The 57,671-nt window shown below is 69.4% G+C and carries 45 protein-coding genes (2 of these 45 running past the window's edge); 21 read left to right on the forward strand and 24 right to left on the reverse strand.

From position 1 onward, the window contains the following. Positions 1-535 carry the 5' portion of an N-acetylglucosamine kinase gene (locus AXK60_RS02940; RefSeq protein WP_068569455.1) on the reverse strand. It extends 368 nt beyond the left edge of the window, so the window shows 535 of its 903 coding nt (coding positions 1-535); it begins with the start codon at positions 533-535; its stop codon lies beyond the left edge, outside the window. Continuing rightward, on the reverse strand, positions 532-1,971 hold the full coding sequence (locus AXK60_RS02945) for a sugar porter family MFS transporter (RefSeq protein ID WP_068569456.1): 1,440 nt from the start codon (positions 1,969-1,971) through the stop codon (positions 532-534). Before AXK60_RS02945 ends, AXK60_RS02940 begins: the two co-directional genes overlap by 4 nt. A 151-nt stretch (positions 1,972-2,122) precedes the next feature. Between AXK60_RS02945 and AXK60_RS02950 the strand changes: the two genes are divergently transcribed. Continuing rightward, positions 2,123-2,836 carry a GntR family transcriptional regulator gene (locus tag AXK60_RS02950; RefSeq protein WP_175399915.1) on the forward strand — a complete coding sequence of 238 codons (714 nt, stop codon included), beginning with the start codon at positions 2,123-2,125 and terminating at the stop codon, positions 2,834-2,836. 21 nt (positions 2,837-2,857) lie between these two features. Here AXK60_RS02950 and AXK60_RS02955 read toward each other — a convergent pair whose 3' ends face one another. Genes AXK60_RS02955 through AXK60_RS02970 form a run of 4 tightly spaced genes read right to left on the reverse strand, consistent with a single transcriptional unit; the run spans position 2,858 to position 6,274 of the window. Further along, positions 2,858-3,865 (reverse strand): transporter substrate-binding domain-containing protein, encoded by a 1,008-nt coding sequence (locus AXK60_RS02955; RefSeq protein ID WP_068569458.1) that lies wholly within the window; start codon positions 3,863-3,865, stop codon positions 2,858-2,860. Next, complete coding sequence (locus AXK60_RS02960) at positions 3,862-4,653, reverse strand: amino acid ABC transporter ATP-binding protein (protein ID WP_068569459.1); 792 nt, start codon at positions 4,651-4,653, stop codon at positions 3,862-3,864. Before AXK60_RS02960 ends, AXK60_RS02955 begins: the two co-directional genes overlap by 4 nt. Then, positions 4,650-5,564: an amino acid ABC transporter permease gene (locus AXK60_RS02965; protein ID WP_068569460.1), complete on the reverse strand. Its 915-nt coding sequence runs from the start codon at positions 5,562-5,564 to the stop codon at positions 4,650-4,652. Before AXK60_RS02965 ends, AXK60_RS02960 begins: the two co-directional genes overlap by 4 nt. Continuing rightward, positions 5,561-6,274: a GNAT family N-acetyltransferase gene (locus AXK60_RS02970; protein WP_068569461.1), complete on the reverse strand. Its 714-nt coding sequence runs from the start codon at positions 6,272-6,274 to the stop codon at positions 5,561-5,563. The genes AXK60_RS02965 and AXK60_RS02970 overlap by 4 nt, the downstream gene beginning before the upstream one ends. 87 nt (positions 6,275-6,361) lie before the next feature. Between AXK60_RS02970 and trpB the strand changes: the two genes are divergently transcribed. From trpB to AXK60_RS02995, 5 genes are all read left to right on the forward strand, one after another. Next, complete coding sequence (trpB, locus tag AXK60_RS02975; RefSeq protein ID WP_068569462.1) at positions 6,362-7,681, forward strand: tryptophan synthase subunit beta; 1,320 nt, start codon at positions 6,362-6,364, stop codon at positions 7,679-7,681. Continuing rightward, positions 7,678-8,460: a tryptophan synthase subunit alpha gene (trpA, locus tag AXK60_RS02980; protein ID WP_068569463.1), complete on the forward strand. Its 783-nt coding sequence runs from the start codon at positions 7,678-7,680 to the stop codon at positions 8,458-8,460. Before trpB ends, trpA begins: the two co-directional genes overlap by 4 nt. Positions 8,461-8,641: 181 nt before the next feature. Next, positions 8,642-9,640 (forward strand): GGDEF domain-containing protein, encoded by a 999-nt coding sequence (locus tag AXK60_RS02985; RefSeq protein WP_068569464.1) that lies wholly within the window; start codon positions 8,642-8,644, stop codon positions 9,638-9,640. 26 nt (positions 9,641-9,666) lie between these two features. After that, positions 9,667-10,758, forward strand: a complete 1,092-nt coding sequence (locus AXK60_RS02990) for a GGDEF domain-containing protein (protein ID WP_068569465.1) — start codon at positions 9,667-9,669, stop codon at positions 10,756-10,758. Between the two features lie 63 nt (positions 10,759-10,821). Further along, on the forward strand, positions 10,822-12,450 hold the full coding sequence (locus AXK60_RS02995; RefSeq protein ID WP_068569466.1) for an ABC-F family ATP-binding cassette domain-containing protein: 1,629 nt from the start codon (positions 10,822-10,824) through the stop codon (positions 12,448-12,450). Positions 12,451-12,462: 12 nt separating this feature from the next. Here AXK60_RS02995 and AXK60_RS03000 read toward each other — a convergent pair whose 3' ends face one another. From AXK60_RS03000 to AXK60_RS03055, 11 genes are all read right to left on the reverse strand, one after another. Beyond that, positions 12,463-13,179, reverse strand: coding sequence for a VIT1/CCC1 transporter family protein (locus tag AXK60_RS03000; RefSeq protein WP_082777753.1), 717 nt, complete (start codon positions 13,177-13,179; stop codon positions 12,463-12,465). A gap of 25 nt (positions 13,180-13,204) precedes the next feature. Next, positions 13,205-13,999 (reverse strand): SDR family NAD(P)-dependent oxidoreductase, encoded by a 795-nt coding sequence (locus AXK60_RS03005; protein WP_068569467.1) that lies wholly within the window; start codon positions 13,997-13,999, stop codon positions 13,205-13,207. A gap of 25 nt (positions 14,000-14,024) precedes the next feature. Next, positions 14,025-14,618 carry a class F sortase gene (locus AXK60_RS03010; RefSeq protein WP_068569468.1) on the reverse strand — a complete coding sequence of 198 codons (594 nt, stop codon included), beginning with the start codon at positions 14,616-14,618 and terminating at the stop codon, positions 14,025-14,027. Further along, on the reverse strand, positions 14,618-15,835 hold the full coding sequence (locus tag AXK60_RS03015; protein ID WP_139057715.1) for a prealbumin-like fold domain-containing protein: 1,218 nt from the start codon (positions 15,833-15,835) through the stop codon (positions 14,618-14,620). Before AXK60_RS03015 ends, AXK60_RS03010 begins: the two co-directional genes overlap by 1 nt. Positions 15,836-15,930: 95 nt before the next feature. Further along, the gene (locus tag AXK60_RS03025; RefSeq protein ID WP_068569471.1) at positions 15,931-17,157 is read right to left on the reverse strand and encodes a glycosyltransferase; all 1,227 of its coding nucleotides are present in this window, start codon (positions 17,155-17,157) and stop codon (positions 15,931-15,933) included. After that, positions 17,157-17,780 (reverse strand): TetR/AcrR family transcriptional regulator, encoded by a 624-nt coding sequence (locus tag AXK60_RS03030; RefSeq protein ID WP_068569472.1) that lies wholly within the window; start codon positions 17,778-17,780, stop codon positions 17,157-17,159. Before AXK60_RS03030 ends, AXK60_RS03025 begins: the two co-directional genes overlap by 1 nt. Before the next feature lie 32 nt (positions 17,781-17,812). Beyond that, on the reverse strand, positions 17,813-18,586 hold the full coding sequence (locus tag AXK60_RS03035; RefSeq protein WP_068569473.1) for a PIG-L deacetylase family protein: 774 nt from the start codon (positions 18,584-18,586) through the stop codon (positions 17,813-17,815). 89 nt (positions 18,587-18,675) lie between these two features. Next, positions 18,676-22,044, reverse strand: a complete 3,369-nt coding sequence (locus AXK60_RS03040) for an ATP-binding protein (RefSeq protein WP_244881001.1) — start codon at positions 22,042-22,044, stop codon at positions 18,676-18,678. 2 nt (positions 22,045-22,046) lie between these two features. Beyond that, on the reverse strand, positions 22,047-22,829 hold the full coding sequence (locus AXK60_RS03045; protein ID WP_068569475.1) for a DUF4194 domain-containing protein: 783 nt from the start codon (positions 22,827-22,829) through the stop codon (positions 22,047-22,049). Continuing rightward, entirely contained in the window at positions 22,829-24,337 is a 1,509-nt protein-coding gene (locus AXK60_RS03050; protein WP_068569476.1) for a DUF3375 domain-containing protein, read from the reverse strand. Before AXK60_RS03050 ends, AXK60_RS03045 begins: the two co-directional genes overlap by 1 nt. 138 nt (positions 24,338-24,475) lie before the next feature. Further along, complete coding sequence (locus tag AXK60_RS03055; RefSeq protein WP_068569477.1) at positions 24,476-24,736, reverse strand: helix-turn-helix domain-containing protein; 261 nt, start codon at positions 24,734-24,736, stop codon at positions 24,476-24,478. Between the two features lie 92 nt (positions 24,737-24,828). Here AXK60_RS03055 and AXK60_RS03060 point away from each other — a divergent pair, with 92 nt between their 5' ends. From AXK60_RS03060 to AXK60_RS03095, 8 genes are all read left to right on the forward strand, one after another. Then, positions 24,829-25,464, forward strand: a complete 636-nt coding sequence (locus AXK60_RS03060; RefSeq protein ID WP_068569478.1) for a DUF1819 family protein — start codon at positions 24,829-24,831, stop codon at positions 25,462-25,464. Beyond that, entirely contained in the window at positions 25,457-26,077 is a 621-nt protein-coding gene (locus AXK60_RS03065; RefSeq protein WP_068569479.1) for a DUF1788 domain-containing protein, read from the forward strand. Before AXK60_RS03060 ends, AXK60_RS03065 begins: the two co-directional genes overlap by 8 nt. Beyond that, positions 26,074-29,622, forward strand: a complete 3,549-nt coding sequence (brxC, locus tag AXK60_RS03070; protein WP_068569480.1) for a BREX system P-loop protein BrxC — start codon at positions 26,074-26,076, stop codon at positions 29,620-29,622. Before AXK60_RS03065 ends, brxC begins: the two co-directional genes overlap by 4 nt. Continuing rightward, positions 29,622-33,167, forward strand: a complete 3,546-nt coding sequence (gene pglX / locus AXK60_RS26125; protein WP_068569481.1) for a BREX-1 system adenine-specific DNA-methyltransferase PglX — start codon at positions 29,622-29,624, stop codon at positions 33,165-33,167. The genes brxC and pglX overlap by 1 nt, the downstream gene beginning before the upstream one ends. Continuing rightward, a complete protein-coding gene (gene pglZ / locus AXK60_RS03080) occupies positions 33,164-35,701 on the forward strand; it encodes a BREX-1 system phosphatase PglZ type A (RefSeq protein WP_068569482.1) in 2,538 nt (845 codons plus the stop codon). The genes pglX and pglZ overlap by 4 nt, the downstream gene beginning before the upstream one ends. After that, positions 35,688-37,853 (forward strand): BREX system Lon protease-like protein BrxL, encoded by a 2,166-nt coding sequence (gene brxL, locus AXK60_RS03085; protein WP_082777755.1) that lies wholly within the window; start codon positions 35,688-35,690, stop codon positions 37,851-37,853. The genes pglZ and brxL overlap by 14 nt, the downstream gene beginning before the upstream one ends. Positions 37,854-37,929: 76 nt before the next feature. Next, complete coding sequence (locus tag AXK60_RS03090) at positions 37,930-38,973, forward strand: PDDEXK nuclease domain-containing protein (RefSeq protein WP_068569933.1); 1,044 nt, start codon at positions 37,930-37,932, stop codon at positions 38,971-38,973. Between the two features lie 57 nt (positions 38,974-39,030). Beyond that, positions 39,031-40,065, forward strand: a complete 1,035-nt coding sequence (locus AXK60_RS03095; protein ID WP_068569483.1) for a glycerophosphodiester phosphodiesterase family protein — start codon at positions 39,031-39,033, stop codon at positions 40,063-40,065. An 8-nt stretch (positions 40,066-40,073) separates the two neighbouring features. On the opposite strand, the gene AXK60_RS03100 is transcribed toward AXK60_RS03095, so the two are convergent. The 5 genes from AXK60_RS03100 to AXK60_RS03120 are packed head-to-tail and all read right to left on the reverse strand — an operon-like array spanning position 40,074 to position 47,306. Further along, a complete protein-coding gene (locus AXK60_RS03100) occupies positions 40,074-41,216 on the reverse strand; it encodes a VWA domain-containing protein (protein ID WP_068569484.1) in 1,143 nt (380 codons plus the stop codon). Next, the gene (locus tag AXK60_RS03105) at positions 41,213-43,519 is read right to left on the reverse strand and encodes a DUF5682 family protein (RefSeq protein WP_068569485.1); all 2,307 of its coding nucleotides are present in this window, start codon (positions 43,517-43,519) and stop codon (positions 41,213-41,215) included. Before AXK60_RS03105 ends, AXK60_RS03100 begins: the two co-directional genes overlap by 4 nt. A 3-nt stretch (positions 43,520-43,522) precedes the next feature. Further along, entirely contained in the window at positions 43,523-44,626 is a 1,104-nt protein-coding gene (locus AXK60_RS03110) for an ATP-binding protein (protein WP_068569486.1), read from the reverse strand. Beyond that, positions 44,623-46,020: a DUF5691 domain-containing protein gene (locus tag AXK60_RS03115; RefSeq protein ID WP_139057718.1), complete on the reverse strand. Its 1,398-nt coding sequence runs from the start codon at positions 46,018-46,020 to the stop codon at positions 44,623-44,625. The genes AXK60_RS03110 and AXK60_RS03115 overlap by 4 nt, the downstream gene beginning before the upstream one ends. Continuing rightward, entirely contained in the window at positions 46,017-47,306 is a 1,290-nt protein-coding gene (locus tag AXK60_RS03120; RefSeq protein WP_231855364.1) for an SWIM zinc finger family protein, read from the reverse strand. The genes AXK60_RS03115 and AXK60_RS03120 overlap by 4 nt, the downstream gene beginning before the upstream one ends. Before the next feature lie 105 nt (positions 47,307-47,411). On the opposite strand from AXK60_RS03120, the gene AXK60_RS03125 reads away from it, so the two are divergent. The 3 genes from AXK60_RS03125 (at position 47,412) to AXK60_RS03135 (ending at position 49,687) form a co-directional block, all read left to right on the forward strand. Further along, positions 47,412-47,927: a DUF4333 domain-containing protein gene (locus AXK60_RS03125; RefSeq protein ID WP_082777757.1), complete on the forward strand. Its 516-nt coding sequence runs from the start codon at positions 47,412-47,414 to the stop codon at positions 47,925-47,927. Positions 47,928-48,025: 98 nt separating this feature from the next. After that, the gene (locus AXK60_RS03130) at positions 48,026-48,790 is read left to right on the forward strand and encodes a YdcF family protein (RefSeq protein WP_082777758.1); all 765 of its coding nucleotides are present in this window, start codon (positions 48,026-48,028) and stop codon (positions 48,788-48,790) included. Between the two features lie 72 nt (positions 48,791-48,862). Then, the gene (locus AXK60_RS03135) at positions 48,863-49,687 is read left to right on the forward strand and encodes a VOC family protein (protein ID WP_068569491.1); all 825 of its coding nucleotides are present in this window, start codon (positions 48,863-48,865) and stop codon (positions 49,685-49,687) included. 64 nt (positions 49,688-49,751) lie between these two features. On the opposite strand, the gene AXK60_RS03140 is transcribed toward AXK60_RS03135, so the two are convergent. Together AXK60_RS03140 and acnA are read right to left on the reverse strand one after the other, a co-directional pair. Next, positions 49,752-50,321: a TetR/AcrR family transcriptional regulator gene (locus AXK60_RS03140; protein WP_068569492.1), complete on the reverse strand. Its 570-nt coding sequence runs from the start codon at positions 50,319-50,321 to the stop codon at positions 49,752-49,754. A gap of 82 nt (positions 50,322-50,403) precedes the next feature. Continuing rightward, positions 50,404-53,220: an aconitate hydratase AcnA gene (gene acnA / locus AXK60_RS03145; protein ID WP_068569493.1), complete on the reverse strand. Its 2,817-nt coding sequence runs from the start codon at positions 53,218-53,220 to the stop codon at positions 50,404-50,406. Between the two features lie 169 nt (positions 53,221-53,389). Between acnA and AXK60_RS03150 the strand changes: the two genes are divergently transcribed. The 4 genes from AXK60_RS03150 to AXK60_RS03165 all read left to right on the forward strand — a co-directional run. Beyond that, positions 53,390-54,007, forward strand: coding sequence for an Rv1476 family membrane protein (locus tag AXK60_RS03150; RefSeq protein ID WP_068569494.1), 618 nt, complete (start codon positions 53,390-53,392; stop codon positions 54,005-54,007). Between the two features lie 241 nt (positions 54,008-54,248). Next, entirely contained in the window at positions 54,249-55,718 is a 1,470-nt protein-coding gene (locus AXK60_RS03155) for a C40 family peptidase (protein WP_068569495.1), read from the forward strand. Between the two features lie 9 nt (positions 55,719-55,727). Beyond that, complete coding sequence (locus tag AXK60_RS03160; protein WP_414929976.1) at positions 55,728-56,885, forward strand: AAA family ATPase; 1,158 nt, start codon at positions 55,728-55,730, stop codon at positions 56,883-56,885. 2 nt (positions 56,886-56,887) lie between these two features. After that, positions 56,888-57,671: the 5' portion of a DUF58 domain-containing protein gene (locus tag AXK60_RS03165; RefSeq protein ID WP_068569497.1), read on the forward strand. The gene runs 149 nt beyond the window's last position; only the first 784 of its 933 coding nucleotides appear in the window; the start codon lies at positions 56,888-56,890; its stop codon lies off the right edge, out of view.

The raw sequence follows: 57,671 nt of genomic DNA on the forward strand, positions 1-57,671 counted from the left end.
GGCCGCAATCGGCCGCGAGCTGCTGGCCGAGGTGATCCGCGGGCTCCTCCCGATCGATCCGGATGAGAGTGCGGCGCACCGCCTCCTTGGCCACCCAGTAGCCGCTGCCCTCGTCCCCGAGCAGGTAACCCCAGCCGCCGGCGCGGGCGTGCTTGTCGCCCGCCCGGCCCCACGCTACGGCGCCCGTACCGGAGATCACCGCGATGCCGTCGCGGACGCCCGCTGCGGCGAGGATGAGCTGGCTGTCGTGCACAACGCGGACGCGGGCGCCGGGGATCCGGTCCGCGAGCAGCCGGGTCAGCGTGGCCGCCCCCGCCGGTGTCTCGACGCCGGCGGCGCCGGCGCACACGGCGCCCACGCCCTCGACGCCGAGCCGGGCGAGCGCGATGTCGAGCTGGCGACCGGCCTCGGCCTGGCCCACCGACGCGATGTTCGCGCTCCCCGCGAGGGCCTCGGCCACGACCACGCCGTTCTCCGCGCGGACCGCCTGCGTCTTCGAGCCTCCGATGTCGAGGCCGATCACCGCGGTGTTCACTTGACCGCGACCTCCGCCTGACCGGCACCGGGCTCGCCGGTCGTGGTCGGCCACTTGCCGCCGTTCTCCCAGTAGTGCTGGATGTCCTCGAGCTTGCGGCCCTTCGTCTCCGGGGCGAACTTGAGCACGAACAGGAAGGCGAGGACCGACATGACGCCGAACAACGCGAAGGTGCCGGTGCCGCCGAGCAGCTTGCTGTGCAGCATCGTCAGGGTGAGCTGGGCGACGATCGCGTTCGCGACCAGGTCGGAGGTGAGCATGGCCGACGAGCCGTAGGCGCGCAGGCGAGCGGGGAAGGCCTCGCCGGCGTACACCCAGACGAGCGAGCCGAAGCCGAACGAGAAGCCGATGGTCACGAGTACGAGGCCGGCGAAGCCCACCACGCTGGCGGTCTTATGGGTCTCGAAATCTCCGTCCGCCATCTGATACGCGGTGATCATCACGACGAACGCCAGGATCATCGTGCCGATGCCGCCGAGCAGGATGGGGCGACGACCGAAGCGGTCGATGGTGAAGATCGAGATGATCACGGCGAGCAGGCCGAAGAGCTGCACGAAGGCGGGCAGCATGTACGTGCCGAAGTTGTCCTTGAATCCCATCGACTTGAAGATGTCGGGGCTGTAGTTGACGATCGCGTTGATGCCGGTGATCTGGATGAAGAAGCCGAGCACGACGACGAAGAACGTGGCCCGGAGATAGGGCTGGCGGAACAGCTGGCTGAGCTTGCCGCCGGACTCGTCCGACAGTTGCGCGCGCATCTCGGCGATCTCGGCGTCGATCTCCGCGGCGGAGGCGGTGGGTTCGACAGCGGCGAGAGTGGTGCGTGCCTCCGCCTCGCGGCCGCGGGTCATGTACCAGCGAGCGGTGTCGGGCAGGCGGAGCAGGACCAGGCCGACCAGAATCGCGGGAACCGCGGCGATACCGAGCATCCACTGCCACGCGTGCTGCTGGTCGGCGAGGAGGAAGCCGAAGACGTAGCCCAGGATGATGCCGAAGATCGTGGCGAACTGATAGGTCACGAGCATCGCACCGCGCCGTTTCGCCGGTGCGGATTCCGCCACGAAGACCGGCACGACCACCACTGAGATGCCGACGGTCAGTCCGAGGAGGAACCGGGCGGCGTACAGCGTCACGAGCCACGGCGACAGCGCCCCGAGCAGGGCGAACACGGTGTAGCCGGCGGCGACGGAGACCATCGCCTTCTTGCGGCCCACCTTGTTGGCGAACCAGCCGCCGACGATGGCGCCGAGGATCTCGCCCACGATGACCACGGTGACCAGTGCCTGCGTGGCAGTGTCACCGAGATGGAAGTCCGTGGCGATGAAGTCCTTCGCCGCGGCGATGTTCGACGTGTCGTATCCGTAGATGACGCCGAGGCTCGCTGCTGCGACGCCGACGAGGACTGCGCTGGACTTGGCAGCCTGCCTACCGCTCATGCTCTCTCCTTGAGGTCCGCCCAAGTGGTCTACACCACTTGGGGTTGATCAAGAGTGGCATAGACCACTTGTACCGTCAAGGGGTAGTGTGGAACACATGACGATCCCTCGCGCGAGGCACACCGAGCCGCCCCGTTATTTTCGCGCGAAGATGGAACTGCAACGACGGATCGGCGATTTGGGGCACGGCGACACGCTGCCGGCCGAGCGCAGGCTCGCCGAGGAGCTCGGCGTCTCGCGCACGACGCTCCGAAAGGCCCTCGCCGAGCTGTCCGCGGAAGGCGTGTTGCGCCGCGAACACGGCAGCGGGACGTACGTCGCGCCGCCGAAGGTGGTGCGGGTGCGTCAACTGACCTCGTTGAGCGAGGATGTCGGCGTCGACGGCAAGACGGTCGATTCGCGGGTGCTGGCGTGCGACCACGTCCCGGCGGACGCGGAGACGCAGGCCGCGCTCGAGCTGTCGCGCGGGGCGCGCGTGTACCGGGTGACGCGGCTGCGCATCGTCGACGACGAGCCGCTCGCCATCGAGATCGCCCACCTGCGCGGACCGCTGCGCGGGCTCGCGGGGCGGTTGGCGGAGGACGGTGCCTCGCTGTACGAGGCGCTGCGCGTGCACTACTCGCGGGAGATCGCAGCGGTGGAGGACACGGTGGAGACGGCGCTGGCGTCTCCGGACGAGGCGGAGCTGCTGGCGGTGCCGACGGGGCATCCGATGCTCATGGTCCACCGCCTGGGGCGCGGGGTGGACGGTGTGGCCCTCGAGTGGACGCGCAGCGTCTACCGGGGGGACCGGTTCAAATTCGTGGCCCGTGCGACGAGTCCGACCGCGACGACGGGCGTCGCGGCCGAACCCGCTGCGAGCTGACGGTGGTGTGGGGTCGGGGCCTCACTTGTCGGTGATCGGCAGCCCCGGCGGGTTGATCTCCGAAGCGGGCACGGCCTCGGCCTCAAGGCCCCAGCGCTGCAGCACCTTCGCGTAGTCGCCGCTGCGGATCGTCGATTCCAGCGCCGCCTGCACCGCACGGATGATCCCGCTGTCCTTGCGAGTGGTCGCGCCGATCAGGCCCTGCAGCGTGGAACCCGCGCCCGATACCCGGCCGACGATCTTCGTGGCGTTCGGCGTGCCCCTGGTCTGCGCCACATGGAACGCCGATATCGGGTTCGGGCCGAAGTAGGCGTCGATCTGGCCGGATGCGAGCGCGGCGTAGACGCCGGTGTTGTCCTGGTAGTTCTTGATGGTGATCCCCGGCTTCCCGGCGGCGCGCAGGTCGGTGTCGTAGCGCTGCAGGATCCGCTCCTGGTTGGTACCCGATCCGACAGCCACCGTCTTCCCGGAGAAGGAGTTCCCGTCGGTGAACGTGAAGGTCGACGAATCCTGGACCTCGACGGCGAGATCGTCCTTGCGATAGGTGGCGAAGTCGTACTTCTGCTTGCGCGCCTCCGTGACGGTGACGTTCGAGACGCCCAGGTCGAACTGACCGCTGTCGATGCCCAGGAAGAGACCCTCCCACGAGGTGTTGGACTCCTCGAGCTTCAGGCCCAACGCGCCCGCGATGAGGTGGGCGATGTCCGACTCGTCGCCGATGAACACGCGCTCGTCGTCGGTCGCGGGGAAGTAGAACGGCGCATTGCCCGCACCTGATCCGTGAGCCACGCGGAGGGTCCCGCGGTCGCGGATCGCCTGGGGGAGTAGCGAGGCCGCGGCTTCGTTCTTCGCCGGGACGATGCGGTTCTGCTTGCTGGTGAGGTTGAGCTGTTGGCCCGCGGCACCGGTCACGCTCGCGGTCGTCGACTCCGTGGTCGCTCCGCCGCAGCCCGCGAGCACCGAGCCTGTGAGGGCGATCGCCGCGACGAGCGCGGGGAGTCTGTGTCGGGTCGTCGTTCGGGTGGTCATGCGGTCTCCTTGGCGGTCCAGTGGGCGAGAAAGGTGCGGGTGCGGTCGGTGGCGGGACGATCGAGTACGGCCGATGGCGAACCGACCGCGACCACGCGGCCACGGTCGAGGAAGACGATCCGGTCGGAGATGCGGCGGGCGAAAGCCAGCTCATGGGTGACCACGACCAGGGTCCGGCCCTCGGCGGCGAGCTCCGCGATCACGGCGTTCACCTCGCCGACGAGCTCGGGGTCGAGGGCGGAGGTCGGCTCGTCGAACAGGATGAGGTCCGGGTCGAGCGCGAGGGCGCGAGCGATCGCGACGCGCTGCTGCTGGCCGCCGGAGAGCTGCCCGGGGTAGTGGCCGGCGTGCCCGCCGAGGCCGACGCGGTCCAGCAGCTCGCGCGCACGGCCGTCCGCCTCGGAGCGGTTCCGCCCCAGTGTCAGACGTTGGGGGCGCGCGACGTTCTCGGCCGCCGTGAGGTGGGGGAACAGGTTGAACTGCTGGAAGACGAAGCCGATCCGCGCGCGCTGGCGCCGCAGTTCGCGTTCGCGCAGGGCGACGAGGTGATCGCCGCGTCGACGGACGCCGACGAGCTCGCCGTCGACGCGGACGACGCCCGAGTTCGGTTCCTCCAGATGGTTGAGCAGCCGGAGTAGCGTCGACTTCCCGGAGCCCGACGGTCCGATGATCGAGACCACTTCGCCGGGTGCGACGGTCAGATCGACGCCGCGCAGCACGTCGTCGTGCCCGAAGCGCTTGGTGAGTCCCACGGCCTCGAGGCGCGGACGCGGATCGATGGCGGTCATGCGGCGTTCTCCTTCGTCGAACTCGTCGAGGCCCCGTAGCCCCGCGCGAGACGCTTCTCGAGGTAGTGCTGGCCGATCGACAGCACCGTGGTCAGCAGCGCGTACCAGGCGACGGCCACGAGCAGCAGCGGGATGATCCGGCCGTTGCGGCCGTAGATCACCTGGACCTGGTAGAACAGGTCCGGTAGCGCCAGGATGAAGACGGCCGTCGTGCCCTTGAGCAGGCCGATCACCTCGTTGGCGGCGGGCGGGACGATCGTCCGCAACGCCTGGGGGAGCGTGATCCGCAGCAGGTGCGCGGCCGGCGGGATGCCGAGGGCGCGGGCGGCGTCGTGCTGGCCGTCCGCGACGCCGAGGATCCCGGCGCGCACGATCTCGGAGCCGTACGCGGCCTGATGCAGGACGATGCCGATGACGGCCGCGGTGTACGGCGAGAGCAGGTCCTTGGTCGGCGCGTCGACGAACGTGGGGCCGAACGGGATTCCCAGTCCGATCGTCGGATAGAGCGCGCCGAGGTAGCCCCAGAACAGGATCTGCACGATGAGCGGGATCGAGCGGAACAGCCAGATGAACGCGAAGCCGAACGCCGTGAGGACGCGGTTGCCGGACAGGCGGGCCAGCGCCAGCACGCCGCCGAACAGGAAGCCGAACACCGCGCCGATCGCGGTGAGCTGCACCGTGAACCAGAGGGCCTCCAGGATCGTCGGGCTGAACAGGTAGGCGCCGAACGTGGGCCAGTCGAAGCGCGGGTTGGTCACGGCGGAGACGGCCAGTTGCGCGAACAGCACGACGGCGACCGCGACTGCGAGCCAGCGGCCCCACTGCGCGCGGTGACGTACGGGCAGCGCGGCGAGTTCGGCGAGCTCGGGGTCGGTGGTGATCGCGTGCGGCCGGGTGAGGGCGAGGGTCATGACGCTCCGGAGGGTTCGGTGGCGGGCGGATGGACGAGGAGCAGAGGGATCGCGGCGCGTAGTTCGAAGCCGAGCCCTTCGTAGAGCGCGCGGGCGCTGGTGTTCTCGGCGGAGGTGTGCAGGAACGGGGTGTCGCCCCGCTGCCGGATGTGGTGACCGACCGCGCGGACGAGACGGGTCGCGAGGCCCCGGCCGCGGTGCGCGGGGTCCGTGCAGACCGCGCTGATCTCGGTCCACCCGGGCGGGTGGAGGCGCTCCCCGGCCGCGGCGATCAACCTGCCGCGTTCGTCGCGCAGTCCCAGGTAGAGCCCCAGTTCGACGGTGCGCCGTTCGAACGGACCGGGACGCGTGCGGGCGACGAGATCGAGGATCTCGTCGGCGTTCCGCGGACCGAGCACCTCGGCGTCGTCGTCCGGAGCGGTGGCGAGGGCGGCACCGTCGTACTGGACCAACGGGACCTCGCCGACCACCCGCCACCCCGCGGGGAGCGGCTCCCGCACGCCGCGCAGGGACAGCGGGATGCCGGGCACGGCGAGCCGGGCCAGGGCGTCGAACTCCTCGGGGTTCGGCCGGACCGGATGCCCGACGAACCGCGCGACGTCCGGCCGGTAGCGGACCACGGCACCGTCACCGAGGCGGAAGCGGGCGTGCGCGCCGCGGAGGGAGGCCCGGACGGGATCGTCGAGGACGTGGCCGAGAGTGGTGGTCATGCCCGGAAACATTCGTCGGGCAGAGGGATTCGCGGAATGTTTGGCGTCGCCGTGATTCCACTTTGACGGGATGGGGATAATCGTCGTGTGAGCCTCCCAGAAGCGAGTACCGGACTGTCCCAGCGATCGGCCTATGAGCCGGACGGGACCGGTCATTGGGGCGCCTGGGGAGGTCGGCACGTGCCCGAGGCGCTGATGGCCGTGATCGAGGAGGTCACCGCCGAGTTCGAGAAGATCCGCAGCGACGACGGCTTCCTCGACGAGCTGGACCGCCTCCAGCGCCAGTACACCGGCCGTCCGTCACCGCTGTACCCGTGCGTGCGCCTGAACGAGCACGCGGGCGGCGCACAGCTGTACCTCAAGCGCGAGGATCTCAATCACACCGGCAGCCACAAGATCAACAACGTGCTCGGACAGGTGCTGCTGGCCAAGCGCATGGGCAAGCCGCGGGTGATCGCGGAGACCGGTGCGGGCCAGCACGGCGTCGCGACCGCGACCGCCTGCGCGCTGCTCGGGATCGAGTGCGTCGTCTACATGGGCAAGGTCGACACGGACCGCCAGGCGCTCAACGTCGCGCGGATGCGGCTGCTCGGCGCCGAGGTGATCGCCGTCGCGTCCGGTTCCGCATCGCTCAAGGACGCGATCAACGAAGCGCTGCGCGACTGGGTGAGCAACGCCGACACGACGTACTACTGCTTCGGCACCGCGGCGGGCCCGCACCCGTTCCCGCTCATGGTTCGCGACCTGCAGCGCATCGTCGGCATGGAGGCGCGCGCGCAGGTGCTCGACGCGGCGGGGCGCCTGCCGGATGCCGTGGTCGCCTGCGTGGGCGGCGGGTCGAACGCGATCGGCATCTTCCACCCGTTCATCGGCGACGCGGGGGTGCGGCTCGTCGGCTGCGAGGCCGCCGGCGACGGGGTCGAGACCGGCCGCCACGCCGCGACCTTCACCGGCGGCAGCCCCGGCGCCTTCCAGGGCGCGTATTCGTACCTGCTGCAGGACGAGGACGGCCAGACCATCGAGTCGCACTCGATCTCGGCCGGGCTGGACTACCCGGGCGTCGGCCCGGAGCACGCGCAACTCAAGGAGGACGGCCGCGCGGAGTACGTCCCGATCACCGACACTCAGGCGATGGACGCGTTCGCGCTGCTGTGCCGCACCGAGGGGATCATCCCCGCGATCGAGTCGGCGCACGCCGTCGCGGGCGCGCTCGAACTGGGGCGCGAGCTCGGCCCGGGCGCGGTGATCGTGGTCAACCTCTCCGGCCGTGGCGATAAGGACGTCGATACCGCCGGGAAGTGGTTCGGACTGCTCGACGAGCAGGGAGATGTCGTCGGCCAGAAGGTGATCGGCGCGGAACTGAACACGGAGCTGCGCAACGCGGAGTTCGAGGGGGAGAACAAGTGAGTGCACTGGCACCGGTCTTCGAGCAGTGCCGCGCGGAGAACCGCGCAGCACTGGTGACCTACCTGCCCTGCGGGTACCCGTCCAAGCAGGGCGGCATCGACACCGTGGTCGCGATGGCGGAGTCCGGCGCCGACATCGTCGAGCTGGGCGTCGCCTACAGCGATCCCGTGATGGACGGCCCCGTCATCCAGCGCGCCGCCGACGACGCCTTGCGCGGCGGCATCCGGGTGCGCGACATCTTCGCCTACGCGGAGGCGGTCGCCGGCGCGGGCGCCGCGCCGGTCGTGATGGCGTACTGGAACCCCGTGCTCAAGTACGGCGTCGAGGCCTTCGCCCGCGACCTCGCCGCGGCGGGTGGTAGGGGCCTGATCACGCCGAACCTCATCCCCGAGGAGGCCGAGGAGTGGATCGCGGCGGCCGATCGGTACGGGCTCGACAAGATCTTCCTGGTCGCGCCGTCGTCGACCCCCGAGCGGCTCGCGATGACGGCCGACGCGTCGTCGGGGTTCCTGTACGTCGCCTCGACGATGGGCGTCACCGGTGCGCGGGACGCCGTCGACAATGTCGCGCCCGAGCTCGTGGCTCGGGTGCGTGCGGTGTCGGACATCCCGGTAGGCGTGGGCCTCGGCGTGCGTTCGCGCGAGCAGGCCGCCGAGATCGCCTCGTACGCGGACGCGGTCATCGTCGGCTCCGCTCTGGTGAGCGCTGCGGGCGAGTCGTTGGACGCGGTGCGGACCCTCACCGCGGAACTGGCCGAAGGGGTGCGAGCTGGCCGCTGATTCCACCGAGCCGGACAAGGCCGCGTCGCAACGACGCCGCGGCCGTGGGCCCCGTCGTGCCGCCCATCGGGTCTGGCGAGCGCTGACCTACAAGCGCGGGTGGAAGGAAGCCGGGCGCAAGGAGTTCGCGTTCGCGACGCAGGCCATCGTCTGGCAGCGCAGCCAGAACGCGTTCCGTCTGGTGATCGCCGGGCTGGCGATCTCGATGCTGCCGATGGGCCTCGTGATGCAGTTCAATCCCGTCGGGCCGCACGGCGTCCTGGCGCGGACTCTGCACCTGGGGTCGAACGTCGCGGCCGTGGCGCTGGGCGTCTGGTGGCTGTTGCGCCCGTGGCCGACGGCGCGCGGGGCCATCTGGTTCCTCGTCCTCTCGGATCTGGCCTTCGGCGTCGCGCTGACCGTGCTCAGCGCCCCGGAGGCCCGTATCTGCGGGACGATCCACCTCGCCATGCTCGGCATGTACGCCGCATTCCTCCTGGGCTGGCGCATCCTGGTGCTGCACTGCGGGTACACGCTGCTGCTCATCGCCGGATACACGCAGTACGCGATCTGGTTCGAGGGCCGCACGCTGATGGACCTGTACATCTTCACGACTCCTGCGATCGCTACGGTCGTCGGCCTGCCCGTCGTCATCCAGGTGATCGTGGAGATGGGGCGTCGCAGTATGACCCGGGTCGTGGCCGAGTGGCACATCGACGAGCTGACCGGTGGCTTCAACCGACGCGGGATGAAGCTGGCCGTCATGCGTTCCGTCACGCGGGCCGCGGCGCTGGGCGTGTACGTCGTCGGCATGATCGACCTCGACGGCTTCAAGAAGTACAACGACACTCACGGCCACTTCGCCGGCGATGAACTGCTGCGGGAGGTCGCTCGGACCTTGCAGAGTCTCGGCGACGACGTGCTGGTGGCGCGCAACGGCGGCGACGAGTTCGGCGTCTTCGCGATCCGGCGCACGCACGCCGACGCGCGGCGCCTGGTCGAGGACCTGCGGGCACTGATCGCCGTCCGCGGAGACCCCTCGACGGGGCTCGTGGCCAGTGCCGGAGCGATCATCGCCGCCGCGGGGGTCAACGATCCCCTCGACGACCTCGCCACCACCGCCGATGCGGCGCTGTACGAGGCCAAGCGGTCGACGGCGACCTCCGTGGTCGTCCACGACCTGACCCCGGCAGCGCGGTGAACGCAGGGGCGGTACTGAGGTCGACGGTGCACCGCCTCGCCGACCGTGAGGCGTGGCGGCGGGCGGGCACCGCGGAGTACGCCTCGGCGTCGTCGTGGCTCAAGGTCCAGGGCGGAGGTCTCGCGCTCCGGGTCGCCGTCGGCGGGCTCGCGCTGATGATGGTTCCGCTGTGCATCGGCGTCCTCTTCTCAGACGCACGGCCGAGCACGCCGATCGCGATGGCCGTGTTCGTCGTGAGCTCCAGCGGCAGCGCAGTGCTCGGCGTGTGGTGGCTCCGACTTCGTCGTCCGTCTGCACGCGATGCGATCCGATTCGTCGCGGTCGCGGACGTGTGCCTGTTCGCGGGCTGCCTGGCGCAGTCGGGTGCCGCCCGCATCAGCGGCACCACGTACCTGGGCATGCTGGCGATGCTCACGGCGTTCCTTCTCGGCTGGCGGATCCTGCTGCTGCACTGCATGTTGTCCGTCGTCGCTGTCGTGGCCACCACCGTGACGACGATGGTGGTCGACGGGGCCACCCTCGGCGAGCTCTACGCCACGCTCGCTCCCGCTGTGGCCATCGTCTTCGCCTTGCCGATGATGGTCCAGTTCGTGGTGGAGTCCGGTCGGCGCGGCATCGGCGTGGTCGTCACCGAACGGAACCGTGATCCGCTGACCGGCGTCTACAACCGGTTCGGGCTTCAGGCCGCACTCCGGGTGCTCGCCCGGAGGGAGCACGGCGCCGCGTTCGTGGCGATGGTGGACCTCGACGGGTTCAAGCAGTACAACGACCGGCACGGTCACCTGGCCGGCGATCAACGGCTCGTGGAGGTCGGGCGCACGCTGCGTGGCGGCCTGCCCGGAGCGCTCGTCGCCAGGATGGGCGGCGACGAGTTCCTCGTCGTGGCGGTGCGTCCCTCCCGGGCGGAGACCACGGCCCTCGTCGACCGCTTGCGGGGTCTCCTCGCCGACGGTGCGCCGCCCGCGATCGTGGGTAGCGCGGGCGTGGTGGTGCGCGGGCCGCTCGCCGCGGACGAGCTCGCCCGGGTGGTCGCCGAGGCGGACCGGGCGCTCTACGCGGCGAAGGGCGATCGGTCGGTGCGGCTCGTCGTGCGTCAGCAGAGCGGCGAGGAGGAGTGAGCGCCGTCACCGCAGGGAATCGGAGGTGAGAATCGGACCCTCGGACCGGTAAGCTGGACCGTTGTGATTACCGCGACCGATCTCGAAGTGCGCGCCGGCGTCCGCACCCTGCTGACCGCACCCGGCGACCAGTTGCGCGTGCAGGCGGGCGACCGGATCGGCCTCGTCGGCCGCAACGGCGCCGGCAAGACCACCACGATGCGCATCCTCGCCGGGGAGGGCGAGCCCTACGCCGGCAAGATCATCTCGTCCGGCGACGTGGGCTACCTGCCGCAGGACCCCCGCGAGGGCGACCTCGACGTGCTGGCCAAGGACCGGGTGCTCTCGGCCCGCGGCCTCGATCAGATCGTCGCGCAGATGGCGAAGCAGCAGGTCCGGATGGCCGAACTCGTCGGCGACGAGCTCGACACCGCGGTGCGCAAGTACGGCAACCTCGAGGAGCGCTTCTCCTCGCTGGGCGGTTACGCCGCCGAGTCCGAGGCCGCGCGGATCTGCAACAGCCTGGCCCTGCCGGACCGGGTGCTCGAGCAGCCGCTGCGAACGCTCTCGGGCGGCCAGCGCCGCCGCGTGGAGCTGGCGCGCATCCTGTTCGCCGCGTCCGACGGGTCGGGTGGGAAATCGGACACCACGCTGCTCCTCGACGAGCCCACCAACCACCTCGACGCCGACTCCATCGGCTGGCTGCGCACCTTCCTGCAGAACCACGACGGCGGACTCATCGTGATCAGCCACGACGTGGACCTGCTCGCCGACGTCGTGAACCGCGTCTGGTTCCTCGACGCCGTGCGCGGCGAGGCGGATGTCTACAACATGGGCTGGAAGAAGTACATCGACGCCCGCGCCACCGACGAGCAGCGCCGTCGTCGCGAGCGCGCCAACGCCGAGAAGAAGGCCGGCGCGCTCCGCGTGCAGGCCGCGAAGATGGGCGCCAAGGCGACCAAGGCCGTGGCTGCGCAGAACATGCTGCGCCGTGCCGAGCGGATGATGAGCGAGCTCGACGACGTGCGCGTCGAGGACAAGACGGCGCGGATCAAGTTCCCCGCGCCGGCGCCCTGCAGCAAGACCCCGCTCATGGTCAAGAACCTCACCAAGACCTACGGGTCGCTGGAGATCTTCACCGGCGTCGACTTCGCCATCGACAAGGGCTCGCGCGTGGTGGTCCTCGGGCTCAACGGCGCGGGCAAGACAACGCTGCTCAAGCTGCTCGCGGGCGTCGAGACGCCCGATACGGGCGGCCTCGAGCCCGGCCGCGGCCTGAAGATCGGCTACTTCGCGCAGGAGCACGACACCCTCGACGACGCGGCGTCCGTGTGGGACAACATCCGGCACGCCTCGCCGGACGCGGGGGAGCAGGATCTGCGGAGCCTGTTGGGCGCGTTCATGTTCACGGGTCCGCAGTTGGAGCAGCCCGCGGGCACGCTCTCCGGCGGTGAGAAGACCCGCCTCGCGCTGGCGGGCCTCGTCTCCTCCGCCGCGAACGTCCTGCTGCTCGACGAGCCGACGAACAACCTGGACCCGGTGAGCCGCGAGCAGGTGCTCGAGGCGCTGCGCTCGTACGAGGGCGCCGTCGTCCTGGTGACGCACGACCCGGGCGCCGCGGAGGCGCTCAATCCCGAGCGTGTCATCCTGCTGCCCGACGGCACCGAGGACCACTGGAACGCCGAATACCAGGAGCTCATCGAGCTGGCGTGATCCCGTTCGAGGTCACAGGAGCAGCGCCCCGACCAGGTAGCTGATCAGCATGGTCGCGGCTCCGACGAGGACGGTGCGCACGATGAGCCGGCGCACCGAGATGTGGCTGCGCCGACCGGCGATCACCGAGGTCAGGACCAACGACGCGATCACGGCGATGGCGATCGCCCACACCTCGACGCCCACCGGCACCGACACCGTCAGCACCAGCGGGACGATCGCGCCGCTGACGTAGGCGAGGGACGAGGACAGCCCTGCCCACGCCGGGTGCCAGGCGGGGATCGGCCGGACGATGCCGTGCTCGTACTCCAGCTGCGCCGCCAGCGCGTCGCGCGCGCTGAGCTGCGCCGCAGCGGCCGCTGCGGTTGCGGGGTCCAGGCCCTTCGTCTCCCAGTAGGCCGCCAGTTCCGCCAGCTCGTCGTCAGGTGCGGCGGCGAGCTGAGCGCGCTCCTCGTCGATGATGTGCGTCTCGGCATCGCGTTCGGCGGCGTCCTCCGCCCACTTCGCGCCCCCGACGGCGAGCGAGCCGGCGATCGTCGCCGCGCAGGCGGCGGTCATCAGCACAGAGTCGCCGGCACCCGCTCCCGCGAAGCCCTCGAGGAGTCCGGCGGTGCCGATGATGCCGTCGTTCGCGTCGACGGCCCAACTCCGGGGCGACGACGTACGGCGCATCCGATACCGTGCCCGCGACCAGGCCGACCGTCGCGGCGCGAGCGGACCGTCGATCATTGCGGTGATGCTACCGGCGGACGGACTACGGAAGGATCGAGTCCACGTAGCCACCGTCGACCCGGACGGCCCCGCCGGTCGTGGCGGAGGCGAGCGGGGAGCTCAGGTAGACCACCATGTTGGCGATCTCCTCCGGCTCGATGAGCCGTTGGATGAGGGACTGCGGGCGGTGCAGGCGCATGAACTCGCGCTGCGCCTCGTCCCACGGCAGGTTCGTGTCCACCAGCTGGTAGACGAAGTCCTCGACGCCGGCGGTGTGCGTGGGCCCGGCGATCACCGAGTTCACCGTCACGCCCGTCCCGGCGGCCGCCTTGGCGAAACCCCGAGAGACACCCAGCAGCGCCGTCTTGGACACGCCGTAGTGGATCATCTCGGCCGGGATGACGATGGCGGAGTCGCTCGCGATGTTGAGTACCCGGCCCCACCCGCGGTCCATCATGTCCGGCAGCACCAGACGCGTGAGGCGCACGGCCGCAAGCACGTTCACGTCGAAGTAGCGGCGCCACTCGTCATCGGAGACCTCGAGCGGATCCTCGGCGCCGAAGACGCCCAGGTTGTTGACCAGGACGTCGACGGGGCCGAGTTCGGAGATCGCGTGCTCGGCCTCGACCTCGACGGTGACGTCCGCGACGACGGGGATCAGATCCGCTCCGGGGACCTGCCGGCCAAGGGCGGTGATGGCCGCCGTGACGCGGCCCTCCGATCGGCCGTTGATCCCCACCCGCGCCCCCGCCTGTGCGAGTCCCGCGGCGATGGCGAGGCCGATGCCCTGGGTCGATCCGGTCACGAGGGCGGTCCGCCCGCTCAGGTCGATACGCATGCTCTCGACCCTAACCGCGGTCCGGTCAGGCGCGCTCCGCGTAGACGAGATCGTTGTTCTCATAGCCCATCGGCGGGCCGACGAAGTTCCCGCCGCAGGTGACCATGATGAGCGTCTCCGGCCCGTCGAGCCGGTTCAGGTCGTCGGTGGGCAGCACGCCCTTGTTGACCGAGGCGGTGCGGGTGACCCGGTAGGCGATCCGAGCACCGTCCTTGCCGGTGAGCTCCACCCGATCGCCCTGCTTCAGGGTCGAGATCCGCTTGGCGTACCCGGTGCCCTGCCGGGCGTCGTCGACGTGCCCGGTGATCACCACCGATCCGGCGCCTGCGCCCGGGAGCGCCGAGTCGACCCACCAGCCGAGGCGTCTCACGTCGGTCGGTGGGTACAGGGCGCCCTGCGAGTCCGTCGCGACGGCGTCGACCGGCGCGTCAGCGTCACCGACGGTGACCGTGACCGGCGTCGTGGGCTCGCTCGCCGTCGCCGTGACCGGTGGCCGGAGGTCGCTCTGCGCAGACGGATTCGACGACGGTGCGCTCGCCGTCCCGTCGACTGTGCTGCCACACCCGACGAGGGACAGCACCGCCGCGGCGGAGACGACGAGTGCGGCCGCGCGGCGCATCAGAAGGTCCTGCCCGACGGGATCGAGGCGATCGGGACGCGGACGCCGGGGTTGCGGACCACGGGCCCGGCGTCGATCTTCGAGTTCGTCACCCGGACCTGGAACTGCGGGGTCAGGCGCACCTCGAACGCGACTGCAGCGGCATCGCGGACGTAGCCGGCGGGTGCGGCGGTCTCGGTCGCCTTGTAGCAGCCCGACGGAAGCGAGAAGGCTGCGATGCCGTTCGCACCCGTCGTGACCGCGCGGACGGCCTCGTCGCTGCCGCATCGGGAGATCAGGAACGACGCGCCGGCCAACGGGGCGCCGGTGATCCGGTCGGTCTTGACGAGGGTGCCGTTCGTCTCGACCTCGCCGGGCGGGATCGTGACGCCGCAGCGGAATCGGAACGCGAGGCGGTTCACGGCGTTGCCCTCCACCCGGGCGTACGCGTTCGGGCCGACCAGTACGCACGACGACGGCCAGGCAGTGGGCACCACGCTGACGCATCCACGCGGGAACGCGCCGCCGCCGTTGCCGGCGCTGTCGGTGCGGGCGCCGCCCAGCGGACGCCAGGTGTCGCACTCGGCGACCGCGTACTCGGACGCGACGCCGTTCCCGTTCTGGTCCCGGGCGGTGATCGTGAAGCGCACGTTCTTGTTCGGCGGCGGGGTCGTCGAGGTCGGCGGGACGATGCCGCCGCGCTCGAGCACGAACCTGAACTCGGCCCGGCCGGAGTCCGTGGTGATCGTCTGCACGACGGGCGAGAGCAGTCGCCAGTTGGTCGGCGTGTGATCCATCCGGGCGCTGACGCAGGGGCCGGTGACCGTGGTCGCGCCACCGTCGGCGAGCGAGGCCCCCGGGCCGCCCTTACAGCCCTGGACGTGCACCGTCGCGCCCGGCACGCTCGCGCCGCTCGGGTCGACGATGCGCACCGCCCCGACGGTCAGCCGTCCGGGCGGGCCCTGCGGCGGCACCGTCGTCGTGGTCGACGGTGCCTGGGTCGTCGTGGTCGGCACCGTCGAGGTGGCGGGTGTGGTGGTCGCCGGCGTCGTCGTGGTCGGCGCGACCGTGGTCGTCGGCGTGGCGGGTGCCGGCGCCGGGGATGTCGTGGTCGTGGGTGCCGTGGGCGGCGTGGTCGGCTCGGCGCCCGCGACTGCGGGCAGCAGTCCCATCATCGACACCAGCGCGACCGGTAGCACCAGCGCGCGTCGGATTCGGTTCCTGGTCGCGTTTGTCATCGCGTCCTCCTCTTTTCGTTCCCCCATGGCGATGTCGTTCGACACGAGGAAGATCGGGAGGAGGGACGGAATCCGTTAGCCGTGTTACGAGATCGTTATTGCCCCGCGACGGCGCGGACGACCGCCGCGGCTCCGTCCTCGCGGCCGATCGCGCTGCTCAGGACGCCCGCGGCCGTCCGATACCGGGTATCGCCCACCGCGGCACGTATCGCCTCCGCGAGGGAGGAAACCATGACCTTCGTCCGAGCGATCGGCGCGGTGCCGGCCCCGAGCGCGTGCAGCCGCCGGGCCCAGAACGGCTGGTCGCCGCCGGGAGAGGGGAGGGGCACCGTCGGGATACCCGCGCGGAGGGCGGCCGCGGTGGTGCCCGCGCCGCAGGAGTGCGCTACCGCCGCGACTCGGGGGAGGACGTGCTCGTAGGGGACGGTGTCGATGTTCAGGACGCCGTCGCGGTCCGGAACCCGAAGGCCGGCACCACCGGATTGCACGATGCCACGGACACCGGCGACGGCCAGGGCCTCGTCGATGATCGAGGACAGGCGGTCCCGTTCCTGCGCCGGCACCATGAGCGAGCCGAGGCCGACGAGGACGGGTGGCGGACCGTCGGCGAGGAAGGCCTCCAGGTCGGGCGAGGGCGACCAGTTCCGCGGCGTGGGCGACCACCAGCTGCCGACGACCTCGATGCCCGGGCGCCAGTCCGCCGGGCGGGGGAGCACGCTGGGCGACCATCCGCACAGGATCGGCCACTGCGCGTGTGAGCGGTCGTGACGGAGCGCGCGGGCAGACCGCTTCGGCAGGCCGAGGTCGCGGCGCAGCTCGGCGACCACCCCGCCGTACATCCGGTCGACGGTGCCCTCGGCGAACCGTCCGGCGGCCCGGTTGATCGCGCCGCCGGCCGACCACGCGCCGAGCAGGCTGGGCGGGTACTCGCGGGTCGCGGACAGCGGCTGCAGTCGGGCGCCGATGATCGGGATTCCGCGGGCCTCGGCGAGGGCGTGCATCGCCGGTTCGGCGAAGGGCGTGGCGAGCACGACGTCGGCGGAGACATCGGCGACGGCGTCGAGGAGGCCCCGGCTCAGCTGCCGGATCCCTGCGGGTTTGACCAGCTTCAGCGCGTCGGCGAGGGAGGGCTCGCCGTCCGGTTCGCCGAGGTCGAGGGGGATCGGGCGGGCGTCGAGGCCCAGTTCTGCTGTCTCGCCGTCGAGCTCGTGGTTGGTGGTGATCGTGACGGTGTGGCCGGCCTCCTGGAGCCGGAGCCCCACGCCCGCGAGCGGCATCGTGTCGCCGCGGGAGCCGTAGGTGGCGATGAGGATGTGGGCCATCAGTTCTCCTGGTCGGTGCGGGTGGCGCGGGTGAAGGCGTCGACGAGATCGTCGGCGTAAGCGTCGAGGTCGAACCTCGGGTCGGTGAGGGTGGCGAGGATCGCGGAGCCGACGGCGCCGCGGATCGCGGTGGCCATGGAGGCCACGTTCAGTGGCCGGAACTCGCCGGATTCGATGCCGCCCGCGAGGATCACGTCGAGTTCGACCTGAGAGCGGGCGTCGTCGTGGCTCGCGTCGACGGAGACGCCCTGGAGGCGGCCGCCGTCCTTGGTGCGGAAGCCTCCGGCGATCTCCATGAGCGCGAGCTGGTGGTTGCGGTGGGTGCGCATGTACCGCAGGTGCGTGCGGATGTGCGCCTCGAGCTTCGCCGCGGCGGTGGGTGCCGCCTCGACCGCGGGCACCATCTCCGCCAGCAGGGTGGAGTAGAACTCGTGTACCACAGCTGCGATCAGGCTGTCCTTGTCGCCGAAGTGGTACAGCACCACGCTCATCGCCACGCCCGCACGGTCCGCGATCTTGCGCACGGACGCCTTCCCATAGCCGAGCTCGGCGATGGTGTCGATCGCGCACCCGGCGATCTGCGCGCGGCGGGCCTGTTCGGTGAAGGTTTCGGTAGATCGCATGATCGAATCCTAGATCATATGATCTACGACGGCTAGAGGAGTCGGTCGGACCGCTCGGTCGTGCCGGGCTCGATGAAGTGCTCGGTCCGGACCACCGGCGCGATCAGCCAGGCCGGGAGCCTGCGGAGGATGCGCATCAGGCGGGCGACGCGGCCGGGCCCGTTGATCTCGGAGCGGTGTGCGCCGAGCGCGCGCTGCTTCGCGGCGACGAAGGGCCGCACGTCGATCCGGTGCGTGATGTCCGCGGCCGGGGTGAACCAGGTGCGCGCGGCGTCGAGGTCGTGGTCGCGGGTCAGGCGCAGCTGCGTCGTCACCGTGAGGAGGCGGACGGCGGCCTCGCGAGGCACCGTCGCCTCCACCAGGCGCACACCCGACAGCTCCGCGGCGCGGCGCGCGATGCGATGGACGGCGACGTGGTCCCGGTGGCCGTAGCCACCCTGCTCGTCGTAACCGATGAGCAGGTCCGCGCCGAGCTCCCGGGCGATCGCCGCGAGGCGCTCCGCGGGCTCGTCGACGCCCGCCCGGACGAGGCGCACCCGGCCCGGAGGGTCGGGGTGGAGGTCACGACCGTGCCCGCTGTCCGCGTATCCCAGCCAGCGGACCTCGGTGACACCGAGCTCGGTGGCGGCACCATCCAACTCGCGTAGGCGTCGCCGCGGATCGGGCTCGTCGTCGCCCCGCATCATGCCGTCGGTCGCGACGACCAGGACCACCCGATGCCCGCCGGCCGCCAGCTTCGCCAGCGTGCCGCCCATGAAGATCGACTCATCGTCGGGGTGAGCGTTCAGCGCGACGACGGTGCCCATGCCCACCTTTCTACCATCGATTGAACACCGTTACGGAGTTCGCGACCTGCGGTTTTCCTCTCCATAACGGTGTTCAATTCGGATGGGGGTCAGCGGGTGGTGGTGAGTTCGCCGAAGGTCGCGTACCGGGCGTCGGAGCGGGCACCGTCGGGCGTGACCTGCTTGTCGACGAGGATCACCTGCCCGATGAAGGGTTCGACGATGCCGACCATGCGGATCGGCGCGGCGATGATGAGCTGGAATCCGAACTGCTCGAAGGCCCGCAGCGACTGGGCGGAGAAGCGCTCGTCGGACTTGCTGAAGGCCTCGTCGAGCATGAGCGGCGCGAACGCCGGCTCGTTGGATCCGTCGATGCCGTGGCTGCCCAGCGCGAAGCTCAGCGCCGCGGCGAGGCAGAACGCGACCAGCTTCTCCTGCTCGCCACCCGAGTTCGTCGCGGTGTTGCGGTAGGTCACCACCGCGGGGGCGTCCGGCTCGGCGCCGACCGCGTTCTCCCTGCCGTAGAAGGAGTATCCGGTGCGGACGTCCAGTACATTCTCGGTCCAGCGGCGCGACTCGGGGTCGTCGCCCGTGAGCCGCAGGACCAGGCCACGGATCCGCTTGAACTGGGCGGCCATGGCCGCGGGCTCGGCGCGCTTGGCGGCCGGGGCGTCGCGGACCATCTCGTCGACCAGCTTCGCGAACTCGGTGGCCTCCGGCGTGGGCCGGGCGGCGTACGCGATCTGGAGGTACGTGCCCTCGTTGAACTCGACTCGGCGCAGCCCGGCGTTGACGTCGGCGATGCCGCGGGTGATCGCACGATGCGTGTCGTCGACCTCCTTGAACAGGTTCGACACCGAGTGGCTGACGTCGGTCGTGATGAGCCGCCGGAACTTCTCCGTGGCGGCCGCGAGCCCGTGCGCCACGAGGTTCTCGTGCACCGCAACGAAATCCGGTGCCGACGCGGCTTCGGCGGACAGCTCGGTGGAGGCGTCCGGCCACTCGCGCAGGAACTGCTCCGCGGTGCGGACGATCCGCGACTCCGCGGCGTCGCGCTCGGCGGTCGCCGCGTTCTGCTGGCGTTCCAGCTCCGCCCGCAGGTCGGCCCGGACCTCGCCGAAGGTATCGAGGGTGAGCCGGCGGGGCTTGGCCTCGTCGGCCGTGAGCAGGTGCCAGAGCGCGGTGGCGAGGAAGTCCTCGTCGGGCTCCGAGAGTCTCGGCCCGCTCTCGCCGTCGATCTTCTCGAATTCGGCCAGGAGGTCGTCGAATTCGGAGCCGGCGCGGTTCATGGTCTCGGTGAGTCCACCGATCCGGGTCTGCGCCTCGGCCAGCTCGCCGTAGGCGTTGTCGGCCTGCAGCTCCAGCTCGCCGAGATCGGCGTTGCCGGACCGCGCGTCGGAGATCCGGTCCGCGAGCTCCTCCGCCTCGGCCTTCGCGGCCCAGTGGTCGAGCTCGGCCCACGAGGTGTAACCGAGAACGCCTGCGGCACTGTCGGCGACGGCCTTGTGCTCGGCCAGGTCGTCGCGCAGCGTGGCCGACGCGTCTGCAGCCTTGGCGTGCACCGCGGCCAGCTCGTCCCGACGACGCTGCAGGGCCTCGCGCTTGCTGCCGGTGTTGGTCCCGAGGACCCACTGCGAGCGGTCGGCGACGGAGCGGCGGTCGTCCTTGCGGAACCGGCCGCCCGCGCTCTTGACCAGGCCCTCCGGGGTCACGGCCTGCTCGTGCCGCTCCAGCTCGGCGGGAGAGTCGACGCACGTGTGGCGGGCGGCCCGCGCCACCGCGCCGGCCAGCCACCGTCCGGTCGCAGAGGTCTCGTCGACGGTCAGCTTCTCGGCCAGGGAGCCCGGATCCGGGCGCGTGCCATCGGCACCGTCGACCACCTGGTACGTGAGCACGCCCTGGACCCGCACCGCGTTGACGTGGTCGGCGACCGCGCGCTGGTGCTCCGCAGGCACGAGCAGCGTGGTGGCCAGCGGCCGGAGGACGCGCTCCGCGGCCGCGGCCCACGTCGCCTGCTCCGCGGGCCGCACGTCGATCAGCTCCGCGGCGTAGGGCAGCTCCTCGGCGGGAACGCCGGTGGCGCGGGCGATCGCGTCGCGCTGATCCAGCAGCGCGGGCGGCAGCAGGGACGCTCGGCGGTCCAGTACGGACAGCTCGTCGTCGACGGATTCGACCGCGCGGCGGGCGTCCGACTCGTCCGTGTACGCGGAGTGCACGCGACCCGCGAGCGCCTCAGCGGCCTCGGTCGCCCGATCGCGGATGCCCGGAACCTGTTCGCGCAGCGCGGCGAACTCCTCCGCCGACTCCGGCGCACGCTCGCCGAGCTTCTCCACCGCGGCCGCGAAGCGCTCGTACGCGCGCTCGCGGGCCTGGGTCTGCAGCTCACGGGACTGCAACTCGGCCTCGAGGACGCCGACCTCGCCCTGCTCCTGCCGAAGCCGGTGCAGCAGGTCGTTGTAGCGCATCTTGCGCTCCTCGGCCCGGTCCTCCCAGCGGGCGATCTGCGCATCCATGCCGGCGCGCTCGCCCTCGATGCGGTCCATCTGCTCCTGCAGCAGCCGCAGCTTGTGGCCGCGCAGGTAGGACCGCACGGGGGCGCCGAGCAGGTCCGCCGCGCGGGTCGTCCCGACGGTCGCCGACCGGTACCGCTCGTAGGCCTCCGGCATGGGCCGCAACACCTTCTCCTGCGCCTCGGCCCGCGCCGCGGCGCGATAGGCCTCGTCGAGCTGGGTGAAGTTCTCCACCAGGCGTTCCGCGCGCGCGTAGGTCTGCGGCCGGTCGAGCATGTAGGTGCGGATGAAGGCGTCGAGGTCGCCGACGTTCTTCATCGCCTTGGCCTTGCCGAGCAATGCCAGCGCAGCGCTCGAAGTGCCGATGCCCACCCGCCGGCGCAGCGCGTCCTGGTACGCGGCCTGGGTGTCGAAGGACTCGACTCCGCCGTGCCGCGAGCGCCATCCGCGGGTGTCGAAACCCGCTGTGGCCCAGTCCTGCAGACCGAGCAGGTCGAACGCGCCGGAATGGATCTGGTACCACGACTTGAGGGAGGCCCCGTCGGTCCCGCTGCCGGGGAACCACTTGACGGCGACGGCGGTGGTCACGTTGCCCGCGCCGTTGTCGTAGGTGGCGGCGACGGCCGACCAGGTCGCCGAATCCCCGCGCAGGTACTGGACTTTGGACTGCTGATGCTCGTCGTCGTTCACCGACCACGCGCCGCGCACGTAATCCGCCATCGAGCGGGCCGCGCGCTTGGCGCCCTTGGCGGTCATGTCCGCCGACGCGTTGAAGGACTGGTCGTAGGTGGGCAGCAGCACGACCGAGTGCGCATCCATCAGCGAGGACTTGCCGGAACCTGACGGGCCGGTGAGGATCACGCCCCGATCGTCGATGGGGAAGTCCTTGTAGCCGTCGAAGGTTCCCCAGTTGACCACCTGCAGGCGGGTCAAGCGGTACTGGCCCATGTGCTTTCGGGTGCTACGCACGCTCACGCCTGCGCCTCCTGCTCATCGAGGTCGACGGTGCCGTCGCCGTCCGCGTCGTCGACGGGCGCTGCCGCCTCGCCCAGATCCTGGTCGGTGCTGGCGAGATCGCGGTATGCGGCGGTGTAGAGGTCCACCTGCTCGGGGGTGAGCAGCGAGGCGATCACCGAGTGCACGGCGTACCGATCGCTGGTGCCGATGCGGCGGATCAGGCGGCGCGTCTCCAGTTGGTTGATCGCGGCGTCGGCCTTCTTCACGAAGCCGGCCTCGTCGGTGTCGCGCGCGGGCCGGAAGGTCAGCAGGTGGTCGAGCATCTCCTGTCGCTCGACGACGGCCGTCTCGTCGGGGCTGGAGAGGTGCTTGAGTCGCAGGAACAGGGCGAGCACCGACGCGGCGAGCGAAAGGCTCTGTGCACGCAGCAGATTGCGCTGACGCGGATCGTTCTCGCTGACCTGCCGGGTGAAGGCGTGCTTGGTCTCGCGGTTGATCTCGAGCAGCAGGTTCAGCTCGGAGAGCCGGCTGCGGAGCAGCGTCTCCTCGGCCTCGATCACGGCCCAGTTCTTCGACTTGGCGGACACGTGGGGGGCGGCGATCAGCTCCTGCAGGGCGTAGCAGACCGAGTTCGGCAGCGCGGACGTGTCGCCGTCGAAGCGGGGCGCGGTGTCGGCGCCGCGCAAGGACTTGATCGCGTCCTCGTCGGCGATGCTGAAGTCCGCGAGGTCGATCTCGGGGAGTGCCTCGTCGGCGGGCACGTCCAGCGTCTCGATGTCCAGGGCTTCGTCCGACATCAGGCCTCCTGCTCGAAGAGTGTCGTGGGCTCGGGCGCGGCCGAGGCGGGGGTCAGGGGCGGGAGCGCGGCGGCGAACTCGACGTGCGGCACCGTCAGCTCGCGGGGCCCGCGAGCCGTGTGCGCGACGACGGTGACCGGACGGTCCGCGTCGACGGTGCCGTACCGGGCGCCGAGCGACCAGATGCCCACGACATCGCCCGCGCGGGGTGCCTCGATGGCGGCGAGGACCTCGGCGAGGGTGACACCGTCGGACATGCCGACCTGCGCGTTGATGGCGGACGCGAGGGAGTCCCAGTCGATGGCCTCGCGGCCGACGAGCCGGGCCGGGTCGATGGTGAACTCGCCCGAGGTCTCGCGGACCTCGGGCGGCAGGGTGACGATGCCGTCGTGGAAGCGCAGGGCGCCGACGGAACTCGTGTCGACGGCGGTCATCGGGACGGCGAGGCCGGTGTCGCGGCCCGCGGAGACGGTGTCGAAGGCGTCGACGGCCGCGCGCTGTGCCTCGGTGATCCGGGCGCGCAGCGACTGGTACTGGAGGAAATCGCCGTCCTTGACGAAGGTGTTGATGCGGCGGTACACCTGCCCGCGGATCTCGTCGACGCGCTGGACCTGCATCCACATGCGGTCGAGGAAGCCGGTGAGGGAGTCCCTGAGGTCGTCCGGGAGGTCGATCTCGTGGACCACCGAGGCGACAGAGGTCTCGAGCTGGCGACGCAGGCGGTGGTCGGAGAGCAGCGTGTAGAAGGCGTCGAAGGCCTTGCCCTCGGGGGTGTTCGCGAGCTCGTCGTGACCGTCGAAGAGGCGCTGCAGGGTCTTGGCGTAGGCCTCGGCTTCGCTGGACTCGGAGGCGTCGAGACCGTGGGTGAGGAGTGCGCGGGTGTGCTCGCGGAGTTTCTCGCCGTAGCCGAGGATGTCGGCCGGCATGCGCTCGGCGAGCGAGCTGACGATCTTGAGGTCGTCGACAACCTTGTCGCGGTCGTACTCGGGGATCAGGCCCGCCCGGAGCGCCTCGCGGCGCCGGGTGAGCTCGGCGATCTGCTCGTCCAGGGCGCGCAGGTGATCGTCGGGGTCGGCGCTGACGGTGACCGCCACCGCGGACAGCCGCGCCGTGACCAGCTCGAGGGCCGTCTCGGTGGCGACGTTGCGGTCCAGCGAGACGGCCTGCACCTGGCCCAGTGCGGTGGTGGCGCCGCGGGTGAGCTGGATCGCCTCGCGGTCGTTCTCGTCGAGGGTGCGGGAGACGAAGCCGTGCTTGACCCACTGGTCCAGGACGTCCGGGCCGGCGGGAACGGGGCGCGCCCGTTCCGTGAAGTGACTCTGGAGGGACTGCAGGTCGACGGTGAGCGCGTCCCCCAGCTCCTCCGCGTCGACGGGGCCCGTGCCGAGGCGTGCCGCCATCAGGGCCAGGTACGCGACGGCGTGGGGAGAGCGCAGGAGCCTGAGTGCGACGTCGTTATCGGCGTTGTCCGTGAACGCGGCGTACAGCTGCGCAGCCGACTGCGCCATCGTGCACCTCCCGTTCGATAGATCGTCAGCGACGGTCCAGTGTATCGGGGATGTCGGAGGCTGCGAGGGAGGGCGTTCGCTGGACGACGACTCTCCGATTCTGTCCGGTTCGGACCGGCGCTTCTCAACGGGAAGTGGCTACTCGGCGATCCGGCGGATCAGGTCCGAGAGGTTCACGCCGAGGGCGTTGCTGAGTGCGACGAGGGTTGTGAACCGCGGGTTCGCCGGCGTGCCCTTGCGCCGATCCGATAGTCCGCTCTCCAAAAGTTGGAGGTGGTTGGTGCTGATCCCGACCTCGGCGGCCAGCGCTTCCTGACTGAGTCCGCGATCCACGCGCAGCCGTCCGATCTCGGTTCCGAGCCGGTGCGACAGCTCTTCCTCGATCGGGGACTTCGGCACCGATCAAGCCTGAGGGCGCCCACCTGTCGGAGCCACCATGTATACATGGGAGGATCGTCCGGTTCGGTGTATTTGGACGGGGGTGAGCATCGGTGGCTGGGGAGCCTTACCGCCTGTCCTTCACCACCGGCGGATTGCTGATGAACGAGTGCGCTGCGGTGGCGGGGCTGTTGCTTTCCGAAGGCGATGCGTCGCGCGCATGGTCTGTTGCGGTGGAACGGAATGTCGTCCAGCAGCGGGTCCGAAGGTCGACGGTCCGCGTCACGAGCGAAGCCGTGCAGCGTCTCGCTGTAGTGCCTCGGGCCGGTCTGCGAATCATCGCGGACGGTCCCGGCGCGCAGTCCCGAATCCTGATGTGGGTCGCGGCATGCGCTCGCTACCGGTTACTGCGGGACTTCGGCCGCGAAGTGCTCCGAGATCGTCTTCTTGCGGAGCGCCCGCTCGTCGAACCCGATGATTTCGAGACGTTCTGGAACGTGCAGTCCGCGTGGGTGGACGCGCTGCGGGACGCGGCACCGTCGACCCGGGTGAAACTCCGCCAGACCACCTTCCGGATGGCTCGGGATGCCGGGTTCCTGGACGAAGCCGGTCGGGTCGTCGCGGCGGCGCTGACGTCGGACACGGCACAGGTGATCTCCGAGCTGGACGCGTCACTGGTGATGAGTCTTCCGCTCCACGACGGGCAGTTGGCGGGCATCGGAGCCGAGGTAGGGGGCCGTCATGACTGAGCCGATCCACGAGGATCTGTCGCCGGCCGAGCGGTTCGACCGCGCGTACGCGGTGATGCGCTCGGACGACTTCCTGCACATGCGGGGGCAGCTCGGCGAAGTGCCGTACTTCATCCTCGGGCATCCCGCCGCGGACGAGCCGGAAGTGGGTGCGCAGGTCAAGCGCCTCGTGGGTCGGCTCCGCGCGGACGGCATCGAGGTGTGCGAGGTGGACCTCTGGGCCCTCGCGCGGGCGATGTGGGCCGAGACCGGCCAGTGGGACGCGATCCTCGAGCAGGAGTCCGCGCTGCCCAAGGATTCGTTCGCGGACGTGGGGAACGTGATCTCGCCGCAGAAGTACCTGTCGCCGCGTATCACTTCCATCATCCGCGCGCAGGAGCCCACGCCCCAGGTGGTGGTGCTGACCCACGTCGGGCGGCTGTACCCGCTGGTCCGGGCGCACACGATTCTCAACACCCTGCAGCCACTGTTGTCCGATCTGCCCGTGGTGCTGGTCTTCCCGGGCGAGTACCGGCAATCGCCCACGCAGGGAGCGTCTCTCGTGCTGTTCGGGCAACTCCTCGACGACGACTACTACCGCGCATTCGACCTGCTGAAACTGGGGAACCCGTGACGAATCTGGAAGAGATCCTGGCGAAGGACATCGACCGCCCACTGGACGGCGTCGTCAAGGCGTCCAGCTCGGGGAAGTTGCGCGACGAGGTGCGCGAATACGTGATCACCGCGGAGGTGGCCGATCACCTACGGGATCTGTTGGAGGCGTACACCTTCCCGGGCGAGGCGCCGTCGAACGGGGTGTGGATCGCCGGGTTCTTCGGCTCGGGCAAGTCGCATCTGCTCAAGATGCTCGCCTACCTCCTCGGTGATGTGCCGGGAGCGGAGCTCTCCCGCTCGGACGTGGTCCCGGACTTCCAGGCGAAGCTGCCGGCCGAGGACGCGATCGTCCGCGGCGCCCTGGGGCGCGCGGCGGCGATCCCCGCAACCTCTTTGCTGTTCAACATCGACGAGAAGGTCGACAAGAACAACAAGGACGAGCCGGGCGCGCTGCTCGACGTGTTCGTGCAGGTCTTCTACGACGCGGCCGGGCTGTACGGGAAGAGCCCGTACATCGCGCGGTTCGAGCGCGACCTGGCGGCGCAGGGCGTGCTCGATCAGTTCAAGGCCGCTTTCGAGCGGCACTACGGCAAGCCGTGGGAACAGGGCCGCGAACTCGCGGTGTTCGCCGACGCTGCGGCGGAAAAGGCCTACGCCGAGGTGACCGGGCAATCGATCTCGGCGCCGCTCGCCACCTACCGGCAGACGCACAGTGCCACGTCGATCGAGGCGTTCACCGAGGAAGTGGCGCAGTGGCTCGATGCGCAACCGGCCGGGCACCGTCTGGCCTTCTTCGTGGACGAGATCGGGCAGTTCATCGGGCAGAACACGCAACTCATGCTGAGCCTGCAGACCATCACCGAGTCGTTGCACTCGCGGTGTCGTGGTCGCGCCTGGGTGTTCGTGACTTCCCAGGAGGTGCTCGAATCGATCCTGGGCGACCGGACGAAGGAGCAGCAGCAGGACTTCTCGAAGATCCAGGCGCGCTTCGCCGTTGCGCTCAAACTCGATTCTCGCAACGTCAAGGACGTGGTCTCGCGGCGCCTACTGGAGAAGACGCCGGACGGCGTGGAGCTGCTGTCCGGGACCTATGAGAGCAAGCACGAGCGGTTCCGGTCGCTGTTCGCGTTGCAGAGCCAGCGCCCGTTGAGCAGCTACGCGAACGAGTCCGACTTCGTGAACACCTACCCGTTCGTGGACTACCAGTTCGAGCTGTTCCACGACGCGATGCGCGGCCTTTCGGATTTCAATGCATTCACGGGGAAGCATTCGTCGGTGGGTGAGCGTTCGCTGCTGGGAGTCACCAAGGACATCGGCTCGTCGATGAAGTCGGCTGGCGTGGGCGAGCTCGCCACGTTCGACATGTTCTTCGACGGCATTGAGAAGTCGCTCAACTCCGACATCAAGCAGAACGTGATTAGCGCGTCGCGCAACATCACCGGACCCGATCGAGACCTGCAGTTGCGGCTGCTCAAGGCGCTGCTCATGACGAAGTACGTCGACTGGTTCGAGGCCACGCCGCAGTCGCTGTCGGTGCTGCTGACCCCTGAGATCGACGCGAACATCGCAGCCCTGCACACCGACGTGGAGCGTGCGCTCAAGGAACTCGAGCGGGCTACCTATGTGCAGCGTTCCGGCAGCGCCTACTCGTACCTGACGAACGAGGAACAGGACGTCGAGAAGGCGATCAAGAACCACGCCCGCAACGACGCCGACGTCAAGAAGCTCCTCAACGACGAGATCGTGGCCGCCACGGGTGTCGGGGGCAAGATCCGGCACGACGCGACAGGTGTGGATCTGGGGCTCGAGCGATGGCTAGACGACGAGCGGCAGGGGCGAACCGAGCCGCTGAGCGTCCGGTTCATCACCCCGTACGGGTACCGCACCGTCGACGATGTGAAGCAGCAATCGATCGGGGCGGCGGGCGCGCTGTTCGTGGTGCTGGACCTCACGGACCGCACGAGGGACGACATAGAGCTCTTCGTCCGCACCAACAGCTATGTGCAACTGCAGATGAAGTCGACGTTGCCTGAGTCGCGCCAGCGAATCCTGGCCTCTCACGGCCGTGCGAACGTCGAGCGCGGGCGCGCCGTACGTGCGGAGGTGGCGCGTGCCGTCGCGAACGCCGATCTGGTCCACAACGGGACGATCATCCAGGTTGGCGGCGGCAGCGCGAAGGATCGGGTCAACGCCGGGTTGCAGGTGGCGATCGAATCGCTGTACCTGCGGATCAACGAGGCACGCGCCGCCTCGAGTCTGACGGACGGCGACATCGGCCGCATCCTGCGCGACGAGAACACTCTCGACCTCGACGTGACCTCGTCGCTCGACGAGCTGGCACGCACGGTGGTCAACGAGGTGCAGTACGCGAAGACGCGTCAGGTGGACGCGACCGTCGGTCATCTCGTGGAGCATTTCGCGAAGCCGCCGTTCGGGTGGTCCACGACGGCGGTGCTCGCCATCATCGCGCATGCCGTGGTCACAGGGCGGGTGCGGCTGCGGCTCGACTCGCGGACCCTCGTCCGCAGCGAGATCGCCGGCGAGCTGACGAACCGGCACAAGCACCGTCAGATCCATGTGGACGAGGTGCGCGCGCACGACCCCGCCAAGGTGCGCAAGCTGCAGCGGTTCCTCACGGACTTCGGCGACACCAGCGACACGTTCTCGAACACCGACGACCTGATCGAGAAGGTGCGGACCGAGCTGGCCGGGACCGCCGACGAGGTGGCGCGGTGGGCCGGCGAGCCGTACCCCTTCACCGAGAAAGTCCGGGCAGCGGCCGCCCGGCTGCGGGCGCTGGTGGACGGGCGGCCGGCCGAGTGGTACCTCGGTGAGTTCCTCGACGACGCAGACGATCTGCTGGATCTCAAGGAGGACACTCTCGATCCGATTCGGGGGTTCCTCAACGGTCAACAGCCGGCCGTGATCGCTGCGGCGAAGCGGTTCCTGCAGGACCGGGAAGCCGAGCTGCACGACGCGGACGGCGACGACCTCGCGCAGCTCAGAGCTGATCTCGGCGACCCCGACTTCCTGCGCGGCGAGGTCGTGCCGCGGATCAAGCGGGTCCACGAGCGCCTGCTCTCGCACGTCGACGGTGCCGTGGCGCGAGATCGCGACGCGCTCGCCACGGCGATCGACGACCGCATCGCCGAACTAAAAACCAAGCAGGAGTACCTGGACGCAGATCCGGCGGGTCGCGAGCGTGCGATCCGCGCTCTGCAGATCTCACGGAACGCGGTAGCCGCTCACAACACGCGGGGCGCCGTGGCGATGGCCAGGCAGTCGTTCGAGGCCGCGTACCGGGCGGCGATCGAGGTGCTCGTCGCGGCGCGCGCGTCGAGCGAGGACGGCGGGGGTCGAGGCGCCGAGCCGGAACCCGACGAGCGGCGGGGCGGCGGCAATCCTCCCAAGAAGCCCATCACGGTCACTGTGCACGTCTCGGACATCGATGTGCCCGGCGCGCAAGCCACCTTGCGCACGGTGGCGGATGTTGATCGCTACATCGAGCAGCTGGGCGCGGGCCTCCGCGCCGCGGTCGAGGCCGGGAAGACGGTGATCCTCTGATGGATTCGTCGAAGCTGGAGAAGTTCGCCACCGCGGCTCGCGTCACCCTCCTCGATCAGATGGCGGGCCTGGTGACCCAGGCGTTGAACGATCCGAAGATCGCCGCCGAGTACCCGAACGACGTCACAGGACTGCGCGCCGCGGTCTCCGAACACGGCGAGACCTGGGTCGCGGACACCGCCGCCCACACCTGGTTCAACCGCCTCACAGCGGCCCGGTTCATGGACGTGCGCGGGTTCTCCGGGCCCTACCGTGTGGTCTCGCCCGCGGCGGATTCCGCGTCGAACCTGCCCGAGATCCTCCTCCGGGCGCAGTCCGGCGAGTTCGGCGATGAGATCTCCGAGCGCACGCGCAGTGAGGTGTCTGCTCTGCTCAGCGGACGGCGCACCTCGGAAAATCCTGAACTCGAGGCCTACACGCTCCTGTTGCGCGCGATGTTCGTGGCCTGGTACCCGTCGATGCCGGAGGTCTTCACCGGCCCGGCCGACTGGATCCGCCTACTGGTGCCGGCCGACCTGCTCGCGCCGACCTCCGTTCGCGAGCGGGCCGTCACCGTGATGGACGACGATGCCTGCGCGACCGTTGAAGTGGTGGGCTGGCTGTATCAGTTCTACAACTCCGATCTCAAGGACGAGATCAACAAGGCCAAGGTGCCGATCGACGCAGCGGAACTTCCCGCCGTCACCCAGCTGTTCACGCCGCACTGGATCGTGCGGTACCTGGTCGAGAACTCCCTGGGGCGGCTGTGGCTTCGCTCTCGCCCGAACAGCGCTCTGCGCGAGCACATGCCGTACTTCGTCGAGCCGATCGAGGGCCAACCCGACACGGGCATCACCGTCGAATCGCCCGAGGAGATCCGCCTGGTCGACCCGGCCTGCGGCTCCGGCCACATGCTCACCTACGCCTTCGACCTGCTCTTCCACATCTACGAGGAAGCGGGCTACGCGCGCACCGAGATTCCGCAGAAGATCCTCACCCACAACCTTCGTGGCCTTGAGATCGACTCGCGCGCCGCGCAGCTCGCGTCGTTCGCGCTTGCCATGAAGGCTCGGGAGAAGGACCGTAGGTTCCTCACCCGCAAGGTCGACGGTGCCCCCGTCCGCCCGGACATCGTTCGGATCGAGCCTCTGACCTTCGACGGAGACGATGTGGAATTGCTGGCGCGGGGCCTCTGTCGCGATGACCGCGCAGCGCTGGAATCGCTGCTGCAGGCGTTCGTGTACGCGGACACCTTCGGCTCGCTGATCCGCGTCGACCCGGTCGGCATGGCCGTCCTGCGCCGTATCCTCACCGACGCCGAGCAGTCCGACGGTGCCGACACCACCTTCGAGGCCCGTCGCGAGGTCCTCGTCCGGGCGCGCCGCCTGTACCGGCAGGCAGATGCGCTGGAGGACGATCAGTACCACGTCGTCGTTGCCAACCCGCCCTACTTGGGCAGCGGCAACATGGGCGGGCAGCTCAGCGACTTCGCGAAGGCACGGTTCCCCGAAACCAAGGCCGACCTCTATGCGATGTTCATCGAGCGGAACGCGGAGCTCGCTCGTCCGTCCGGCTCGGTCGCAATGGTGACGATGCAGTCGTGGATGTTCCTGACCTCGTACCGCAAGTTCCGCGCGCGGCTGCCAGAGTGGGGGCACATCGTGACCATGGCACATCTGGGAGCGAGGGGATTCGACTCGATCGGCGGCGAAGTCGTGCAGACCACCGCATTCGTTGTTGATATCGCATCCCGGCGGACTGGAAACGGGCAATTCTTTCGACTTGTCGAAGGTCGATCCGAAGAGGAAAAACGATCCTGTCTAGTTCAGGCGAATAACGCACAAGGTGACGCGCGAATTCGTTTCGTCAGTTCAATGAACGAATTTGAGGCAGTGCCCGAGTCTCCGATCGTGTATTGGTTGTCCGACGGATTGCGGTCGTCCTTTCACAGTCACTCGCTGCTTGGGAGTGTAGCGAACGTGGTCAATGGTCTCACCACTGGTAAGAATGAACGGTTCGTTCGCCAATGGCATGAAGTGGCAATCTCGCGCTTTACTTCGAAATGCCTCTCCGAAGAGGATTCTCGAAATGTTGAATTTCGTTGGTTTCCCTACAATAAGGGTGGGCAGTTTCGTCGGTGGTTCGGTAACATGTCTGAAGTTGTGGACTGGCAAGATGCGGGTAGGAGAATTGAGAGCTTCGGCCACTCGTTTCCCAGGTCTCGCTCCTTCTACTTCCGTCCGTCGATTTCGTGGTCGAAGGTCGGTACCGGCGATACCTCGTTTAGATACTTTCCGCCCGGATTCGTATTTGACGTTGCTGGAATGTCGATATTCCCGGAGCAGGGGATCTCGTTCTCCCACCTTCTTGGGTATCTGAACTCTACCTGCGCGAGTGAAACGGTCGCGGCTCTGTCGCCGACTATCAACGTCGAAGCGGGCCAGGTCAGGAATCTACCGGTGATTGCTGACGTGCTTGACGATGTATGTGAGTGCGTAGATCGTTTGGTCTCGATATTTCGATCGGATTGGAATGCTCGGGAGTGTTCGTGGGATTTTGTTTCACATCCGACGATTGGTCTGGGTTGCTCGGATCTGGTTGAGGCCTCGGGAATCCTGTGGGGAAACTCGATCGCTATTGCGGAAGAGGCTCGCTCGCTCGAGCAGAGAAATAACGAACTATTCGCACGTGCGTATGGCCTGCAGGCGGAGGTTCCTGTCGCCGTATCCATCGATAAGGTGTCGGTGACTCTTAATCCGCACTTCAGGTACCGTCCGAGCAATTCGCGCTCCAGGCGCGAAGAGGAATACCGCGCGTTATTCGATCAAGACCTTGCTCGGGAGCTCCTGTCATACGCCGTCGGGTGCATCATGGGCCGGTACAGCTTGGATGAACCTGGTCTGATTTTGGCGGATGCGGGTTCGACCATCGCAGATTTTGAGGTCAAGGTACCGAACTCGCGGTTTCGACCGGACGATGACGGGATCGTACCGATCACGGAGAATGAGTATTTCCCGGACGATATCCTCTCGCGTATTCGGGAATTCCTATCCGTCGCGTTCGGCGAAGAGAATCTCACCGCAAACGTGAGTTGGATCGAACACGCGCTCGGATTGGGTAAGCGGAAAGATCTGCGGCAGTACTTTCTCAAGGACTTCTACGCCGATCACCTCAAGATGTACTCGAACCGCCCGATTTACTGGCAGGTGTCGTCGAATTCGAAGCAACCCAACAAGGGCTTCAACGCGCTGGTCTACCTGCACCGGTACACGCCGACGACGCTCGGCATCGTCCGCGAGAACTACGCGAATGACATGCTGGATAAGCAAGAGGCCCGTCTCACGACCATCGCGCACGCCCTCGACACCGCTGACAAGTCTGAGGCGAGGGATCTCATCAAGGAGCAGGACGAGCTGACTCGGGTGCGGCGCGAGGTGCAGGACTGGGTGACCACCACGCTGTTCCCGTTGTCCACCGCGGAGATCGCGCTCGACCTCGACGACGGCGTCAAGCAGAACTACCCGAAGCTCGGCGCGGTCCTGAAGTACGTGAAGGGTCTGTCGTGACGGCAGCACCGTCGAACCGGATTGGCGAGCTGCTGGCGGAACGGTTCGCCAGCAGCCCGGTCATCACCTGGATCGACGTTTCGGGGGAGTACTCCGCAGGTCTCGACGAGATCGTCGGCGTCCTCGGCGCTGGGGCCTACGACGTGGTCGTGCATCGGGTCGAGGGCAATGAGCTGGGGATCAAGACGCGGGTTTACGCGGACCTCGACGACCCGGTGCGCGACAGGCGGCGCCGGCACCTCGTGTACCGCACCGGGGAGAGGCCTTCGCGGCCGGACAACTGGCTCCTCGACCTGGAAGCCGGGTACGGCGTGTTCACGGCCGACACGGCGGCAATCTTGGTCCACGAACTGGGGCTGACCGACCGCGACGTCGACCCGGTCGTGGAGCGGCATTCGTTCGCGTTCGCAGTACCGGGCCGGATTGCCGCGGTACGCGCGCGGCTGGCCGACGTCGATCCAACACTTCCACCGAAGGATCTCGCCGCCAAGGTACTGGCGTTCCTCTCGGCGGAGGTCCTGGGGCTGGAGGGGAAGGACAGCCATCGGCTGCAGGACATCGTGACCGCGCTGTTCGTGGATTACGCCGACGACGATGACACCGGGTATCAGGCACTGGCGGACGCGGACCTGACGGACTTCCTGTGGAGCGGTTGCGCCGATATCTACGGTTACCGAACCGACTCACCGAGCGTAGCCGGCCTGGTGACATGGTTGTTCGACCAGGCCTGGCAGCAGTGGCCCGAAGCCCGCAACCCGGCGCGGATCGATTTCGAGCGGCTGCGCGACGGCCGTCAGTACGACCAGCTGTTCAGATACTTGGCGCGGACCGCCGAGCGTGACCTGAACATCGCTGACCGTCTGCGAGATGCCGACCACGCGCTCGACCAGCTGGCCGCGACCAACGTCTTCCCGGTAGTCGACGAGGCCGTCATCGGCAGGCTCGCGGCCGCCATCCACCGGCGAGAACTCGCGCCCGATGCGGTCCGCGAGATCCTCGCGAAGCGGCGCACTACCACGTGGTTCATCGACCAGCAGCACTCCTACGCCGCGCTTGAGGCGGCTGCGGAGTGCCTCACCCGGATCGAGGCCTTCCTGCCCGTGATGGCGGACGCCACCGACGGTGTCCGCAGCTACGCCGCCTCGTGGGCCCCCATTGACGGTGCGTACCGGAGTTTCCGCAACTACTTCGCGACCGCCGAGACCGAGCTGCCCACGGAACTGGCGGACAAGGTTGAGAAGCAGTACCTCCTCAAGTACCAGCGCCCGCTTGCCGCCGCGTGGCAGGAGCAGGTCGACGCGCTGTCGGAGTGGGCCGTACCGGGAGTCGAGCCCCTGCGCGGATTCGCCGCACACGACCTGCCCGCGAAGGCGAAGACTCTTGTCGTCATCTCCGATGCGTTCCGCTACGAGGTGGGTCTCGAGCTCGCGCAGCGCGTGAACCGGGAGAACGACTGGTTCGACGCCACCGTCGAACCACGGCTCGCGCCCCTGCCCTCCCTGACGTTCGCGGGGATGGCGACGATGCTGCCCCACAGCAGGCTCAGCCTGCACGGCGAGTCCGTCCGGGCCGACGGTGCTTCCACCTCCGGACTTCCTGCTCGGAACGCGCTGTGGGCCAAGGTGCACGCCACGGCGATCGACTTCGACGAGGTGATGTCGATGAGTCCGGCGGACCGGAACGCATTGTGGCAGAGCAATGATGCGCTTGTCGTCTACCACGACACGATTGATAAGGCCGGCCACAAGGCGCCGCACCAGGTCCCTGACGCCTGTGCGACCGCGGTGGGCGACCTGCTGCGGATCATCAAGAGCTTCGGCAGCGGGAAGATGCGCGCTAGTCGCGTCCTGGTCACGGCGGACCACGGGTTCCTCTATCAGCGTTCGGACCTCGAACCCACCGAGTACTTGAGCGAGACGCCGCAGGGTGAAGTGGTGGCGTTCGGACGCCGCCACGTGATCGGCGACGGACTCAAGGACCAAGCCGCCTTCCGCACGTGGACGCCGCAGGCGCTCGGCTACGACAGCGGAGACGAAGTGCAGATTCCGCGCGGATTGCACAGGCTGCGCAAGCAGGGAGCCGGCTACCAGTACGTGCACGGCGGGGCGTCGCTGCAGGAGGTGGTCGTGCCACTCGTGACGCTCATTCGCGGGCGCAACTCCGCGGTGAGCAAGGTGACGGTGGACGTCAACGTCAGCACTCCCACAATCACGACGAGCACCGTCATGGTCACCCTGCTGCAACGCGACCCGGTGCAGGGCAAGACACGCGGCCGTGAGCTCGTTATCGGTGTGTACGCGCCCGACGGTGCGCTGCTATCCGGGGAGCGGACGGTCGATGTGGCGAGCGAGGCGCAGGACATCCGCGACCGGGGCCGCACCGTCGAACTCGTGCTGAACGAGGAGGCGGAGCGGTACAACGGCCAGGTGATCACGATCCGCGCGGAGGAGCGGATCAACGGTCAGACAACTCCCTACCAGAGCACCACCGCGACACTGCAGCGCGGCTTCGGAGGTTTCAATGACGCTTTCTGACAGTGCGGGCGATCTGGTGAGCAACGTTCCGATCGACGACGATCCCTCGGCTGAACCCGATTCGGGCACCAGTGATACCAGTGAACTGGACGCCAAGGCGAACGTGCAGTTCCCCGGCTTCGTGGTGCGCAAGGATCTGGTCGGGCGGATCAAGGGCAACGCGGTCGTGCCGGGCTACGTGCTCGAGTTCCTCCTCGCGCAGTACTGCGCGACCGACGATCCAGCGACGATCGAGTCCGGGATCGAGGCGGTGCGGGACATCCTCGCCAAGCACTACGTGCACCGCGGCGAGGCGGAGCTGATCAAGTCGACGATCCGGGACCGCGGGAAACACCGGGTGATCGACAAGATCTCGGTGGTGCTCGACGAGAAGCGCGACAAGCACACCGCCTCGTTCGGAAATCTGGGACTACGCGGTGTGCCGATCGATGACGGCACCGTCCGGAACAACCGGAAGCTGCTCACCGGGGGCGTGTGGTGCATGGTCGACGTCGAGTACCTCGGGGGCGAGGCGACGGACGATCGATGGATGATCGCGGCGCTGCGGCCCATCCAGCTGGGTCAGTTCGATGCTGCGAGGTACATCGCCGCGCGGGAGTCGTTCACCACCGACGAGTGGATCGACCTGCTGGTCTCCACGATCGGCTTCGAGCCGTCGAAGCTGTCGCCCCGGGCCAAGTTGCTGCAGCTGGTGCGGCTGGTGCCGTTCGTGGAGCGCAACTACAACCTCGTCGAGCTCGGTCCGAAGGGGACCGGCAAATCGCATGTGTACTCGGAGTTCTCGCCGCACGGAACTCTCATCTCCGGCGGAGAGGTGACCGCGGCGAAGCTGTTCGTGAACAACGCGAGCAAGTCGATCGGCCTGGTGGGCTACTGGGACGTGGTCGCGTTCGACGAGTTCGCGGGCCAGAAGCGCGTCGACAAGACTCTCGTCGACATCATGAAGAACTACATGGCGAACAAGTCGTTCTCGCGCGGCACCGACACCCAGACCGCCGAGGCGTCGATGGTGTTCATCGGCAACACCTCTCGCCCGGTCCCGACGATGCTCGCGCATTCCGACCTGTTCGAAGCGCTGCCCGAGTCGTATCACGACGCCGCGTACCTCGACCGGATCCATCACTACCTCCCAGGTTGGGAGGTGGAGATAATCCGCCGTGAATTGTTCACCAGCGGGTACGGATTCGTCGTGGACTACCTGGCGGAGGCGTTGCGGCATCTGCGCTCGCTCGACTTCTCCGACCGGTACGCCGGCGAGTTCACCCTCAGTGAGCAGATCTCGCAGCGCGATCGCGACGGAGTGCGCAAGACCTTCTCCGGTCTGATGAAGCTGATCCACCCGGGAGGCGAAGCGCAGCCACCCGAGATCGAAACGCTCTTGCGGTTCGCCATCGAGGGTCGTAAGCGCGTCAAGGATCAGATCCTCCGCATCGATTCGACCATGGACGACGTGACCTTCGGGTACACGGACGCCCGCGGCGCGTGGCACGACGTGGCGACGCGCGAGGAACTCGACTATCCGCGTCTGTATCACCGCGATGCGGCGGTCGCAGAAGGCGATCACGCGGACCGGGGTGAGGCACCGTCGGACAACGCGGGCGGGAGGGTGCCGCTCGGCGGGACCACCGTGGCCGCCGCCGACGGCCCGTACGTCGAGGAGCTCTTCACCGGGGTCATCGACGTCCCCGACGATTCGATCGGGCATTCCTACGCGAATCTGCTTCTGCCACATCTGGTCGGCGCGACGAGGATCGAGATCATCGATCCGTACATCCGCGCGCCGTACCAAGTACGCAACCTCTACGATCTCCTGCTCGAGGTCATCGGCGCGAAGGCCGCGGAGGACACGGTGTCCGTCAAGCTGGTCACGGCGGAGGAGAAGACGAGCGAGGACCGGAACAGGGCCCAGCTCATCGGGCTGCTGGAGATCAAGAATGCCGTGGCCGAGGGCGGTGTGGAATTCGATGTCGAGTTCCGGCCCGGCATCCACGACCGCCAGATCACCACGGACACAGGCTGGCGGATCTTGCTCGGGCGTGGGCTCGACATCTTCCAGCCGTACAGCGGCTCCGGCAGGTTCGACCTTCGGCACCGCTTCCAGGAGTTCCGTCGGGCCAGGGCCACCACCGTCACATTCATCAAGACCGACTGACACACCAGGATCGGGCAAAACATGTCATACGTCCCCGATGGCGTCGTCCGTAGGACGGCAGCGGAGGGACGGGGACATGGGAGAGTTGGTAGCGGCGAGGGGCTCGGGCGAGCTGTTCGAGCAAGTCTCGGTTTTGATCGAGGACACGCGCACTGCGGTCGCGGCGCAGGCGAACGTAGCTCTGACGCTGATGAACTGGCAGATCGGTTGTCTCGTCGGGACGGAGGTACTCGCCGGTGAACGGGCCGAATACGCTCAGGAGATTGTGGCCACACTGTCGCCACAACTGACGGAGCGTTTCGGCCGTGGGTTCGACAAGTCAAGCCTCCATCGGATGGTGCGCTTCGACCAGGTGTTTCCAGACCGTCAGATTGTGGCCACGCTGGGGCAACAATTGAGCTGGAGCCACTTCAAGGTGCTCCTGCCCGTGTACTCGGCTGAGGCGAGAGCCTTCTACGTCCAGCAGGCGCTCGATGCGCGACTCAGTGTCCGTGCGCTCCGAGAGCTGATCGGGAGGCAGGGTTTCGAGCGCCGAGAGATCGCGAACGCGCAGACCGCGGGCGGGTCGGCGGTGCCGCTGGACAGCTTCCGGGATCCGTACCTGCTCGACTTCCTCGGCCTCAAGGACGTCCACGCCGAACGGGATCTGGAAGAGGCGCTCATCCGCGAGATGGAGACCTTCCTCCTTGAGGTCGGCAACGGGTGGACCTTCGTCGCCCGCCAGAAGCGGATGACGGTCGGTGAAGACGACTTCACGCTGGACCTGCTCTTCTACTCCCGCCCGCTCCGCCGGCTGATCGCGGTCGAACTCAAGGTCGGAAAGTTCCGTCCGGCGTTCAAGGGCCAGATGGACCTGTACCTCAAGTGGCTCAACCGCTACGAGCGCCGAGACGACGAGGAGGCGCCACTCGGCCTGATCCTCTGCACCGAAGCGAGCCGGGAACAGGTCGAACTGCTCGAGATGCACAAGGACGGCATCGTCGTGGCCGAGTATTGGACGGCCCTACCTCCGAAGGATGAACTGCAGCGCCGGATCACGCAGATCTATCGAGATGCACAGGAGCGGGTGGCACGTCGCTCCTTCGGTGCCGCTCGAAACACTGACGAAGAGTCGGGCTGATCGGCCCGTAACGCAGTGGCCAGTTCCGGTTCACCGCGGCCGCTTACCGTGCGGTGCATGAACCTGCGCCGCCTGTCCGTCGTGTCTCTGTCCCTCGCGTTGCTGACAGGGGCCGCGCCGGCGGGTTCCACGCCGCCGGCGGCGCCGCGCACCGTCGACCTGCAGGCGCACCGGGGAGGGCTCGGCCTGCAGACGGAGTCCACGCTCGAGGGCTTCTCGGCGGCCATGCGGCTCGGTGTCACGACCCTGGAGCTGGACACGCAGGTGACGAAGGACCGGAAGGTCGTGATCACGCACGACCGGAAGGTGGACTCGCGCAAGTGCGTCGACACCGCGCCGGCGACCCCGGGCGATCCGCAGTACCCCTACGTCGGCAAGTACGTGCGCGACCTGACCTACGCTCAGATTCGCACCATGAACTGCGGATACGAGAAGGTCGCGGCGACCCAGCGGGTCGTGAGCGGCGCGCGGATCCCCGAACTGCACGAGCTCTTCGACCTCGTCCGCGCGCGACGCTCGCCGGTGCGGATGAACATCGAGACCAAGGTGGAGGCAGGGGCACCGTCGGAGACGGCGCCGCGCGGCGAGTTCGTGCGGGCGGTCGCGGGGGAGATCAGCCGGTCGGGCCTGGCACGGCAGGTCACGATCCAGAGCTTCGACTGGACCGCGCTGCGGGAGATCGGACCACTACTGCCCGGAGTCGGCCTGATCGCGCTCACCAACGGGGAACAGTTCCTGCAGACCGGGAAGCCCGGCGCATCGCCCTGGCTCGGTCTGGACGTGGACACCTACGAGGGCGACTGGGTCCGCGCCGCGAAGGAGACGATCCCGGGCCTCACCGCCGTGTCGCCCGTCCAGGGTGACCCGCAGGACGGCGGGATCGGCGACGCGGGCTTCGTGCGCTTCACCACGCCGGCCCTGATCCGGCGCGCGCACGCCAACGGGCTCACAGTCGTTCCGTGGACCGTCAACGACCCCGCCACCATGCGCGCCCTGCTGGGCGACGGCGTGGACGGCCTGATCACGGACTACCCGGATCGTGCCCGTGCGGTGTTCCGCGAGCTGGGGATCGCCCTGCCCGAGGCGTCGTAGAGCCGCCGTCAGTCCGACATCCCGCGCTTGCTGAGCTCGTTCCGATCCGCCCACCGGATGATGTCGCCGCGATTGAGGGCGACGGCGAGGAGGTCGGGGAAGGCATCGGGGGTGCAGGCGAAGGCGGGGATCCCCATGTCGGACAACGCCGCCGCGATCTCCCGGTCGAAGGAGGGCGCGCCCTCGTCGGACAGAGCGAGCAGCACCACCACCTGGATCCCCGCCGCCTGCATCTGCGCGACTCGGGTGAGCATCTCCTCCCGCACGCCGCCCTCGTAGAGGTCGGAGATGAGCACGAAGATGCTCTCCTGCGGCCGCGTGATCAGGCCCTGGCAGTAGGCGATCGCGCGGTTGATGTCGGTGCCGCCGCCCAGCTGGGTGCCGAACAGGACGTCGACGGGATCGTCGAGCTGCTCGGTGAGGTCGACGACCTCGGTGTCGAAGACCACGAGTGAGGTCCGCACGGACCGCATCGAGGCGAGCACCGCCCCGAACACCGCGGAGTACACCACCGACGCGGCCATCGAGCCAGACTGGTCGATCGCGAGCACGATGTCCTTCGACACGGCCTGGGACCGCCGGCCGTAGCCGACGAGCCGCTCGGGCACGACGGTCCGCTGCTCCGGCAGGTAGTTCTTCAGGTTCGCGGCGATCGTCCGATTCCAATCGACGTCGCGCAGGCGCGGCCGGTGGGTGCGCGCCGCCCGGTTCAGGGCGCCGCCGACGGTGGCGCGGGTCCGGTCGGCGATCCGCTTCTCCACCTCCTCGACCACCTTGCGCACCACGGCGCGGGCTGTCGCCTTCGAGGTCTCCGGGATCGCGCGGCCCAGCGTGATGAGGGTGGTGACGAGGTCGATGTTCGGCTCCACGGCCTCCATCAGCTCGGGCTCGAGCAGCAGCTGATGCAGGCCCAGCCGTTCGACCGCGTCGTGCTGGACGACCTGCACCACCGTCGAGGGGAAGTACTCCCGGATGTCGCCGAGCCAGCGCACGACGGACGGTGCGGAGGCACCGAGACCGCCACGGCGGCCGTCGTTGTCGTAGAGCGCACCGAGCGCCTTGTCGATCCGCGCATCCGTCCCGGACGGCGTGGGCAACCCGGACGCGGACGCGCCCAGCAGCAGCCGCCAGCGCCGTTCCCGTTCGTTCATGCGGGCACCTCCGCCAGTCCCAGGAGCAGCGCCGCGGTCGCGACGGCGGGTCCGGCCAGTCGAGCATCGAGCGTCGCGGCCTCGGGGTCGACGGTGCCCGGGTCGTCCCCGAGCCGCACGACGCGGTCGCCGAGGTTGCGCCGCACACCGGCGTCGAAGTCGCCGAAGGTCCGCCGTAGCAGGGGCAGGACGTCGACGAACTCCTGCTCGCCGAGCGAGAGCAGCCAGCCGTCGAGCACGGCGAGGAGCGCAGGATCGTGCACGAGGACGATGCCGCTGCCGCCGAGGAAGCCGGAGATCCAGGCGGCCTTCGCCGTCGTGTCCGCGCCTGCGGACAACGCTCGGTGCAGGCGCAGCGCGGCGTCCTCGCCGGAGATCGCACCGCTGTCGAGCAGCAGCCGGGTCACGCGGCCGACGACGGAGCCGTGGACGTCGGGGCGGTCGGCGACCGTGAGCAGCGCTGCGTACCAACGGTCCCGGTCGGTGTCGCCGAGAAGCCCGATCACCTCCTCCACCTGATCCACCCGTCCCGCCAGGACGCCGGCGGCCTCGTCGCCGAGCCCCGTGACCGCGGACGGCAGACCCACGCAGGCGCGGAGCAGGAGCCCCGAGGACACCTCGGCGAGCGCGGCGGTGTCGGTGCCGCGGACATCGCCGTAGCGCTGGGTCCGGCCGAGCGCGGGCAGTGAGGCCAGCAGCGCGTCGACGTCGTGCGCGACCGCCGCGCGGTCCGAGATCGCCCGGAGCAGGCGGGTCACGGCGGGCGGGAGGTCTGCCACGAGCGCGATCTCCAGCGCACCCGTGACCTCGGCGAGCGTCGTCGCCTCCTCCGCCAGTGCCTCAAGGCGTCGGACGGCGGCGTCGGGCACCGTCGTGCCCCAGATGGACGCGACTACCACGTCCACCGCGAGCTCCGGCCGCCACTGCAGCGACCAGCCCTCCTTGAAGGTGCCCTTGCCGGTGGTCTCCGCCGGATCGCCCCACTCGACGCCGAGGATGCGGAGGCGATGCAGTAGATGGGATTTCGCCACGTCGTTCGACTTGCGCAGGTCGAGCACGAGCTGCTTGACCGCGGCGTCCGGCTTGAGCCGCAGCGTGCGCGCGGTCGCGTCCAGGTCGGCCTGCAGCGGCACGACCGGCAGGTGCTCGGGCACCGCGCCCAGCCGCTCGCCGACGACGGCCCGCTCCCGGACCAGCTCGGCGAGGGACGGCGCACCGTCGCACAGGACCGCGAGAGTGGCCTCGTCGACCTCGGCGAGGCCCGCGAGCGGCCGGCGGCGCAGCGTTGCGAGGGTCTCGGCGAGCCGGACGCCCTCGATGATGTGCGCCGACGAGACGGGGACGTCCTCCGCGCGCAGGAGTTCCGCGACGAGCGTCAGCCACCGGACCACGACCTCGTCGGGTTCGGTGGTGAACAGGTGGTGGTACCAGCCCGGGGACGTGACGCCGGCGCCGTAGCCCGACGCCGTGGACAGGCGCGAGTACGACCACGGCACCCACGCGGACCGCGCGCGCACCTTGGGCGCTCCGGCGAGGATCCGGTTGTCGGCGGCAGCCGTCGGCAGAGTGCCCGTCAGCGCGGGGACGTGCCAGGCGCCGCAGACCACCACGACCGTGCGCACCCCGTCGCGTTTCAGGGCTGCACGCAGGCACTTGCGCATGAACGCCTCGCGCCGCTGCTCGCGGGTCGGCTCGGCACCGTCGGCCGGCGCGGCCTCCACGTGCTCGCGGACCGCGCGCATCGCCTCGGCGAGAGACTCGAAGACGTCACCCTCGCCCCGGGATTCGATGACGTCGTCCCACCAGCGCTCCGGGTCGTCGTAGCCCGCAGCCGCTGCGAGTGCGGCGATGGGGTCGGTGCGGAGGTCATCCTCGTCCGACGGTGCCCGCTCCGGCTTCGTGTCGTCGGGTTCCGTTGCGGCACCGTCCGGCTCGGACTCGGCCGCCGGTACCGGTGCGCCGAGGGCGGCGAGCGACTGCGCGGCCGGCAGGTCGCAGAACTCGACGGGGACGTCGTGCCCCACGGCCCAGCGGGCGGCCTGCCACTCCGGCGAGAACACGCCGAAGGGCCAGAATGCGGCCGTCGCGGGATCGTCGGCCACGTACCCCAGCAGCGCTACGGGCGGAACGAGGTCGGGATCGACGACGTGCGCGAGCAGCTCCGAGGCGTCCGACGGACCCTCGATCAGTACCGCGTCCGGACGGAGCCGTTCGAGTTCCGCCACGACGGCCCGCGCGGAGCCGGGGCCGTGGTGCCGGATCCCGAGGACGTGGACCTGCGCCTCCTGCGCCGCGGACGTCATGGATCAGTGTGTCTCGCGCGCCGCGCGGTAGAAGTCCGACCAGCCCGGCCGCTCCCGGACGACCGACTCGAGGTACTCGGTCCAGGCGACGGCATCGGCGACCGGATCCTTGACGACGGCGCCCCGGATCGACGCGGCGACGTCGTCCGGCCGGAGGACCCCGTCGCCGAAGTGGGCCGCCATCGCCGTGCCGTGGGTGATGACCGAGATCGCCTCCGCGGTGGAGAGCGTGCCGCTGGGCTGCTTGACCTTCGTCCGTCCGTCCTCGGTGAGCCCCGATCGCAGCTCGCGGAACACGGTGACGACCCGGCGGATCTCGTCCGCCGCGGCGGGGAGCTCGGGGAGATCGAGCGCGCGGCCGAGCGAGGCCACCCGCTGCGAGACGATCCGCACCTCGTCGTCGGCCGTCGCGGGCAGGGGGAGGACCACGGTGTTGAACCGGCGGCGCAGCGCGGACGACAGCTCGTTGACGCCGCGGTCCCGGTCGTTCGCGGTCGCGATCAGCGAGAACCCCTTCGCAGCTTGCACTTCCATTCCCAGCTCCGGGACGGGGAGCGTCTTCTCCGAGAGCACCGTGATGAGAGCGTCCTGCACGTCCGACGGGATGCGGGTGAGCTCCTCGAGGCGCGCGACGCGCCCCTCGGCCATCGCGGTCATGATGGGCGAGGGGACGAGCGCCTCCCGGCTGGGCCCCTCGGCGATGAGCCGGGCGTAATTCCAGCCGTACCGGATCGCCTCCTCCGGGGTGCCCGCGGTGCCCTGGACGAGCAGCGTCGAATCGCCGCTGATCGCCGCGGCGAGGTGCTCCGACACCCACGTCTTCGCAGTGCCCGGCACGCCGAGAAGCAGGAGCGCACGGTCGGTGGCCAGCGTCGCGACGGCCACCTCCATCAGGCGCCGTGGGCCGATGTACTTGGGCGTGACGACGGAACCGTCGGGAAGCGTTGTCCCGCAGAGGTAGTCGACCACCGCGGACGGTGACAGACGCCAGTGGGCGGGGCGCGCCGCCGAATCCTGCTGGGCGAGCGCCGCGAGTTCCGCGGCGTACACCTGCTCGGCGTGCGGCCGCAGCAGATCGGCGGTGTCGCCGGTGGGGGTGGCGGTCATGGCAGCTCCTGTTCGATGGCGGTGCGCAGGCGGAGGATCTCGGGCAGTGCGGCGAAGTATCGGGCGCGCACGGGCGACGCCGCGGCGAGGATCTGTGCGGCCCGGTCGGGCCACGGCGATGCCGGGCCCACGGGGAGCCGGGCGGCAGCGGCGTCGAGCAGCACGTCGACGCCCTCGTCGAGCTGCCAGTCGGTGCCCTGCGCCGCCCTGTACAGGATCGTGCCCACGCGATCCGCGAGGTCGGGCGGCCACGGGCCGGGAAGCAGCGCGAGCGCGCCGGGCGCCCCGGTGGTGGCGAGGGCAGCGGACCAGCGCGGGTCGGAGCGGAACGCGGCGGCGGCGGTCCAACCGGGCAGCAGGTCGTCCCGGTCGTCGCGCGCCGTCACGAGATCCGACGGTGCCGCCCCGAGCAGGTCCTCCCAGTCCGCCAGCGGCAGCGCCGCGGTGATCTGGTCGGCCCACTGCCTGCGCCACGTGCGCCCCATCCCGGATCGATGCCCGACGATGCCGTCCCGCGTGTCCGCCGCGTCGAGACCGTCCGGGGTGCGGACCGTGAGCTTGAGGCCCCCGAGGAGCCCGCGGCTCAGCGAGACGTGCTCGCGCGCCCGGTCGCGCATCCGTCGGTGGTACGACGTGCCGACACCACCGGCCAGCGCCTCCTGCGCCGCCGCACGGACCTCCTTGCTCCGGTCGTCGAGCGCACGCTCGAGCAGTGCGTCGTCGCCGGGGCCGGCGGGGATCACCGCCAGCGCGCGCAGCAGCGCGGCGCGGCCGGCCACCCGTGTGTCCTTCCAGGCGGCGTCGACCAACTCGGTCGCGGCCGCCGGATCGGTCCGGCGGACGGAACGCACGTAACGCGCCCGCGCTTCGTCGGAACCGTCTTCCCAGTCCGCTGGGTCGGGGCGGTCCCCGTCGAGTCGGGCACCGATCGACGGTGCCGCCGCCGCGAGCCAGGCGCCGCGGGGCCCGACGAGGGTACTCACAGGCGCCGCCGCGCCGGGACGCTCGGCCGTGAAGCGCAGGAGGCGGGGGATGAGGTCGGTCGGCGCGCGCAGCCCGGCCTCGGCGACGCGGCCGAGGCACCAGGTCTCGCTGTCGGAGTAGCGCAACGCGGAGACGACGGTGCCGGCCAGCGCGCGTGGCATGGGCGGGCGCGAGTCCTCGTCGGCGGCCGGGAGCGGCGTGAGTCCTCGGATCGGTGCGGCGCCTTCGGCATTGAGTGCGGTTGCGGTCAGGGCGGCGGTGTGCAGGACCAGGATGTTCGGGGGTGCGTCCGCGGGAACACGGGCGAGGGCGCCGGAGATCACGGGGTCGGCGCCCGTGCGCTCCGCCCGGCGGGTCCCGGTGCCGAGCAGCGCCGCGGACACAGTTGCCGGCCAGTGTTCGGCGGTCACAGCGCGACCACCTTGTCGTGCGCCAGGACCGACAGTGGGACGAACGCCGTCGCGTCGAGGAGGCCCGCGACGACCACCTCGGACCCGCCGGACACGGCGAGCAGCGTCCACCACGCCTCGTCCGTGACGCGCAGCGGGACCGCGAGGCCGTCGCGATCGACCAGGTGCGGAGTGTCCGAGTGGGCGGGAGTTCCGGCCAGGAGCACCGGGTGGTCCACGACCCACGGGTCGGCGGCGCACCGTCGGGCGCGATCCGCGCGGGCCCGCTCGCAGGTGACCCCGGCTCGAACCACCGCCGGCCGACGGCCCGCCATGTCCCCGGCGACGAGCGCGCGCAGGCCGTCCGGGTGGAAGGCGAGTGGCCCGACCTCCGTGGCGCCGACAGCGGGGCGGCGGGGGAGCGACGGACCGCCGCGGACCTTGAAGTCGAGGATCACGGCCCACCGGCCGGTCTCCTGGCCGTGCAGCCAGGTCCGCCGGGTCGTAACGTTCTCCTCGACGGTCTCGGTGCGCCCCAACGCCGTCCACGCGTCGTCGATCGCGGGACCGGCGAGGACATCGGCGGAGGCCACGGGATATCCGACGTGGCGCCGGACGGTGGCGGCGATCTCGTCGGGGAGTGCGTCCAAGCGGGTGTGGGCCTCGGCGAGCATCCAGAGCAGCCCGAGCTCCCGCAGGAGCCGGTCCGGCCAGCCCGCGCCGACGACGGTCTGCGGCAGGCGCCGCACCCGGGTGGCCAGCCCGGGGGCCTTCGCGTCGACGAGTCGGCGGGCCAGGGGATCCACGCGCGAATACGCGTCACCGTCCATTCCCGAGAGCCCGGCGTGCACCTGGTCGAGCAGCCAGAGTCGCAGTTCCGCGATGCCGCCGGCGACGGTCTCGGTGCGCTGGGCCGCCGTGCGGGCGGAACGTTCGGGGTCTTTGGGTGCGGCGGCCCGATCGACGGCCTGCGCGCGGCGTTCGCTGCGGGAATCGAGCCACGTCGCGGCGAAGTCAGCGGGTTCCTGCGCGTCCGGAACGCCGCCGTCGGCCCAGAGCAGCAGGAGGCCGAGGGCATGCTTGCACGGGAACTTGCGCGACGGGCACGAGCACTTGTACGCGGGTTCCGCGAGCTCCACGACGGTCTGGTAGGGCCGCTTGCCGCTGCCCTGACACTGCCCCCAGACCGCGGTCGGCGTGGTTCCGATGCCCGACCAGGGCGCGGGCGCGCTCAGTTTCTCACCCGCCCGAGCCGACGAGACGTCCGGCGCGAGCTCCAACACCTGATCACGCGTCCAGCGATCCACCCCCACAGGATTCACTCAAGCACAGATCCGCGGGCGGTGCCACGTCGCGCGGCACGCGCGTGGACTTGTGTACGGGACGGGTTCAGGTCGACTAGTGTCCGGTTCATGAAGACGAAGATCGCTGGTGTAGTCACTCTTGCCGCTGTCGCACCGTTGATGGTGGGCTGTTCGATGTTCGGGACGAAGATGGACTTCGGGAAGCTGGAGTCGAAGATCGCCGACAAGTTGAACACCGAGTACTCGAAGCTGGGGCAGAAGGTCGACTCGGTGACGTGCGACAAGTCGGACGACAAGCCGAAGCCCGGCGCGACGTTCACGTGCGACGCGAAGCTCGGCGAGGTCACGGTGCCGGTCAAGGTCACCGTCAAGGACAAGGACATGAACGTCGATTTCGTCACGACGAAGAAGCTCTACAACCTCGCGACGGTCGGAACGCAGCTCGCGCCGCAGGTGACCCAGCAGGTCAAGCAGTCCGTGACGATCGATTGCGGTACGGGCTTGAAGGCGGTCGAGCCGGGTGCGTCGTTCACCTGCCCGGTCAAGGGTGCCAACGGATCCACGGGCACGCTGACTCTCAAGGTCGGCTCGATGGACGGCACCGACGACTGGTCGGTCAAGTAGCGAGGCGCAGGAGGTCACAGATCTCCTATTCACATGTGCATCACACACCTCAGTAGTGTAGTTTCCCACCGGTAGACTCATTTGTCACGGAGGGCAACATGCGTGTCTCTGGTTTCTTTCGTTCGATCGTTTCGCTGACGGCCGCCGTCGCTGTGGCCGCCACCCTGGCCACCGGGCCGGCGGGGGCGGCACCGTCGACGTCGACAGCGTCGACGACGTCCCTGACGAACCAGGCGTTCGAGCGGCAGGCGGCCGGCGACACCGCCGGCGCGCAGGCGGCCATCAATCAGATGCCCGTCGATCAGGCGCAGAAGGTCGTCGCCGTGATGACGAATGTGAACAAGGCGCTCACCTTCCCGCTGACCGATCAGGTCCCGGGTGGCGTCGCGGCCGGCACCGCCATCGTGATCCTCGGCTTCGGCCTCGAGGACAACGGCGCGATGCGGCCGATCCTCGTCGAGCGGCTGACGAAGGGGCTCGCGGTCGCCCAGGCGTACCCGGCGTTCCCCATCGTCGTCACGGGCGGCGCCCCGAAGGCGGGCAAGACCGAGGCGGCCGCGATGAAGGAGTGGCTGCTCGCGCAGGGTGTGTCCGGCACGCGGATCTACACCGAGGAGAGTGCCGGCTCCACGCAGGCCAACGCGATCAACACGGCGGCGCTCATGCGGCAGAACGGCTTCGGCAACGGAGCGGTACTCGTGACCTCCGCTGATCACACCCGTCGGTCGGTCGCGGACTTCCTCGTCGCCGGTATCACGCTGCAAGCCGTCGTCGCCTCGGACGCCAAGATCCAGTCCGCGCCGATGTCCACCAGCGGCGTGGCCGCGGTGTACCGGGACGCGCGAGGCGTGGCCAAGATCTGACGCGCCCTGTGCGAGTGCAAGGTTTCTCGGCGGTTCTGGAACTTGTCGGTCCCGTGTGCAAGCGTTGACCTCATGACCGAGTACACGGCGCCGGTGGGCGCACCCGTCTGGATCGACCTGATGACCCACGATGTCGATGCCGCGGCGGCGTTCTACCGCGCGGTGTTCGGTTGGGAGGCCGAGCCGCCCAACCCGGAGTTCGGCGGGTACCGGAACTTCCGCGTGAACGGCAACCGCGTCGCGGGCCTGATGGGCGCGAGGGACGGCGGGGACGGGCCGGGCGACATGTGGTCCACCTACCTGCGCACCGATGACGCGGCGGCCTCGCTCGACGCGGCCGTTGAGGCGGGCGCGTCCGTGATCGTCCCCGCATCGGATGTCGGTGATCTCGGTCGGTTCGGCTTCGTCATCGACCCCGTCGGTGCGGCGATCGGCGTCTGGGAACCCGGCACCCACGCCGGCTTCGTCGAGCGCGGCGTCCCCGGCACGCCCTACTGGTTCGACTGCATGAGCCGCAGCTACGACGCGTCGCTCTCCTTCTACCGCAAGGTCTTCGGGTGGACGCTGGAGGAGATCGGCAGCGGCGGCAAGGAGGGCTCGTTCGGTCCCGACCGGTACAGCCAGGTGCTCGCCGGTCCCGCCGGCGCGCAGGAGGGCGTCGCCGGGATCATGGACGCGGCACCGCTGTTCGACTCGGGCGTGTTCGGCGACGGTACGCCGTCGTTCTGGCAGGTCTACATCACCGTCGAGGACACCGACGCCGCGGCGAAGCGCATCATCGACGCAGGCGGGCAGATCCTGCGGGCGGCGGAGGTGACGCCGTGGGGAACGATGGGATCGGCCACGGATCCCGGCGGCGCGGTGTTCCTGTTCGCCACCCCGCCCGCAGGGCGGTAGGCCGCCGGAGGGCGGTAGCGGGCCGGAGGACGGTGGCCGTCCGGGACGCGGTGGCGGGCCGAGGCTACGGCTCAGTCCGGCGCACGCTCTCCTCGACCAGGTCGAGCACGGCCTCCAGGCCCGCCGTCGGCCGGCCGGACGCGAGGTGCGTCACCAGGCCGTCGAGCACCAGGTCCAGGTAGGCGAGGATCACGTCGGTGGGCAGGTCGTCGCGCAGCCGGCCGCGTTGCTTCTGCCGCTCCAGGCGCCGCAGCGTCGCGTCGGTCAGCTCGGCGCTGCGCTCGGTCCACTCGGCGCGGAAGTCGTTGTCGTTCTTCAGTCGCCGTGCGATCTCGAGCCGGGTCCCGAGCCAGTCGAAACGTTCGGGGTGGACCAGCATGTCGCGCATGACCTGGACCAGGCCCTGCTCGGCCGCGATGTCGGCCATCCGCTCCGCGTCCTCGCGGGCCAGCGCCAGGAACAGCGCGTCCTTGTCGCGGAAATGATGGAAGATCGCGCCCCGCGACAGTCCGGTCGCGGCCTCGAGGCGGCGCACCGTGGCGCCGTCGTAGCCGTACTCGGCGAAGCAGGTCCGCGCACCGTCGAGGATCTGACGGCGGCGCGCGGCGAGGTGGTCATCGCTCACCTTGGGCATATGGATGCTCCTGATGGAACGGGGACGGCGGGCCCGGCCGCAGGGGCCGGACCCGCCGTCACTCGTGGTCGACGATCTTCGATCAGCTGTTGACCATGTTCCGCAGCACGTACTGCAGGATGCCGCCGTTGCGGTAGTAGTCCGCCTCACCGGGGGTGTCGATGCGGACGTCCGCGTCGAACTCGACCTTGGTGCCGTCCAGCTTGGTGGCCGTCACGTGGACCGTCTTCGGGGTGACACCGTTGTTCAGCTCGGTGATGCCCGCGATGTCGAAGGTCTCGGTGCCGTCGAGGCCGAGGGTCTTCCAGGACTCGCCCTGCGGGAACTGCAGCGGGACGACGCCCATGCCGATCAGGTTCGAGCGGTGGATGCGCTCGAAGGACTCGACGATGACGGCCTTGACGCCCAACAGGCTCGTACCCTTGGCCGCCCAGTCGCGCGAGCTGCCCGAGCCGTACTCCTTGCCGCCCAGGACGACCAGCGGGATGCCGGCGGCCTGGTAGTTCTGCGACGCGTCGTAGATGAACGACTGCGGGCCGCCCTCCTGGGTGAAGTCGCGGGTGTAGCCGCCCTGCGTGCCCTCGAGGCCGATCGTGTCCAGGACGCGGTTCTGCAGGCGGATGTTCGCGAACGTGCCGCGGATCATCACCTCGTGGTTACCGCGCCGGCTGCCCAGCGAGTTGTAGTCCTTGCGGGCCACGCCGTGCGAGTCGAGGTACTGCGCCGCCGGGGTGCCGGGCTTGATCGGGCCGGCGGGGGAGATGTGGTCGGTGGTGACCGAATCGCCCAGCAGCGCCATGACGCGGGCGCCCGAGATGTCGGTGACCGGCGCGGGCTCCATCGTCATGCCGTCGAAGTACGGCGCCTTGCGGACGTAGGTCGAGTCCTCGTCCCACTGGAAGGTGTCGCCCTCGGGGGTGTCCAGGTTCTGCCAGCGGTGATCACCGGCGAAGATGGTCGAGTAGGACTTGCGGAACATGTCCTGGCTGATGGCGTTCTTGATCGTGTCGTCGATCTCCTGCGCCGAGGGCCAGATGTCCTTGAGGTAGACGTCGTTGCCGTCGTTGTCCTTGCCCAGCGAATCGGTCTCGAAGTCGAAGTCCATCGTGCCGGCGAGGCCGTACGCGATGACCAGGGGCGGCGAGGCCAGGTAGTTCATCTTGACGTCGGGGGAGATGCGACCCTCGAAGTTGCGGTTGCCCGAGAGCACCGCGACCACGGTCAGGTCCTCGTCGTTGACGGCCTTGCTGATCTCGTCCGGCAGCGGGCCGGTGTTGCCGATGCAGGTGGTGCAGCCGTAGCCGCCCAGGTAGTAGCCGAGCTTCTCGAGGTACGGCCACAGGCCGGCCTTCTCGTAGTAGTCGGTGACGACCTGCGAGCCGGGAGCCATGTTGGTCTTGACCCAGGGCTTGGTGGTCAGGCCCTTGTTGACGGCGTTACGTGCGAGCAGCGCCGCGCCGAGCATGACCGACGGGTTCGAGGTGTTGGTGCAGGAGGTGATGCCCGCGACCGCGACCGCGCCGTGATCGAGCACGAACGTGCCGCGCTCACCGGTCACGGTCACCGGCTTGGAGGGACGGCCCTCGGCGCCGTTGGCGGCCGACTGGACGTTGACGGCACCGTCGTCCGCGAAGCTGAGCTTGGCGGGATCCGAGGCCGGGAAGGACTCCTCGATGGCCTCGTCGAGCTGGGTGTGCGGCGCCGGGTTGTTCTGCTCGACGTAGTTGTGGATGTCCTTGCGGAAGGCCGTCTTCGACTCCGACAGCAGGATGCGGTCCTGCGGACGCTTCGGGCCGGCGATCGACGGGACGACGGTGCCGAGGTCGAGCTCGAGGTACTCCGAGTACGCGGGCTCGCGGTCGGCGTCGTGCCACATGCCCTGCTCCTTGGCGTACGCCTCGACGAGCGCGAGCTGCTCGTCGGTGCGGCCGGTCAGGCGCAGGTAGTTGATGGTCTCGCCGTCGATCGGGAAGATCGCGGCGGTGGAGCCGAACTCGGGGCTCATGTTGCCCAGCGTGGCGCGGTTGGCCAGCGGAACCTCGGCGACGCCCTTGCCGTAGAACTCGACGAACTTGCCGACGACGCCGTGCTGACGCAGCATGTCGGTGACCGTGAGCACCACGTCGGTCGCGGTGACGCCCGGCTGGATCTCACCGGTGAGCTTGAAGCCGACGACGCGCGGGATGAGCATGGAGACCGGCTGGCCCAGCATGGCCGCCTCGGCCTCGATGCCGCCGACGCCCCAGCCCAGGACGCCCAGGCCGTTCTCCATCGTGGTGTGGGAGTCGGTGCCGACGCAGGTGTCCGGGTAGGCCTGGCCGTTGCGGGTCATGACGACCGGCGCGAGGTACTCGATGTTGACCTGGTGGACGATGCCCATGCCCGGGGGGACGACCTTGAAGTCGTCGAAGGCGCCCTGGCCCCAGCGCAGGAACTGGTAGCGCTCGCCGTTGCGCTGGTACTCGAGGTCGACGTTGCGCTCCAGCGCGTCGGCCGTGCCGAAGACGTCGAGGATCACCGAGTGGTCGATGACCATGTCGGCGGGGGAGAGCGGGTTGACCTTGTTCGGGTCGCCGCCGAGCGCCGTGACAGCCTCGCGCATGGTGGCGAGGTCGACGATGCACGGGACACCCGTGAAGTCCTGCATGATCACGCGCGCCGGCGTGAACTGGATCTCGACGCTCGGCTCGGCCGAGGGATCCCAGTTCGCCAGGGCGTTGATGTGATCGGTAGTGATGTTCGCGCCGTCCTCGGTCCGCAGCAGGTTCTCTGCGAGGACCTTCAAGGCGTAGGGCAGCTTCTCGGTGCCGGGCACGGCGCTGAGGCGGAAGATCTCGTACGACTGATCGCCCACCTCGAGCGTGCCGCGCGACGAGAAGGAATCGATGCTCTTGCTCACGTCAGCTCCACTCAACGTTTGTGGTGTGCACCGACGGGCTGTGTCGGTGCCTGAAACCGATAATACAGTACGCTTGTCCTGTGAGAGGTCATTGGGCTGAACCTCGCGGGACGCAGCTCATTCTGCCTCGTTCCGGGCGCGGCCGTGGGCGTGTCGTACTGTGAGGGCCATGGGGCCCGTGCCGATCATCACCGCCGTACCCGCCGACGTCGACCTGTCGGCCCTCGAGGCGGACCTCGCGCACGACGGCGTCGCCGTCCTCAGTCCGGCCCACCAGGACTCGGTGCCCGCGCTCGTCGCCGTCGTCCGTGACGCCCGGGCCAAGGGCATCGAGAACTTCAAGGTGGTCGTCCTCGCGCACGACTACGACCCGGACACCTCGCTGCGCGACCTCGGAACCCAGGTCGGCAAGGACATGAAGGCCAAGGGCGAGGACGCGATGACGATCCTGGTGATGTCGCCCAATCAGGTGGCCGGGTACTCGACGCAGCTGAGCCGGTTCCAGATCGAGAAGGGGCAGGACGGCCACACCGGCCGCCTCGCGCTCAACAATCCGCCCAAGGCCACGCAGGACTTCGTGGACGTCGCGCACGACGCCACCTTTCCGTGGACGGCCGTCACGGTCGCCCTCATCGTGTTCGTCGCGGCGCTCGCCGGAGTGGCCCGGTCTGTGACTCGCACCCGCAGCCGCGCGGTCGACGCCGCCCGCCGGGCCGCTGCAGCGCCGGCCGGAGTGGTGAGCACCGTCGAAAAGAATGGCGCCGCGGCCGCTCCGTCGAACGAATAGCGCACATTCATTCGAAATTCCAGCTGTGTGATTCGCGGCCGGTGTCCGATTCGAAATAGTTCATCGATTGCATCATCGATGCAGTTCAGTGCTGCTTTCCGGGAAGTCACACGTGTGTAGTTTGTGATTACTGTTTTCTATTGTTGTGAAAGTGCCGTACGGTACGTCTGAAGCCAATGTTGTGCGTGTTGCACACGCGTACTCATCGGGTCTGAACGAGTCTTGAGTTGAGGGAGACACCTTGAGGCGTACGGCACACCCCGCCACGAACATCGCTGCGCGGTCGCTGCTCGCGGTCGTCGCCACCGGTTCGCTGATGGTCGGGACCGTTGCGGCCACCGGCTCCGCCATGGCCGAGCCCGGCGGCGACAACGCGAACCCCGCGAACGTCGTCGCCGCCCTGGTCGACCGCATCGCGCAGGCCGACCAGCGCATCGCCGACCTGCGTGGAGATGTCGCGACCAAGCGGCAGTCCGTCAATCGCGCCGTCGTGGACCTGCAGTCCGCGCAGGACGCTGCGCGTGCCGCCACCGGCGCAGTGAAGGTGTCCGAGACCGCGGTGACGGAGTCGAACACGCGGATCAAGTCGGCCCAGGACACGTTCGACACCGTCGTGCGCGCGGCGTACGAGCAGGGCAACAGCGCCGGCGCACTGGTCAACACGCTCGGTGGTGCCGACCCCGGCGTCGCCGTGGACCGCGCGACGACCCTGCGGATCGTGGCGGACAAGCAGCGTGTCGCGCTGGGCGACCTGCAGGCCGCGAAGGTCCGCGCCGAGGCTTCCCGTACCGCCGCCCGTGCCGCCAAGGTGCAGGCCGACTCCGCCGCCGCTGCCGCGGTCGAGCGGAAGAAGACCGCCGAGGACTCGATCACCACGACGGTGGCTGCGCTCGGCACCCAGGAGCAGGAGCAGGCAAGGCTCACGGCCCAGCGCACTCTCGCGCAGCGGGCTCTCGACGAGGCCAAGCGCGCCGACGACCGCGCCGCGCAGCAGAAGATCTACGCGCAGTACGTCGTCGACGAGCAGCAGACTCAGCAGATCGCGGCTCCCGCCGCGGCGGCGGCACCCGCGGCCCAGGCCGCGCCGGCCGCAGCGGCTCCCGCGCAGGCGGGCACCGTCGACTCCGCGGATCCGCTGGCCGCGGCTCGGACTTTCGCACAGGGCATCGTCGGCCAGGCATCGTCGTTGTTCACCAACCCGTTCGGCGCCGTGACGGGGCAGGCGACCCCGGCCGCTGCAGCACCCGCCGTACAGGCGGCCACCAGCGCAGCCGGCCAGAGCGGCGCGCAGATGATCGAGACCGTGATCCAGCGGGGCATGTCGGTCATCGGCGTGCAGTACGCCTGGGGCGGCGGCAGCTGGAACGGCGCGACGAAGGGCGTCCGCGACGGCGGCGTCGCCGACAGCTACGGGGACTTCAACCGCGTCGGCTTCGACTGCTCCGGCCTGATGGCCTACATGTACGCGGCCGTCGGCATCGCGCTGCCCAAGTACTCCGGGTACCAGTACACGACCGGAAACAAGGTCCCGATCAGCCAGCTCAAGCGCGGCGACATGGTCTTCCGCGGTCCCGGCGGCACGCAGCACGTCGCCATGTACCTGGGCAACAACCAGATCCTCGAGTCGCCGCAGTCCGGCGGCGCCGTGCGGATCGCGCCCTTCGACGCCTCGACCTTCCTGTCGCAGGGCGTCCGCGTGATCAACAGCTGACCGCCGACGATTGCGTACTCTCGTGGGAGTGGGCCGCGACGGCCCGGATCGGACGGGCCCGCGCGGGCCGGGGGAACGACGACGAAGGGGTCTTGCGTGACGCATTCTCAGGGGCTGGAGAACGGGACGGGCGGTGCCGCCTCGACCGATGAGGTCAAGCTGCTGGAGCGGGCCGTGTACGAGGTCAAGCGCGTGATCGTGGGCCAGGATCAGTTGGTCGAGCGCATCCTCGTGGGCATGCTCGCCAAGGGCCACGTGCTGCTCGAGGGCGTCCCGGGTGTCGCGAAGACCCTCGCCGTCGAGACCTTCGCGACGGTCGTCGGCGGCTCCTTCTCCCGCATCCAGTTCACGCCCGACCTGGTGCCCTCCGACCTCGTCGGTACGCGCATCTACCGGCAGGGCAAGGAGCAGTTCGACACCGAGATCGGCCCGGTCTCCGCGAACTTCCTCCTCGCCGACGAGATCAACCGCGCTCCGGCGAAGGTGCAGTCGGCGCTGCTCGAGGTGATGGCCGAGCGGAAGGTGTCCATCGGCGGCAAGACCTACCCGATGCCCGATCCCTTCCTGGTGCTCGCGACGCAGAACCCCATCGAGAACGAGGGCGTCTACCCGCTGCCCGAGGCGCAGCGCGACCGCTTCCTGTTCAAGGTGGTCGTCGGCTACCCCTCGATCGAGGAGGAGCGGGAGATCGTCTACCGGATGGGCACCACCCCGCCCATCCCGTCCCAGGTGCTCGACCCCGCGACCGTGCAGCGCCTGCAGCGCGCCGCGAGCGAGGTCTTCGTGCATCACGCCCTCGTCGACTACGTGGTCCGCGTGATCGCCGCTACCCGCACGCCCCGCGAGTTCGGGCTCGACGACGTCGCCTCCTGGATCACCTACGGCGCCTCGCCGCGTGCGACCCTCGGCATCGTCGCCGCCGCGCGCGCCCTCGCGCTGCTCCGCGGTCGCGACTACGTCGTCCCGCAGGACGTCGTCGAGATCATCCCGGACGTGCTCCGGCACCGTCTGGTCATGAGCTACGACGCGCTGGCCGACGAGGTGACCGCCGACCAGGCGATCGGCCGGGTCCTGCAGACCGTTGCACTGCCGCAGGTCGTGGGCCAGGCGATGCCGCAGCAGCAGGCGCCGCAGCAGTTCGTGCCCGCGCACCAGCCCCAGGTCTGACGATGCCGCACGCCCCGCTCCCGAGCTTCGCCGGCGGCGAGGTCGACGAGTCCCGCATGCAGGCGTCGCTCAAGACGCTCGAACTGCTCGTGCGGCGTCGGCTCGACGGTGTCCTCAAGGGCGATCACCAGGGCCTGCTGCCCGGTCCCGGCTCCGAGCCGGGGGAGTCTCGCCCGTACACGCCGGGCGACGACGTCCGGTTGATGGACTGGTCCGTCACTGCCCGCACCACGCATCCGCACGTGCGGCAGATGATCGCCGACCGCGAGCTGCAGACCTGGATCGTGGTCGATCTGTCCGCGTCGATGGACTTCGGGTCCACCGGTGGAACCAAGCGGGACCTCGCCGTGGCCGCGTCGGCCGCGGTCGTGCACCTGGTCAGCGGCGCCGCGAACCGCGTCGGCTGCCTCGTGACCAACGGCGCGCAGCTCGTGCGGGTCCAGCCCAAGTCCGGTCGCGCGCAGCGGCAGAAGGTGCTCAAGGCGATCGCGACGGCTCCCCGCGCGGTCGAGGGCACGCGCGGTGACCTGCGCATCGCGCTCGACGCGCTGCGCCGGCCCGAGCAGCCGCGCGGCCTGATCGTGGTGATCAGCGACTTCCTCGGCGACGTGGACTACGTCCGCGAGCTGCGCGGGCTGGCCGCCCGGCACGAGGTGCTGGCTGTCGAGGTCCTGGACCCCCGTGATGTCGAGCTCCCCGCGGTCGGCGAGATCGCTCTGCGTGACGCCGAATCCGGTGCCGTGCGCGAGCTCACCGTCACCCCCGACCTGCAGGAGCGGTTCGCTG

Source organism: Tsukamurella pseudospumae (genome assembly GCF_001575195.1).
Lineage (GTDB): Bacteria > Actinomycetota > Actinomycetes > Mycobacteriales > Mycobacteriaceae > Tsukamurella > Tsukamurella pseudospumae.

Bases quoted from the DNA above. Each gene is read 5' to 3' on its own strand.
- brxL (WP_082777755.1), top strand. From the start codon at position 35,688: ATGACGCTTTCTGACAGTGCGGGCGATCTGGTGAGCAACGTTCCGATC.
- AXK60_RS02955 (WP_068569458.1), bottom strand. From the start codon at position 3,865: ATGACCACCCGAACGACGACCCGACACAGACTCCCCGCGCTCGTCGCG.
- AXK60_RS02945 (WP_068569456.1), bottom strand. From the start codon at position 1,971: ATGAGCGGTAGGCAGGCTGCCAAGTCCAGCGCAGTCCTCGTCGGCGTC.
- AXK60_RS02950 (WP_175399915.1), top strand. From the start codon at position 2,123: ATGGAACTGCAACGACGGATCGGCGATTTGGGGCACGGCGACACGCTG.
- AXK60_RS02960 (WP_068569459.1), bottom strand. From the start codon at position 4,653: ATGACCGCCATCGATCCGCGTCCGCGCCTCGAGGCCGTGGGACTCACC.
- AXK60_RS03135 (WP_068569491.1), top strand. From the start codon at position 48,863: ATGACCGAGTACACGGCGCCGGTGGGCGCACCCGTCTGGATCGACCTG.
- AXK60_RS02965 (WP_068569460.1), bottom strand. From the start codon at position 5,564: ATGACCCTCGCCCTCACCCGGCCGCACGCGATCACCACCGACCCCGAG.
- AXK60_RS03005 (WP_068569467.1), bottom strand. From the start codon at position 13,999: ATGCGTATCGACCTGAGCGGGCGGACCGCCCTCGTGACCGGATCGACC.
- AXK60_RS03140 (WP_068569492.1), bottom strand. From the start codon at position 50,321: ATGCCCAAGGTGAGCGATGACCACCTCGCCGCGCGCCGCCGTCAGATC.
- AXK60_RS03015 (WP_139057715.1), bottom strand. From the start codon at position 15,835: ATGACAAACGCGACCAGGAACCGAATCCGACGCGCGCTGGTGCTACCG.
- AXK60_RS03150 (WP_068569494.1), top strand. From the start codon at position 53,390: ATGGGGCCCGTGCCGATCATCACCGCCGTACCCGCCGACGTCGACCTG.
- AXK60_RS02970 (WP_068569461.1), bottom strand. From the start codon at position 6,274: ATGACCACCACTCTCGGCCACGTCCTCGACGATCCCGTCCGGGCCTCC.
- AXK60_RS03100 (WP_068569484.1), bottom strand. From the start codon at position 41,216: ATGAACGAACGGGAACGGCGCTGGCGGCTGCTGCTGGGCGCGTCCGCG.
- AXK60_RS03130 (WP_082777758.1), top strand. From the start codon at position 48,026: ATGCGTGTCTCTGGTTTCTTTCGTTCGATCGTTTCGCTGACGGCCGCC.
- AXK60_RS03035 (WP_068569473.1), bottom strand. From the start codon at position 18,586: ATGGGCACCGTCGTCGCGCTGAACGCTCACCCCGACGATGAGTCGATC.
- AXK60_RS03095 (WP_068569483.1), top strand. From the start codon at position 39,031: ATGAACCTGCGCCGCCTGTCCGTCGTGTCTCTGTCCCTCGCGTTGCTG.
- AXK60_RS03110 (WP_068569486.1), bottom strand. From the start codon at position 44,626: ATGACCGCCACCCCCACCGGCGACACCGCCGATCTGCTGCGGCCGCAC.
- AXK60_RS03000 (WP_082777753.1), bottom strand. From the start codon at position 13,179: ATGATCGACGGTCCGCTCGCGCCGCGACGGTCGGCCTGGTCGCGGGCA.
- AXK60_RS03105 (WP_068569485.1), bottom strand. From the start codon at position 43,519: ATGACGTCCGCGGCGCAGGAGGCGCAGGTCCACGTCCTCGGGATCCGG.
- AXK60_RS03045 (WP_068569475.1), bottom strand. From the start codon at position 22,829: ATGTCGGACGAAGCCCTGGACATCGAGACGCTGGACGTGCCCGCCGAC.
- AXK60_RS03125 (WP_082777757.1), top strand. From the start codon at position 47,412: ATGAAGACGAAGATCGCTGGTGTAGTCACTCTTGCCGCTGTCGCACCG.
- AXK60_RS03025 (WP_068569471.1), bottom strand. From the start codon at position 17,157: ATGGCCCACATCCTCATCGCCACCTACGGCTCCCGCGGCGACACGATG.
- pglX (WP_068569481.1), top strand. From the start codon at position 29,622: ATGGATTCGTCGAAGCTGGAGAAGTTCGCCACCGCGGCTCGCGTCACC.
- AXK60_RS03050 (WP_068569476.1), bottom strand. From the start codon at position 24,337: ATGGCGCAGTCGGCTGCGCAGCTGTACGCCGCGTTCACGGACAACGCC.
- AXK60_RS03010 (WP_068569468.1), bottom strand. From the start codon at position 14,618: ATGCGCCGCGCGGCCGCACTCGTCGTCTCCGCCGCGGCGGTGCTGTCC.
- AXK60_RS03090 (WP_068569933.1), top strand. From the start codon at position 37,930: ATGGGAGAGTTGGTAGCGGCGAGGGGCTCGGGCGAGCTGTTCGAGCAA.
- AXK60_RS03065 (WP_068569479.1), top strand. From the start codon at position 25,457: ATGACTGAGCCGATCCACGAGGATCTGTCGCCGGCCGAGCGGTTCGAC.
- AXK60_RS03030 (WP_068569472.1), bottom strand. From the start codon at position 17,780: ATGCGATCTACCGAAACCTTCACCGAACAGGCCCGCCGCGCGCAGATC.